Raw genomic sequence first — 57,671 nt, 5'->3', positions numbered from 1 at the left:
ATGCTGATGCAATAACGGACGGTATTGTTGTGCCAGGGGCGGGCTCCGTAGTACTGGAAGAGCCCGTAACCCGCGCCTTCGTTTTCGTAAGAAAGACAATATTGGATGACGGAATTGGTCATACCACCATCGAAATCAAAGCCACCGCCATCCTTGCCGCCTCTGGAAGTTTTGTTGCGATAAGCAATACAATGCTGGATCAGGACACTGTCGCTTTGGTAGGCCCATATACCTACCGGCCCATTGCCCACGCGAGGCATATCCCAGCCGTTGTTAGTAGCTACGCAGTAATCGATCAGGACCTGGCTCGACTCGCCCACAAGGATGCCATTGCCGCTGTGGTTGGTGAAGTTGGTGGGATCGCCGGGATTATTCTCAGCCAGACAGTCCAGAATCCGGCAATCCCGACACTCGTACAGGGAAATCCCGATAGCACCATTTTCCCACGCATGAATACTTTTCAAAGTTACGTAAGCAGAACTGGAGACCACAATGCCGCTTTTTTGGAAGCCACTGGTTTCCAGGTTCTCAACCGTAACGTGATGAGCATTTACGATGCGTACGCCGTCGGTCGTATTACCCGTTTTTCTTCCCGTACCTTTGGCTATCAGCTCATTAATCTTAAACCAACTCCCCGAAATTTCCAACGCCACACGGTTACCACCGTCAATGGTTGCCCGGCCCTGTCCGTAGCTGGTGATGATGACGGGGTGTTTTTCAGCACCACTCAGTGTGAGTTTCAGGGTACCTGTGAATAGGTCGCCACCCCGCAGAAAAAGAGTGTCACCGGGCAAGAATTCAATTTTTAATAAAGCAGCGAGGGTTCGGAAAGGCAATTCCTCATTGCCCGGACCGGCATCATTACCCAGGCGGCTAAGATAGTAATTGCGGGAAATGCGTAAGGGTACCCGGGCTTTTTGGCGAGAGCACTCCATACCAATAGACCTAAAAAAGAGCAAAAAGCCGCCCAATAGCAGGAGAGCCTTCATTTTGAATGAGTCTTATCGCCCGATCACCCCCATCTCAAATTTGCATACCTCTTTCAGCGTTTCCTCGTCGTTGATGCTGGAGGTTTGCTGTTTGATATGGCCCGTCTTCAGGTCATACACCCAGCCGTGCAGGGAGGGGCAGTTGCCTTCCTTCCAGGCGTTCTGCACGATATTGGTTTTGCCCAGATTATATACCTGCTCGATTACGTTTAGCTCAACCAGTCGATCAAAACGGGCGGCTTCGTCCAGATCGGCCAGTTGCTGCCAATAGTAGTTCTGGGTATCCTTGATCTGCCGGATCCAGTTGTCAATCAGGCCGTACTGATGAGTACCCATGGCGGCATTTACGCCCCCACAACCGTAGTGTCCGCACACGATTACGTGTTCTACCTTAAGTACCTCCACGGCGTACTGCAACACGCTAAGCATATTCATGTCCGTTTGTACGATAAGATTGGCAATGTTGCGGTGGACAAATATCTCGCCGGGCGAAGTCTTGGTGATTTCGTCGGGAGGTACCCGGCTGTCGGAACAACCGATCCAGAGGTACTTCGGGTGCTGACCCTGGGATCCTTTTATAAAAAACTTCGGGTCAAGCTTTAGTTTTTCGGCAACCCACTGCTGGTTATTTTCGAGGAGGGTACTCAAGTCGTTTTTCATATTTTATAGAAAGCGGTTACCCTTGATATTGATTGAATTTTCTTGTAAAGTCAATTTAGAGAAAGTCTGGGCTAGAAAAGCCGACAGCCGATTCCTCAGAACACCTTCTCGTACAATTCCTTTTTCTCAGGCGCTTCTTTTTCCAGCTCCACTTCCAGAATTTCAAAGACATTTTTCTTAATCGTGTGGGCGATGTCGCCCGTGGGCAGGTCGTTGCAGTCGAGGCCAAAGGGGTCTTCTATTTCGCTCGCCATCATTTCGATTCCGATAAACGTGAAAAAAATGAACGTAACCAGCGGGATGGTGAAGTACCCAAAATCGCGAATGAGACCAAAGGGAAGCATGGAAGCATAGCCCAAAATAAGGACTTTAATATACACGCTATATGAAAAAGGAATGGGGGTTTTCTTGATTCGCTCGCATCCTCCGGCGATGTCGAGCAGGGCTTGGGTATGGGGCTTTATATTACGGGTGTCGTCCCCGGTAATGGCTCCACTCCGGTACATCACCTGAACCTGCTGATGAATGAGCGTGGTAATGTAGTTCGGAATGTGCTTGCGCTCACTGTAACGGGATCTTTCGGCGGGGCTCAGGTGAATCAGTTCGTCAACTTTCGTGCCCGAGCGCAGGTGCTCTTTGAGCGCAATGCAGAAATTGGAAATCATCGTTGCCATCTGGTACCGGCTCTGCCTATCGCCCTCGGGAAAAATGACGTGGGCCGCAATCGCCAGATTGCGGCAGTTGTTGACCAGGGCTCCCCACTGCTTGCGGCCTTCCCACCAGCGGTCGTAAGCAGTGTTGGTGCGGAACACCAGCAGGACGCTCAGCACAATACCAAGCAGGGAAAAAATGGTGGAAGGCGCGTGAATAGCCAGCTCAAACTCCATAACGGCTATGCAGAATAGCGTGGTAACGACCGCCACCCCGGCCGTACTCCTGACCATGCGCTGCATGGTCCAGCTGCGACTGAGGTGGGCTATATCGCCCAGGAAATGTTTGTTGGTTTCGTAAATGATCATCCTTATTGAGTGGAGAGTTGGTAATAGAGGATATGTTTTGGATCAACGGCAGCCAGAGCCTGCCACTATTAATATTCTGCGAATTGCTCGTCGGCGTAGCACCAGAGCCAATGCTCGCCCGGCTCGGCCGAGGCAACGACTGGATGGCCCGTAGCGTGAAAATGCGCGGTAGCATGGCGGTTGGGGGAAGAGTCGCAGCAAAGCGTGACGCCGCAGGTTTGGCAGGTCCGCAGGTGTACCCATCGGCTGCCCGTTTTGACGCATTCCTCACACTCTCGTTTCGAGGCCGTTTTTAGTTCTTCTATTGAAGCAAGGTGGTTGCAAAGCATTTTTTCTGAAGGGGAGTTAAAGTGAAGAAAAGAGTGAAAAACGAACTGTACTCAAAAATGACTGCCTCGCATCAGGCAATGTTGCCGGCCAGCACCTCAGGCCGGTACCCTACATCTCGGCCAGGTACTTATGCACGAAACTGATCGCCATGGCTCCTTCGCCTACGGCGGATGCCACGCGGTTCATAGCTGAAGCCCGCACATCACCCGCCGCAAATACGCCCGGCACGCAGGTTTCGAGGGTATAGGGCTCGCGTTGCTTTTTCCAGATTTTCCGGTAGTCGGGGTAGTTGACCAGCGCCCGACCTGTTTCGATGAAGCCGCGCTTGTCTTTCAGCATATCTGTCTGAATCCATTCGGTATAGGGCTTGGCTCCGATAAAAATGAACAGCGCGTCGGCCGGCACGGTGCGGGTGAACGTGTTATTCAGATCCTGGATCACGAGCTCCTGCAAATGTCCGTCGCCCTTGGCTTCCGCAATCTCGGAACAGGGTACCAGGTGGATGTTATCGGTACCGTTGATCTGGTCGATGAGGTAGTGCGACATGGTTTCCGATAAGTCGGGCTTACGGATCAGGATATAGACGTTTTTGGCAAATTGCGACAGGTACATGGCACCCTGACCCGCCGAATTACCTCCCCCTACCACGTACACTTCGCGGTCGCGGCAGGCGTTGGCTTCGGTAGTGGCGGCTCCGTAGTAGACCCCCGCGCCCGTAAAATCACCTACCCCATTGGTTTCGAGTTTGCGATAGTTGACACCGGTCGTGATGACGATGCTTTTGGTATTGACCGTATTGCCATTGCCGAGGGTGAGTATTTTATAATTATCCTTTATTTCAATACCTACCACTTCCTCGGGCGACAGAAAATCTACCCCGAAGCGCGTGGCCTGCGTAATGGCCCGGCGCGAGAGTTCGGCTCCGCTCAGGCCCGAGGGAAAACCCAGGTAGTTTTCGATGCGGGAAGAGGTACCCGCCTGTCCGCCGGGGGCACGTTTTTCGATCAGCAAAGTCTTCAATCCCTCCGAGCCACCATACACTGCAGCTGAAAGCCCCGCGGGCCCGGCCCCGATAATGACCACATCGTAGAGTTCGTGGGTGGTTTGCAGACTTAGCCCCAGTTTTTCAGAGATACTCCGCAGTTCGGGCTGTACCAGAAAACTGCCGTCTTCAAAAAAAACAAAGGGCGCGTCTTTGGCTTCCAGATTATTGAGTGCCATGAGCTCTTTTGCTTTGTCGCTCGTCTCGATGTCATACCATTGGTAGGGATGCAGGTTTCCCGACAGAAAATCTTTGATTTCGTGTGATTTGGGAGAGAATTGGTACCCCACCACCCGAATTCCCTCGAACTCCGGAATGTTATTCATCTGCCAGTCTTCCAGCAGGTCCGTCAGCACGGGGTACATTTTTTCTTCGGGCGGGTCCCAGGGCTTCATCAGGTAATAGTCCAGCTGCACGTCATTGATGGCCTTAATGGCCGCATCCGTGTCCGAATAGGCGGTCAGCAACACCCGCTTGGCGTGGGGGAATATTTTTTTGGCTTCGCTGAGGTAGTCCACGCCCAGCATTTCGGGCATCCGCTGGTCCGACACGAACATCGCCACGGTTTCGTTTTTCTGTTTGAGATCTTTTAGCGCGTCCAGTGCCTCCTTCGCCGAATCGGTATTCATGACCTTATATTCCTTGCGGTACTGGCTGCGCAGATCGCGGGTTAGGGCGCGTAGTACCTGGGCATCGTCGTCTACGGCTATAATAATGGGTTGCTTCATTGCGGTGGACTTGTTTGAAAGCCAAGGGCTGACTGCCGTTGGCCTATGGCTTTTTGATGGTTTTGAGTAATAAATATAGATTGATGGCTCACTGAAATCAGGTGTTCACCCACTTTTTCAAGAGTAAATATAAGTCATCGGCTAACAGCAATTAGCCTTCTACTCAATCGGCAGGCAGACATTGAATTCGGTATGGCCAGGTTTTGAGGATACCTTGATCTGACCGCGGTGGCGCTTGATGATATTTTGGGCTATCTCCAGACCCAGGCCACTACCTTTTCCAATCTCCTTCGTCGTGAAAAACGGATCGAAAATCTGATCGATGACATCCTGGGGAATACCGCTGCCGTTATCGATTACCTTGGTGATGACAAATTCGCGATCCTGTTCTGATTCAATGCGAATTTCTCCGGCTTCGGGCAGGGCGTCGATGGCATTGTCGATGAGGTTGGTCCACACCTGATTCATTTCCCCCGGACTCATGCATACCTTAGGCAGACTGTCAGGAATGTCCAGTTGTACCTTGATGTGTTTGGTTTTGAGTTTGTGCTGCAAAATCCGCAACGTACTTTCCACTCCATCGCGTAGTACCACCATTTTTTTGTCCGCGCCGCCGTCCATGTGCGAGTAGTCCTTAATGGACTTCACCAAATTGCCTATACGTTCGGATGCCTCCGCTATTTCGTTCACCATCTTTTCGGTCGTGAGCACGTTGTTGAGCCAGTCGAGTACCGCGGACAAATCCTTGGCCAGTACCTGTTTGCTCACGCCTTCCAAATCGTCCGTTGTAACGCCATACTCGGCAAAACATTCCGCAATTTCGAAGCCGTTGTCCACCTCATGCTCTTCCAGCCAGTCGTACAGATCATCTTCCAGCGCCGATTTTTCTATTAAAGTCAAATCAGGGGTACCCCGTTTCAGCACATCGCCCAGGATTTCGTTCACGCGGTCTACCTGTGCCCCGGTGGCCTGGATGGAAATGACACTCTTGAATTTTTCGGGCACAAAGCCGAGGTGCTTTTTAAGAGCCGATGCACTGCGCACTACCGCCGCCGCCGGGTTGTTGAGTTCGTGGGCAAGGCCCGCCGAGAGCTTACCCAGCGAGATCATCTTTTCGTTCTGCTGGTCCAGCTTGGTGTAGTCGCGGGTTCGGTCCAGCATCAAATGCACAAAACTCTCTACGAGTTGGTATTGGGACGAAATCATTTCCCTGAACTCGGCACGGGGTAGGCGCAGGGCTGTGGTTTTTTCCACGGCTACTCCACTGGCGGCGCCCGTCTTCATGCGGGAGTAGGGCAGTAGCCCGCCGATGTACCCTACTTCATTGAAGCCTAATTCGCGATGCTGACCATTGCGGTCGATGAACATCCGAAGACGGCCAGCCAGTACGATCAGCAGATGGTCCACGGGATCACCCTTTTTATAAAGGTACTCTCCCTCTTCGAGCGTGACGATTTCTGAATGATCCACGAGCCACTGCAACTCGGACTCAGGTACCGAGGTCAGGCTTTCATTCTGGCGGAGTTCTTGTAAAATATCAATTACCATACGTTGAGTTTATGATTGTTTCGAACTGATCAGGAGAATCGGTCGACTAAGCCAAAAGACAAAAATCAGCGGGTATACTTGGCAGGTTTTCCAAAGATTCTTCGGAGATACTTCCCCATAACAGAACCGTATTTCTATTAATTCCAGCATTACCTTCAAAAAAGCAGAGGCCCGAAGTTGCCAGGTTTTTCCTTGCGTCTCCGAGCCCTTACGGTAATGACTCAAATGGACTAGCTGATCGGTTACTCGCCCCGCAGCTTCGCCTCCAGTTCCATCGCCATAGGTACCAGCACGTGGTCTTCGATGATGGCATGCTTGCGAAGTTCGAGTTCGAAGAGTTCGACCTGGTTGAGGAAGATGCGATAGGGTAGGGGCGTGGCTTCGTACTCGGAGTAGCGCCGGATGATGGCGCTGACTTCCTTCAATTCGTCCTCGATGGAGTCGTGGTGGTCGGTGAACTGGGCGATGGAGGCCGTGCTGAGTAGCTCGGTGATTTCGTCAGTGGTCAGTTCGCTCTGCGCGGCCTTTACGAGTCGCTTGATGTAGGGGAAAAACTCCCGCTCTTCCATTTTCACGTGCTCGATCAGGTCGGTTTTATAGTCGTTAAAAAACAGGCAGAGCTCGGCCAGTAGCTCGTGGGTTTTGCCGTAGCGACTGAAAATATGCAGCAGCGATTGCTCTATTTCGGGCAGTTTTTTGGTGAGGTAGTAGCGGTGCGTGGCCTGTAGGTAGGTCAGGATTTCGCCAATGGAGAATTTTCGGATTTTCTGATAGGGAAAATCGCGGTCGTCATCGTAGAGGTCGAAAATTAGCTCCAGAAGCTCGTCGTCCAGCTCAATGTGGGGTTGTTCGGTGGGAATATCGAGCCGCTCCATGACCGACTGGCGCAGCAAACTGCCCGTAATGAGCTCGTCGTGAGTATTTGGTTTCATGGGTTCTGCTCCTTTTTTCGGCTTTAAATTTAACCGAAAATAAGGGAGATGCCAAATACAAGAATCAAAGCGGAAGAGGAACAGCCAGAAAAAAAGGAAGGAGGAGGCGGTACCCCACTTTCGGGCCTTTTTACTTCTTGTAGGGGGTTAAAATATAGTTCGCTTTAACCTTGATGATCTGCGCGATTTTAACGAAGACTATCTTAGGTACCTCGATCTTATGATCCGCAAGGGCCACCTCAAAGTCTGAGTCGAGGAATAGGCTTCCGTCCTTGACCATCAGGGTACCTTTGAGGGTACGGGGCTGGCTCACACCGTGTACCGTAAAGGTACCCGTGGCTGTTAGTTCATGACTACCGTTTTTAGTCACGTCCACTGTCTGATCCAGCTTTCCCTTGAAGGTGGCTTTCGGGTACTTGGCCGATTCCATGTAGTTCTCGTTGAAATGCTCCTCCATAAGCTCATTGGGAAAATCAAAGTCCCGCATGTTCATCAGGACGGCTATCTCGCCCGAAGTGGTGTTAAGAATAGCCTGCGTTTTTTTATTGACAGCATTGATATCCTCGGCGGGCGTGCTGGAATGAAAGCTGGTTTGTCCGCCCGAGGTGGCGTACAGGGTACCCTGCGCCCAGGCTTCTACGGGCACAGAGAGAGTCAGACCGGCCAGAAGCAGGAATATTTTATTGATCTTTTCCATAAGTCAGGGGATTGTCAGGCGATCGAAAGCCGCCTGAATTGGGAGCTGCCTCAATTCGGGACGGCGTCTTTTTTCTTTTTATTGAAACTGAACGTCCGGGAAATGTTGAATCCGTAGTGAATGTCGCCTTTTCCCCAAGAACCGGTCGTTTCGCCAATAAACTGCTTCTCGATCATGCCCAGCGAATTGGTAAAATGCAGCTGAAACACATGGCCGCCGGTTTCGATATCTACCCCCACGGCCAGCGAATTGTAGTAGGGAAGCTCGTCGTTTTTTTCGCGGAACGCATAGAAATAGTCGGCATTGATCGAAACCCGTCGGCTTACTTTCAGCCGTCCACCCACGCCCAGCGCCATCAGGATGCGCCCGTCTCCGTCCAGTTCGGGTTTGTTGCGGTAGAGGCAGGTAGGCGAAAGCTGTAGAGAAAGCCGCTCGCTGAATTTCCGGGCGATGAGCAGCTGTCCGGTATAGGTGAGGCGGTCGGTGGAACTGTATGTTTCGCCGGGCACGAACGATTCCTGGGTGCGGATCACGGTACTCCCGAACAGCGTCATGGAAACCGGAATCCGCCCGGGAGTCTGTTTCAGTAGCTTATATTTGCCAAAAAAATCAAATGCCTTTTGCTCGCCGCTCCGTCCTACCCCTACCATCAGATCGTCGGTCAGGCCGTACTCGAAACCTAGCCGCATGGTGGCCTGATCGAGTCCGAAAAACTCGTAAGCTCCCGAATTGAGCCGCCCAAAGCGGTGCGAGATGCGGAAATCGAGGTGGTTGCGCTTTACGGTTTCGACGGACTGTCCGTTGATAATCCGGGTCGATTTAAAGGTAGCAGTGATTGGCAGCGGACTTTCATCAGCCTTCTTTTCCAATTCACCCAGCAAGTCTTCCTGAGCCAGCGCGGTGGCCGGGACAAGTAAGAGGCAGAGGGACAGGCGCAGGACATTCATAGGCAGGCGGGCACTAGGCTTTTACGGTCAGAGAATTACCATCCGCACTCAGGGTGGTTTTGAAAACGGTGAGTGGCGAAGCTGCCGGGCCCATCTGCACCGAGCCGTCCAGCTTAAACTCCGAGCCGTGGTTGGCGCAGCGGATGTCGTTCTCGGCTTTGCGATAGCCGACGGTGAAACCTTCGTGGGTGCATTTTTTAGACAAAGCCACGTACTTCTGATTCGATAAGGCAATCACAATCGCATCCCCGATAACCGCGAATTCGCCCTCAGTTTTTAGGTTTTTCTCCTTATACGCAGTAAGGTCTATGGTAAAATCAATATTGCTCCCTGTGGTGGTCCCGGTCACGGCGTTGGTGTTGTTGCCGCCCGTATTGCCGCCCGGGGTGGGGTCATCATCCTTGCTACTGCACGCGGTGAGGGTACCCATGCAGTAAAACGCCATCAGGGCCGAACTGCTCATTCCCAGACTGCGCAAAAACTCTCCCCGGCTCACGATCTTCTTTTCCTGCGTTTCCATAGTACGTTTAATTAGAGGTTAAATTAAAAATTGCTTGTACTCACTTATTCAGATTCCCCGGCGTGATAAGGGGAAAAAGTGGCAAAACGTAAAAATTATTTCCTGAATATGGGTGTATAGCGCGCTGATAACCAGACCCCTCCCGTGAACAGATTGACCTTGCCGAAACCGACACCCCGCAGGGGAATCCGCAAATAGGGTTCGGCTACCAACGAAAGGCGGCTACTGAGGCGGCGTTCGTAACCCATCGAGGCATTGGCGTGGCTCAGCAGGTACCAGCCCGTACCGTTCGGTCCCCATCCCTTGGCGGCGTTATGCACGTAGGTAGCGTAGTTGTAGATGTAATTCTCTTTCTGCATCTTATACGACGATACCCCCGCTCCCGCGAACCACCGCGTCTTTTGGCTTTGAAAGACATCAAACCGCACATTTAGAGGTACCTCGAACACGGTACAGGTGCCGTCCACACTCACCGGAAGGGTCGTTTGGTATAGGTGCTTGTCGGGATGGTAATCACTGAACGGCGCACTATACTTCTTCAGGCTCCGGACAATTCCCGTCTGCAACGTCCATTTATTGCTGATACTGCGCTCCACCAGCAGCGAAGCCGAAGGTCCCGGCTGCATAGGATGCATCATATCGGACATCCGCACGGCGCTCAAATCGGGCGATATACCCAGCCGTATCGACCACTTGGGAATCTGGATTGTCGGGGTTTCCGCCGCGTTCTGCCCTGACAGGCTGTCCGGGGGACTGGTAAAAGCTACCCTGGGGTAGGTGAGGCCTCTACTTTCCTGGTAGTTTTCTCGAGAATCCAGGGGAGCTACCCGAAGCCAACGCTCCCGGGAGGCACGCTCGGTCTGGCTTTCGCCTGCGGGGTTATTCTCTTCCTGGCCGGGCATCGGTTGGAGCCTTTCTTGGGAAGGTACCTGTCTTGCGGCCTCTTCCCGTCCGAAGGTGGCAGATGGCCCCACGTGGCTTCTTCGCCGGTTCGGATCGGCCGATATTTCCAATTTTGCGTTCGGAGTAGTTTTGGGTAAAAGAATTGCCCCCTCACCCCTTTCCTGTTCGGATTGGTTGGATTGTTCGCGCACTCCGCTTACGCTTGCAAGGTTCCGGGGCAATTCTTTTAGGTCTTTGGCTGCTTTAGATTCAATATCTGCTACTTCAGTGCCTGTTCGCGCCTGGTCTTTCTTACGAACTTCCGGCGAGTCGGCTGACTGGCTGTTTGTTTCCTGGTCTCGTTTTTCCAATTCCGAAACTGTACCTTCGGCAGGTACATGCGGCGCTTCCGCGCGGGGCGTGCTGGGTACCTCTGCTGGTAAGCGATCGGCGGGGCGTGTACCCGAAACCGAAGAAGCCCCATTCCCCTCATTATCTCCGATTCCGTAGTACACGCCAAGCCCTCCGATCAAGAGAAGCAACTCCAGGACCAGCCAGGGCAGTGTCTTCTTCAGCCATCCACCACCCGGCGTTATGCCATCGGCCTCGTCGAGGCGGCGGCGCAGATTCTGCCAATCGGCGGGTTCGTACGGGGGATCAAGCTCTTCGGCAGACTTCTGGAAGAGCTTGTCCAGTTCTTCATCGGACCACTCTTTCATACTCGTCCATGCTTTTTTTTACTATCATCACTTTCAATTTTTCACGCGCCCTCGAAAGGTTCGATTTGGAAGCACCCACCGATATATCCAGTTCTTTGGCTATATCCTCATGCGAGTACCCATCCAAAACCGCCAGACTAAATACCGTACGATAGGCGGGCGGCAGTTGCTGCACCATAGTAATCAGCTCTTCGTAGGCCAGGTGGCTAAGCGCATTTTCACTGACCGCCACTGTATTCTCGGCCAGATGAATGTCTTCGTGTACCTGATGCTTGGCCTCACGGCGGTACTGGTCCAGCGCCGTATTGATCATCACCCTACCCAGCCAGGTCTTGAAAGGACGCTCAGGGTCGAAAGTCTCCAGCTTCGTGAATATTTTAAAAAAACCGTCGTTCAATATCTCTGCGGCCTCGTCGCGACTTCGTGCGTAGCGGAGGCATAGTCCCATGGCATATCCATAAAACTGCTTGTATAGCAGTTCCTGACTACGGCGGTCGCCTTGCAGGCAGCCGTCGAGCAGGTCAAGGATAGCGGCGGAGTTATGCTCGGACATGCGGGGTCATTTTGTGATAATACGGTGGAATCAAAAGAGAGGTTGCTTAGGATGCAGGTGAAGTGAAAAATATTTCTCTTTTTGAACGCATGAGGGGATGATCGCTTTCAAATTTGTAATTTAGGCTTTGGAAAACAAACTCGTTGCGCATTCTCTGTTTTTATCCAACTTTTTGTTTCTGGAACTAAGCCACCTACCCCTATGTCTTTTTCAATTCGCGCCTCAGCTGGCTTTCCCAAAATGCTGCTATTCCTAATCCTGGCCTGCCTGGGCGGGGTTGGTTTTGGATATGCCCAGCCCAAGACCTATACCCTGGCCAATGCGCATTCCCACAACGATTATGAACAGAAACGGCCTTTCCGTGCCGCCTACGAACTGGGTTTCGGTTCTATTGAAGCCGATGTTTTCCTAAAAGACGGCGAACTGTATGTAGCCCATAATTTCAAGGATATCAGCCCCGATCGTACGCTCAAAGCTTTATATCTGGAACCACTGCTGCAAGAAATAAGCCAACACAATGGCTGGCCTTATGCCAACCGTCAGGAGCTGCAATGGCTCATCGACATCAAAAATACCGGCCCTGCTACCCTGGCTGCGCTCCAAAAAGAATTTGCACCCTACCGTAAGCAACTGCAGCACGTACGTATCGTGATCAGTGGTGAAATGCCCGATCCCGCGCAAATGGCAGGACAAGACGAACTCTTCACGTTCGATGGCCGTAAAAACGAGGTGTACCCTAAAGAAGCCTCGCCCCGCGTAAAACTGGTAAGCAGTAGTATCATGGATTTTGGAAGCCACTGGGACGGAAAGGAACCATTGAACGAAACTGCCCGGCAGAAAATCAAGACCTTCGTTGAATTACAACATGCCCAGAAAAAACTTGTGCGCCTGTGGGCCACGCCCAACACCGAGTTAGGGTACCGTACTTTGCAAGAACTCGGGGTAGACTACATCGGTACGGATGATCTGGCCGGACTGGCGGCTTTTCTGGGAAAATAGGGGCAGCGATTCTTCAGTACTTCACCACTCTTTTCCGGACTAGGTGTTCGCCGTGTTTTACTTCAATCAGATAGCTTCCGGCGGGTAATGCGTGAAGATCGATCTCCTGTTTGCCTGTGATACGCATAATTTCCTCTTTTACAATTCTACCCGACAGGTCGGTGATTCTAACATTGAGGTTCCGGACTTGTCCGTCGGTATTCTCTATTATAAAGTAATTGGTACTGGGGTTGGGGTATATCATTAAGCCCGCAGACGACGGCAGGATGGCGAGCGGTGGTGTTACCGACAGCTGGAAAGTGTCGGCCAGGTACCCCAGCGAATCCTGTACGGTAATGACCATATCGCGCTGCGGCATTATTGCTATGGAGGGTACCTGGGTTGCGCCCGTCGACCAGCGATAGGTACCTTTCCACGAAGCCGTCAATTCCACGCTTTCGCCGTAATCGAGTTGCTTTTCGGTACGCTTATTCACATGCTTGAACATGGTGAAACGGTCGAGGATTTGCCCGTTTGCGGCCAGCCACTCCGCATCAAGCCGGTTTTCGACCACCGTAAAAAGGCCCAAACCGCCCAGTTGGTAGTTGGAATACACCGACGACGGATGGGGTTGCAGCTGCCCGTTCCAGTCCAGTCGTCCCGCCGATCCGATAACCATGTACAGGGTACCTTCGTCTTTGTTCACGATGGGTGGGGTACCTTTGGTATAGCTGGCTTTGGTATCCTGAACGACATGCTGTTTTTTATCAAAGGTGGGCGAATACCCGGTATGGCCTTTCATCAGGTACGACCGCTCGTATACGTGACTATGGCCGTTCAATACCAGATCTACTTTATATCGATCAAAAAGAGGTATCAGGGTTTGGCGTAATTCTACCAAAGCTTCCTCCACATCGGAGTCGTGGGAGCGTTTGGTATAGGGCGGATGATGGAAAAATACGATCGTCCACAACGCCTGGTTGGCGGCCAGGTCTTTTTCGAGCCACCGGTACTGCGCACTGTTTTTGTCGTACAACGGATATTTTCCTTCGTCGAAACCATACGAATCCAGCGAAATAAAATGAACGTTGCCATAGTTGACTGCGTAGTAGGCTTCGGTTCCCGAAGGTACCCCACCTGCTTCGCCCTGGGTGGGTACCGTGACCATATCGTAGTAAGGGATGTTGCGATCCTGCTGGGCGGTAGCCGTGGGGGTAGCGTAGTACTCATGGTTGCCGGGGCTGGGCAAAATGGCCATGTTGCCCAGAATCCGGCTGTCATAAAAATCAAAGATCTGGGTTTGGTATTCATCCTGGGTACCGCAGCAGTAGGCGTTATCGCCCAGCCATAGCCACAAATCCACTGCGTCGCCGCCCTTCCGGGCCAGAAACTGATCCCGTACGGCCTGCTGATTCTGGGTGTAAGTAGCCGTATTGGCTGCCCCGAAATCGCCCATTGCCCAGAACCGGATGGGTCGTTTGGTGTCGGCGAGCGGTGCCGTTCTGAAAAAATGGTTGGGACTTTGAATGAGAGTTCGTTCTTGGGTACCTACCCGGTAAAAGAATTTCGTATCGGCCGGGAGCCGGGCCAGCGTCACAACGTGCTCAGTCGTGGATGCGTCGCCGGTTTGATCGAAAACCTTTGTCGAATCGGATGCCGCATAGTATTGCACCCGGCTGCTGGTGGATACGTCGGTTCGCCAGCGGATGGTGATGCCGTCGGTGGTGGGTTGCTGAAGGTAGGGCCCACGGATAACCTGCTGGGCTAGCAGCTCAGGCGTAATGGCGCAAAAAAACAACAGAAAGCCTTTGGATAAAGCATTCATCGGCTAGGGGTAGGTGAATAACAAAGATACCAGCAAAGGCCTTAGAATTGCACGGCTCCCAAGAGGATTCCGTACCAGCCTTTATCCTGAACCCATAGGTCCTTTGGTAAAAAAGTCGTCTACTTTGGGAGAGGATACGGTTTAACAGGTGCTTTCCGTTAAAAAATGGATGGAAAGAAAAGCAATGAGAATTTTATCCAGCGGTACTTTATAGGTTGCAGCTTAGTTTATTGAATCATTCACTTTGTTTATAAATAGTAAGATACACAATGAAAAAAAGAAATCTGTTCATAGCGTTTGTCTGCGCTCTTTTAATAACTCCTTTCTCCCATGCGCAGAGTCTGGAAAAATTCGACGTCACCGACGCCTGGAAAGAAAAAATAGAAAAACTGGCCCCGGCTAAAACGACCTTCCCGACCAAGAAAAAGCACAAAATTCTGCTTTTTTCGCTCTTCACGGGCTTCAACCACTGGGTGGTACCTCACACCGCCGCCATGGTAGAAATCTTGGGCCAGAAAAGCGGCGCTTTCGAGGTGGTACCGAGCAACGACATCGCGATCTTCGAGAAAAACAACCTTAAACAATTCGATGCTGTGGTATTGAACAACAACTGCTCCATCAACCCACGTCGGGATTTGTTTTATGACAAACTGAGCGAAAACAAGTCGCTGTCGGAAGCCGAAGCTACCGCCAAAGCGAAGGAATTGGAAGAAAACCTGCTGAATTTTGTGAAGAAAGGCGGCGGACTCATGGCGCTGCACGGCGGCATCGTGATGCAGAACAAATCGGCGGAGTTCAGCGAAATGATGGGCGGTAGTTTCGACTACCACCCCACTCAGCAACCCCTTACCGTGCGTCTGGCTGATCCTGACAGCCCCATGCTGGAAGCCTTCAATGGCGAGGGATTCACTCACGTGGATGAAGCCTACATGTTCAATGTGGCCTACGCCAAACAAAACTTTCATCCGCTACTGTACATCAACACCAGCGAAATCAAGGGTTTGAAGGGCGAAAATCCCGAACCCAAAAAATACATTTCCTGGATCAAACGCTACGGCAAGGGTCACGTTTTCTATGCTTCGCCCTCGCACAATGCCCAGAGTTATACCGAGCACCCCGCGCTGCTAAAATTCTTTCTGGATGGCATGCAGTACGTCGTGGGCGACGTGAAAGTCGATGAATCACCCCTCAGTTCCAACGGCCAATGATCCATACCATGCGCTGGTTTGGGCCGAACGACCCCGTGTCACTGATGGACCTCCGGCAGGCCGGATGCAGTGGCGTGGTGAGCGCCCTGCACCAGATTCCGGTGGGAGAAGTGTGGTCGGTACCCGCCATTGAAGAAAGAATCCGGCTCATCGAAACCGACAACCACCGTTACAATCCGCTGAAATGGCTGGTGGTGGAGAGCCTACCCGTCCATGAGCATATCAAGAAGGGCCTGCCCGACCGCGACCAGTACATCAAGAAATACAAGCAGTCGCTGATGAATCTGGCGGTGTGTGGCATCAAAACGGTATGCTACAATTTCATGCCCGTCCTCGACTGGTCGCGCACCGCCCTGGATTATACCCTGCCCGAAGGCCAGAAGACGCTGCGATTTGTCTGGGAAGATTTCGCGCTGTTCGACCTCTACATCTTGAAACGGCCCAATGCCGCTGCCGACTACGAGCCCGAAATTCAGGAATCGGCTTTCCATAAATTCCAGAGTATGACGCCGGACGAACTCGCCAAACTGACCGATACCGTCCTTTTGGGCTTACCCGGATCGGAGGAGGCCTTCGATCTGGACGTTTTTCAAGATTTGCTGGATGAGTACAGAAACATTGGCGATCAGCAGCTACGCGAAAACCTATACTATTTTATCAAAGAGGTAGCGCCTACGGCTTCGCAGTTGGGTATCAACCTGTGCATTCATCCCGACGATCCGCCGCGTCCGCTGCTGGGCCTTCCCCGCGTGGTCAGTACCGAAAACGATTTGGAACAATTGATGGCTGCCAGCCCGGTCCGCGCCAACGGCATTACTTTTTGCACGGGCTCGCTGGGTGTGCGAGCCGATAATGGTCTGGTAAAAATAATCGAACGCTTCGGCGACCGTATCCATTTCGTACACCTACGCACCACGCGCCGCGAGTCAGGTACCCGCAATTTTCACGAAGCCCCGCACCTGAACGGCGACGTGGATATGTACGAAGTGGTGAAAGCGCTGGTGCAGGAAGAGCAACGACGGAAAGACGAGGACGAGGTACCTACCCAACTACCCATGCGACCTGACCACGGCTTCCAGATGCTGGACGATTTGAACAAAAGAACCTACCCCGGCTACTCGGGCATCGGGCGGTTAAAGGCCTTGGCGGAATTACGCGGACTGGAAATGGGCATCAAGCGGTCGTTGCAAGTAATTCTGCTGGTGCTGGGTACCTGCTTCGGATTTTCGGCATCAGCCGATGACGGGTACCGTTTGTGGCTCAAATACGATTTGATCAAAAATGAAGCGCAACGCAAGCAATACGCCGGGGCCATAAAAACCATTGTATCCGGCCCCGCCTCACCCATCATGCAGTCCGCGACCGCCGAGTTGCAACTTGGTCTGCAGGGATTACTGGGAAAATCCGTAGCGATTCAACCGACGGCCTCCGGTTCGGCGGGGAACATCATTTTGAAAATCGACCCGACTGAGAAATTGGCCAACGACGAAGGGTACCATCTGTATAAGAAAGGATCTGATTTTGTCATTGCGGCCAAAACCGACAAAGGGGTACTGTACGGTAGCTTCGCCTTTTTACGGCATATTCAGACCGGACAACCCCTAGGCGAACTGGCCGAAACGACAAGCCCCAAAATCCAGCTCCGCATGCTCAACCATTGGGACAATACCAACGGCAGCATCGAGCGCGGCTACGCGGGCGCTTCGCTGTGGAAGTGGTTCGAATTGCCCGAAAACCTTGATCCCCGCTACATGGATTACGCCCGCGCCAACGCCTCCATCGGCATCAACAGCACGGTGGTCAATAATGTCAACGCCAGCGCGCGATTTCTTACGCCCGAGTACCTGCCCAAGGTACAAGCCCTGGCCAATGTCTTCCGGCCCTACGGAATCAAGGTATTCATGTCGATCAATTTCGCGGCTCCCCGCATACTGGGTGGGCTAGGTACCTCCGACCCGCTGGACCCGAAAGTACGGCAGTGGTGGGCGGATAAGACCAAAGAAATATATGCCGCCATTCCCGATTTCGGCGGGTTTTTGGTCAAGGCCAATTCCGAGGGGCAACCCGGCCCACAGGACTACGGGCGCAACCATGCCGACGGCGCCAACATGCTGGCCGAGGCGCTGGCTCCTTTCGGGGGCGTGGTGATCTGGCGGGCTTTTGTGTACAAAGCCGACCCCAATGGTGATCGTTTCAAGACGGCCTATGAAGAGTTCAAACCGCTGGATGGTACCTTCAAACCTAACGCGATGGTGCAGGTCAAGAACGGCCCCATCGATTTTCAACCTCGTGAGCCTTTCTCGCCGCTTTTTGGCGCTATGCCCAAAACGCCGCTGGCGATGGAATTCCAAATCACGCAGGAGTACCTGGGCTTTTCTACCAATTTCGTGTATCTGGCACCGCTCTTTAAGGAATGTCTGGATTCGGATACCTACATCAAAGGAAAAGGCTCGACGGTGGCGAAAGTGGTGGATGGTACCCTGCATAGGTACGACAAAACCGCGATGGCGGGCGTAGCCAATACGGGTTCTGACCGCAACTGGACAGGTCATACGATGAGCCAGGCCAATTGGTATGCCTTCGGTCGCCTGGCCTGGGATCACACCTTGTCTTCGGAAGCCATCGCGCAGGAATGGACTAAAATGACTTTGACCCAGGAACCCAAAGCGCTTGCTACCATCACCGATTTGCTGCTCAATTCCCGCGAGAATTACGTGAACTTTACCACGCCGCTGGGGCTACACCACATCATGGGCGAGAGCCTGCACTTTGGGCCCCAACCCTGGCTGGCCAAAAGCGCCCGTCCCGACTGGACCGCCGTGTACTACCACCGCGCGGCGGCCGACGGAATCGGCTTTGACCGCACCAAAACGGGCAGCAACGCGCTGGCGCAGTACGCTCCCGAAGTACAGGCGCAATGGGGCGATCCCGACACCTGCCCGCTACCCTACCTGCTGTGGTTTCATCATGTGGCCTGGGACAAAAAATTGTCTACGGGACGTACCCTGTGGGACGAACTCTGCCACCGCTACTACGAAGGTACCCAATCAGTGGCTCAGATGCAGAAAGATTGGGCTACGGTAAAACCAGAAGTCGATCCCGAACTTTTTGCCGATGTGGCCGGGCGGCTGGCGGCGCAGCGGCGCGAAGCCCTGTGGTGGCGCGATGCCTGCGTGCTGTATTTCCAGGAGTTTTCCAAAATGCCCATTCCTGCGCCCTACCAAAAACCGGAACGAACGCTGGAAGAAATCAAGAAGATAACGGCTACCTACCAATTGCGGTAAAAATCATTTTAATAAAACTATAGCTATTCAATGCCAGATTCTATTTCATCCGAAGGTACCTCACCGCTTTCCGTTTTTTCTCTCGAAAACAAATTGGCCCTCGTCACGGGGGGCGGCAGTGGCATTGGTTTTCATATTGCCGAGTGTCTCGTGCAGGCTGGTGCCAAAGTCGTATTGACCGGGCGGCGCGAGTCCGTTCTACAGGAAGCGGTCGAAAAATTGGGGTCGCAAGCCGTTTATTTCGTCCATGATATTACGGAGTTAGGTACCATTCCTAAATTAGTGGCCGATATTGAAGAGACCCACGGTCCGCTCGATGTGCTGGTCAACAATGCGGGCATCAACATGAAAAAGCACGCCGTGGAAACGACCGACGCCGACTTTGACCGGATCTTACAAACCAATCTCCACGCCGTGTTTGCCATCACCCGCGAATGTGGTAAACGCATGATTGAACGGAAATCAGGCTCCATCATCATGATTACCTCGATGGCAGCCTTGTACGGCATTGATCGCGTGGTAGCCTACTCGTCGTCCAAATCGGCGGTGGCGGGTATGGTGAAAGCCCTGGCGACCGAATTTTCTCCACATCATGTGAGGATAAACGGCATCGCGCCGGGTTTTATAGAAACCCCCATGATGCTCACCGCCATGAATGGCGACCCGGCCCGCCGCGACAAAGCCATGGATCGCACGCCGATGGGTACCTGGGGCAAGCCCGACGACATCGGCTGGGCGGCAGTTTTTCTGGCATCGAATGCCGCCAAGTTCATCACGGGCATTTCACTGCCCGTCGATGGGGGAAATTCGATAGGTTTTTAAGTGAAACCCAGGGATTTTGGCAGCTAGCAATTGGATTTTTGATTCCATTGAGTTGCCTTTATTGAATTCAAAATACGTAACTACCATTAGCTACCCACTAACCTGAGTCAGTAGCTATTTCCTAAATTTTAACCAAAAATACAATGAAAGGTACCCATCAAAATCGTCGCGCTTTCCTGAAGTCCACCGCCACCGGGACGGCCGGAATCATCGCGGCATCCATGTTTCCGACGATCGTGCCGGCGAGCGTATTTGGCAAGAATGCGCCCAGTAACAAGATCCATATCGGTCAGATCGGCTTTGGCCGCATTTCCAGTGGACACGATCTGCCCGAAACCATGAAAAACGAAGTCGCTCACGTGATGGCTGTCGCCGACCTGGACAAAAACCGGCTGGCGATGGGCAAAAAGTGGATCGAGAAAAAATACGCCGACAAAACGGGTAAGGAGAACTACGTGGACGTGCAGATGTACGACGACTACAAAGAACTTCTGGCCCGGAAAGACATCGACGCTGTCATCATCAGCACGCCCGACCACTGGCATGCCCAACCCGCCATGGAAGCGGCCGTGGCCGGTAAGCACGTCTACATGCAGAAGCCTACCTCGCTGACCATTCAGGAAGGGCGTATGCTGAGCGACATGGTGCAGAAAAAAGGCATTAAATTTCAGCTAGGGAGTCAGCAGCGGTCTATGGATCCCTGGCCGCAGTTCAAGCGTACCTGCGAGCTGGTTCGAAACGGCCGCATTGGGGAGCTGAAAAAGGTTTACATCGGACTACCCGGTGATCCTCCCGGCGGCAACCCTAATCCGATGCCCGTACCCCCCAATCTCAATTACAATATGTGGCTGGGATCCACCCCGGAGGTACCTTATACGCTGGATCGTGTGCATCCACAAGACAGTCTTTCGGGCCGTGGCGGCTGGCTCCGGCTGGAGCAGTTCGGCGCGGGCATGATCACGGGTTGGGGATCGCACCACCTCGACATCGCCCACTGGGGCATGGATACCGAGTTGACCGGGCCGGTCGAAATCGATGGTTTTGCTGCCTTCCCACTGCCCGGCTCGGGCCTGTGGGATGTGCATGGCAGCTTCCTGGTTCTTTCCAAATATGCCAATGGCGTGGTCATGGAAATCGGCGGCGATAATCCCAATGGCATAAAATTCGAAGGTACCGATGGCTGGATTTTCGTGTCGCGCGGTAATGTGGGCGTTACGGCTTCCGACCCCGGCATGGCCGAGTCTGCCAAAGAGAATGAGGCCTTCAAGGCCAGTGATAAGAAAATCCTGGGTTCGGTGATTGGACCCAACGAAATTCACCTGTACGAAAGCCCCGAGCAGCACCGCAACTGGCTGGAATGCATCCAGAACGACAAACAGACGATCAGCCACGTTGAAATCGCCCAGCGTTCCTGCTCGGCCTGTCTTTTGGCGCATACCGCTATGAAGCTGGGCCGTAAGTTAAAATGGGACCCCAAAAAGGAGCAATTTATCAATGATAAAGAGGCCAACGCCATGCTGTCGCGCCCGCAGCGGGCCCCGTATGGTACTACCTACGTGAAGGGGTAGGTTAAATCAACATCTGCGCAAAAAGCCCGGTTCACTTTGACGAACCGGGCTTTTTGCATGAGGGTAGGTACTTTACCGGATTTCAACAGTGGTTAAAAGTCTTATTTTACAGCCTGAATAAATTTGTATATTTGGAAAGACAGAGATTGCTCTTGTATCACTGTCCGCGCGACAGGTACCCTGTACCAAACTGCTGAATTTCCAAACCCTCAACTATTTACCCGATGCAACACTTCTCCCGACTTTCCCTCTGCCTGTTGCTTTCCCTCACTTCACTGCTCGTTTTGGGCCAGAAAAAGGCGGCAACACCCGAAAAAAAGCCCGATGCTTTTTCTACCGAAACCTTTTCGGGCTTAAAATTTCGGTCCATCGGTCCGGCGGTCACTTCCGGCCGTATTTCCGATTTTGCCATCAATCCACAAAACAATAGTGAGTACTACGTAGCCACCTCGGCGGGGGGAGTCTGGAAAACGTCCAACCACGGTGTTACCTTCAGGCCGCTGTTCGACAGCCAGGGCTCGTATTCCATCGGCTGCGTCACGCTGGCACCTACCAACCCAAGTATCGTGTGGGTAGGTAGCGGTGAAAATAACAACCAGCGCTCGGTATCCTACGGCGATGGGATCTACAAAAGTGAGGATGCCGGGAAAACCTGGAAAAATATGGGGTTGAAAAATTCGGAGCATATCTCTGAAGTCATTGTGCATCCCACCAATCCGGATATTGTCTATGTAGGGGCCTACGGGCCGGTATGGAGCGAGGGCGGTGACCGGGGCGTCTTCAAATCCACCGACGGCGGAGCTACCTGGACTAACGTAAAATCGGTCAGCGATTACACAGGCTGCAACGACCTGGTCATGGATCCCCGCGATCCCAATGTGCTCTACGCGGCCTTTCACCAGCGCATGCGGAAGGTGTACACCTACATCGGCGGCGGGCCGGAATCGGCCCTGTATAAATCCACCGATGGCGGCACTACCTGGAAAAAACTGGAAGGCGGCCTGCCCGGCGGCGACATCGGCCGCATCGGCCTGGCGATTAGTCCGGTTAATCCGAACGTGCTATATACTGTTGTCGAGGCTCCCGACGACAAGGGAGGTATCTACCGCTCTATGGATCAGGGCGCGAGCTGGGAGAAGCGGAACCCCTATTTTTCATCGGGCAATTACTACCAGGAAATCACCTGCGACCCCACCAACGTGGACCGTATTTTCATTACCGACACCTACTATAAAGTCAGTCAGGATGGGGGCAAGACCGTCAGTAATCTGGGTGAACTCAACAAACACGTCGATAACCACTGCATCTGGATCGACCCCAAGGATGGCGATCACCTTATGGTAGGTTGCGACGGAGGGGTATATGAAAGCTACGATTTTGCCAAAACCTGGGACTTCAAATCCAACCTACCGGTCACGCAATTCTACAAGGTAGCGACCGACAATGCCTACCCGTTCTACGGGGTGCACGGAGGTACCCAGGATAACCTAAGCCTTGGCGGCCCCAGTCGCACGACTTCGGCCAACGGCATCACCAACGCCGACTGGTACGTGACTTCCATCGGTGATGGCTTCGAAACTCAGGTGGATCAGTCCAACTCGGACCTCATCTACGCCCAGAGTCAATACGGCGGCTTGCAGCGGTTCGACCGCAAAAGCGGGGAGTACCTGTCCATCCGGCCTGTGGAACTGGAAGGGCAGGAAGCCGTGCGCTGGAACTGGGACGCGCCATTGTTGATCAGTCAACACAGCAATTCCCGCCTATACAGCGGCTCCAACCGCGTGTACCGTACTGACGACCGGGGCAATTCGTGGACCATCATCAGTCCAGATCTGAGCCGGCAGACGGACCGCAACAAGATGGAAGTGATGGGCCGCGTGTGGTCGGTGGATGCCATTGCCAAAAACGGCAGTACCGATATCTACGGGCAGCTCACCACCATTGCCGAATCCAAATTAGACCCCGATCTGTTGTGGGTGGGTACCGACGACGGCCTGATTCAGCGGACGACGGACGGAGGGAAAAACTGGCAGAAGTTCGACAACCTGCCGGGGGTACCCAAGCAAACCTACGTGCACCAGATCATCGCTTCGCTGCACGATAAAAACACGGCCTACGTATGCTTCAACAACCACCGTGACAGCGACTTCAAGCCTTATGTATTGAAAACTACGGACAGCGGCAAAAGCTGGAAGGCCATTCAGGCCGACCTACCCGCGCGCGGCAGCGTATACACGATCGCCGAAGACCATGTCGATCCTGATCTGCTATTTGTAGGTACCGAGTTTGGCGTATTTTTCAGCAACAGCGGCGGACAAAACTGGCTCCAATTGAAGGGTGGGCTACCCACGGCGGCCGTGCGGGACATTGAGATTCAGCGCCGGGAGAATGACCTCGTGCTGGCTACCTTCGGCCGGGGTTTTTATATTCTGGACGATTATTCGCTGCTACGCAAACTCAAAAAAGAAGAACTCGATCAAACGGCCCGGCTATTCCCGATCAAAAAAAGCCTGATGTACGTGGAGCGCTTCCCACTGGGTCTGCGCGACAAGGGGCACCTCGGCAGCAGCTACTTTTCCACGCCCAATCCACCCGTGGGCGCGGTGTTTACCTACTACCTCAAAGACGATATCAAAACCTTGAAAGACAAGCGCCAGGAAGCTGAAAAGACCATGCTGGATCGCAAACAGAGCGTATACTACCCCAGCCTCGACAGCCTGCGCCTGGAAGACAATCAACCCGATCCTTACCTGCTCTTTACGGTTAAAGATCAGGCGGGCAAGGTAGTGCGGCATTTAAAAGCGCCCGCCAAAAAAGGCCTGAAACGGCTGGTGTGGGATTTTCGCTACGGTACCCCCGCTCCGGTACAGAACCGCTACACGCCCCAGCCCGACCAGCTTTTCGGCAGCGCCGAAACAGGGTACCTCGCGCCGCCGGGTCAGTACACCGTCTCGCTGGCAAAGTACGAAGATGGTACCCTTACTGAACTGGCCGGTCCGGTTACTTTTGACTGTACCCTGCTGGACCAGAGCAGCCTGCCGCTCAACCCCACCGAGAACGCGGCCTTCAACAGCAAAGCCGCCGAACTGCGTAAGGCCGTCACGGCCGCCAGCGACCTGCTGCGGCAGATGGATACCCGACTCAGCGCCATCGGTACGGCCATTCTGGATATGCCCGCACCCGCCAAGCCCCTATTGGAAACTGCCTACCGACTCAACCAGGAACTCCAACGCCTGAAAACGGACCTGAATGGCGACGATACCCGGGCGCAGCGGCAGTTTGAAACCCTGCCGGGCATCGGTAGCCGCATCGCGGACTTCACCTCCAGCATGAATAGTACCCTGGCCCCGGTGACCCAAACCTATAAGGATTCCTACACCCTGGCCGCCAAACAGTTTACGGCGCTGCTGGAGGATATGAAGAAAATGGATCAGGAAATAGGTACATTGGAAAAGACGCTAGAACTGAACAATGCTCCGTACACCCCCGGCCGCTGGCCGGATTGGACGGGGAATTGAGTAGGGTACCTTTTATTTTGTATTTATCATTAGCCGATATTGTACAACTTCTTAGGCTGTACATTCAAAGCCGGGAGGTATTCTTTTTCTACATCCCGGTTCAGCATTCACCTGTTTGCATCCCAAACTCCTGGAAGTAGATCGACTTTGTGGGCCGCTTTTTAGTACGATGTCGGTTGGTACCTTGGCTGGCTGGACTACTTTATTGAGTCCCGAAAGAAGAATCCAGACCCATTTATCATAAAAAGTGTTGTATGAATTTTCGTTTTTTTACACTACTCGGGTCCGCTGGTGCGGCCCTTGTCGTTTTAGGTCTGCTAGCCTTTATGCCTGTTAAGCCCTCGGACGGGCCATTCGAAAAGCAATCATCCACTCGCCCCAATGCGGCACTCCCCCACATCATTCTGTTTATTTCCGATGATCACGGCTATGAGGATTCCGGCTTTGCCGGGGCCAAAGTCGTGCGAACGCCGAATCTGGATGCACTGGCGAAGGAAAGCCTGCGCTTCACCCACGCGTTCTGCAACACGCCCAACTGTGTACCTTCCCGGGCGGTGCTCAACACCGGACTGATGCCCGCCCGTAACGGGGCGCATCCTAACCATAGCAAAATCAACGCCGGCATAAAGACCCTGCCCGTATACATGCAGACGCTGGGGTACCAGACCATCCTGGCCGGCAAGGACCATGTCTGGCCCCGCTCGGCGTACCCCTACGTGTACCTGAAAAAGAGAGACCAGGACTATCAGGTAATCGATTCGGTACTGGCTGCCTCGGCCAAACCCAACCAGAAGCCGCTGTTTCTGGTGGTAGCCACCGACAACCCCCACGTACCCTGGCCTAATTTGGAAGGCTATGACCCCAAAACCGTGGATCTGCCGCCCTTCATGATCGATACGGACGTGACCCGTGAGGTACGGGCGAAGTATTTTACCGACGTTACTGACATGGACAAGACGCTGGGCCAGTGCCTGGCGTCCATGAAGAAGTATGGCTATGGCGATAACACACTGTTTATTTATACCACCGACAACGGTCCGCAGTGGCCCCACGGCAAGTGGAATCTTTACGATCAGGGCATTCGGGTACCTATGCTGGTGCGCTGGCCGGGCCGGGTGGCACCCAACGCGACCACTGATGCCATGGTACCTTTGCTGGATATTCTGCCCACTCTGCTGGAAGCCAGCGGCGGACAAGTACCGGACGGATTGGATGGCCGGAGTTTTCTGCCCGTGCTGCTTGGTCAAAAAAACGCCCATCGCGATACGATTTTTACCACCTACACGGCCGATACGCGCTACGGGAATTTCAACTACTACCCCATTCGCAGCATCCGGACGCGCGGCCTGAAGTACATCATGAACCTCGAACCAGACCGCACCTACACCACCCACATCACCAACGCCAAGCCGCAAGACGGCCGGGACTACTGGGAAAGCTGGCTCGAGAAGGCGAAGACCGACCCAAAGGCCGCCAAACTTGTGCACGACTACCAGCACCGACCCGCTGAGGAATTGTATGACTTGGACAAAGACCCTTACGAACTCACAAACCTGGCTACCAACCCGGCCAATAAGTCCACCATGGTGAAGTTCCGGCAGGCTATGGTGAACTGGATGGAGGATCAGAACGATCAGGATGGCCTGACGCGCTTTTTTGCCAACATTAAATACAATCCAAAAGCCAATAAATGAAGTGGGCGGGACGTACCTTTATCGGTGGGTACCTTCCAATGAGGTAGCCTATTGGTGAAATCTTCTTTTCTAGGTAAGGGTACCTTAACGCACCGGGACGATCCTTTTTCCAGTTATAGGCAGGGTTATTGTTGTGGTAAGGTATTAATACCTTAGGGAATCCCCAAGGTGGGGCCTGGGTAGGGAGGTTTTAACGGCATTGAGGTCGCTGCTGTCAGGATGTCCCCATGTTATGTTATATTTCGGTCGTTTGTCCCAGTAATTTTTCGAAATTTTACCATGAAAAGGTAGCAGCAGGCACCGACGGGTGCCGGTTTTCTGCCTTATACAACTCTACTAAAATGAAAGTACTTGTCGTTGAAGATGAACCCAAATTGGCTGGCTTTATTAAGCGTGGACTGGAAGAGCAAGCCTGGGAAGTGGATATTGCCTATGATGGACGCATGGGAAAAGCCATGGCTAACTCCAATGCCTACGATGTGCTGGTACTGGATGTAAACCTGCCCTACCTCAACGGCCTCGATCTGGCTATGCTGCTCCGGCAGGACGGCCTAACTACGCCCATCCTGATGCTGACCGCCCTAGGTACGGTAGAGGACAAATTACAGGGCTTCGACTCGGGCGCCGACGACTACCTGGTAAAACCCTTCGAGTTTCGTGAATTCATTGCCCGGCTCAAGGTACTGGCACGGCGGGGTACCCGCACCGATGGCCCCAACCATCTGCTTACGGTGGCCGACCTGGAACTGAATCTAGATGAAAAAATAGCCAGGCGTGGCGGCAAGCATATCGACCTCACCGCCAAGGAATTCGCCTTGCTGGAATACCTGATGCGCAACCGTAACCGGGTGGTATCCCGGATTGATATTGCCGAAAAAGTATGGGACATTCACTTCGATACGGGTACGAATGTCATCGATGTATATATCAATTTTTTACGAAAGAAAGTAGATAAAGAATTCTCCGTCCGGCTGATCCACACGGTAGTTGGCATGGGGTATATCCTCAAAGAAGAATGAACATCAAGGCCCGCCTTACGATGCTGTTCACGCTGCTGGTGGCTTCCATTATGCTGTTTTTCTGTGTGGCTATCTACTTTTTCTACGACCAGTACCGCGAGCAGCAATTTTTTTCGTACCTCACCGAACGGGCAACGACTATTATACGTCTGCTGGAAGATGTCAATGGCATTACCGAAGCAGAAATTAAACAGATTGAGGAGGCCAACAGCGCTATATTGCTGGGAGAAGAAATCACGATCTACGATAGCCAGGATTCGGTGATATTTGACAGTGGGAAAGACCTGTTTCCGATTTCCAAACAAATACTGGAGCAGGTGCGGCAGGGGCAGGAGCAGCAGTTCCGGCAAGGCAACAGGGAAGTCGTGATGCTACGGCACGTGCACGAGGTAGGTGAACCACGCTGGGTAGTGGTGGCCTACGCCACCGACCTGATCGGCCTCAATAAGCTCAACCGCCTACGGGATATACTGGCCCTTGGCTGGCTGCTTAGCCTTATTCTGGTAAGTGGAGCGGGATGGATTTTCTCTAAGGACGCCCTGCGGCCCGTTTCGGAAATCATCGACCAGGTCAACAATATATCGGCGGGTAATCTGCACGACCGTCTGCGGGTAGGGAATGGAAAAGACGAACTGGCCCAACTTTCGATGACTTTCAACCAGATGCTCAGCCGCCTCGAATTGGCTTTTACGGTGCAACGGAGCTTTGTCTCTCACGCCTCACACGAGCTTCGCACCCCGCTGGCGGTCATGATGGGTGAAGTAGAAGTAGCCTTAATGAAAGAGCGTACCGGCGCGGCCTACCAGGAAACCTTATCGAGGGTACTGGATGAAGTGAAAGAACTGAGCGAATTGGTAAATAATTTACTGGAGCTGGCCCGGACCGACGCCGGCCAGACCGCTCTGCGCAAAGTGCGAGCCGACGAAATCCTGTGGCAGGCCCAGGCCCACGTCACCCACAAATACCCCGGCTACGAGGTAGAAATCCGGTACGATCAGGAGCCCGAGAACGAAGAGCAACTTCTTATCAGGGGAGATGAGGGGCTACTCCGCACCGCGTTCATCAACCTCATGGAAAATGCCTGCAAATACTCGTCCAATCAGCAGGCGGTTGTCCGCATAGAAATTGAAAGCAACCGATTGTTGCTGCATTTTCAGGATCAGGGGGTAGGGATTGATGCCGAACACATTCCGTTGCTATTCGACACCTTCTACCGTATTACCACTACGCAGGATCGTAAAGGGTATGGCATTGGACTGGCGCTGGTGAAACGTATCCTGACGCTTCACAAAGGTACCATCGAGGTCACCTCACAGCCCGGCGTCGGCAGCGACTTCAAAGTGATTCTGCCGCTATTTTGATTGGTTTTCAGCCTGTCTTATCGAGTAAAGCTAAGCGTGTTGAAATACTTTCTTGTGACGCTTGCTGTGTCGGCCCCGACTGGGGTACTATGTCTGGCTGGAACAGGTTTTTATGCAATTTATCTGTTTAGCCAGCCCCATTCCCAGCCCAGTACGTATGACCTCACTGCCCGACTTAGCCGCCAAAACAATGCAGGCCCACGAACGGCTGAATGCACACTACGGAGTACAGGAAATATACGGCCGTGCCGATCCCATGCATGAGCTGATCGGTACCATCCTGTCGCACCGCACCACCCATGCCAACGAAGTGACAGCCTACCGCACCATGCGTGAACGCTTTCCGACCTGGGAGGCTGTCCGCGATGCCCCGCTGCCCGATCTTATCGACGCCATCGGCACGGCTACTTATCCTGAGATCAAAGCTCCCTACATTCAGCAGGTACTCATCCGTCTTTTTCAGGAAAAGGGTACTGCCACAATTGATTTTTTGCACGAACTTTCCACGGAGGCGGCCATGAAATGGCTGACCGACCTGCCAGGCGTCGGCCCCAAGACGGCGACGCTTTTGCTGCTCTTCAACTTCAAAAAGCCCTTACTTCCCGTCGACACGCACGTACACCGCGTCACCCAGCGCTTGGGGCTCATCGGCCCAAAGGTGAGCGCCGCCAAAGCACATGACCTGTTGCTCAGGTACTTACCCCGAGATGCCACGGTACTCTTCAATTTCCACAAGCATTTCTACTGGCACGGGCAGCGCGTTTGCACCTGGTACGATCCCAAATGCTCCGAGTGCGTGTTGCGGACGATGTGCGACTATTACCAATCGGGTAAGACGACGGTGCTGAGCAGCACGGTGGGACGGAGGAAATTCTAGTTTCTCTAAGGCTAATCCGTATTGAAAAAGGTAGAGAGTTAGTAGGAAAAGGCTTTCCCAGCTTTTTTATCAGTATCCAGGTGCGCTTCTTACACAACCGTAATGTACGAATGCCACTTGAAATTAATTTTTAGCCTGAATTCATTTCCTTTTGTAAATGGCGCAAGATCTTTGGACGCGTGAGCAGACCATATTAGCCTTTAATTTGTACTGTAAAATTCCTTATGGCACGATTCACGGCCGCAATCCAAAATTGCATGAATTAGCAAAAATCCTTGGCAGATCCCCTGGCGCGGTTGGTCGTAAGATGCAAAATCTGGCAAGTTTCGATCCCTATCACAAAGCAAGAGGTGTCAAAGGTCTTTCAAACGCCAGTAAGCTTGACGAGAAAATCTGGAACGAATTCAATGGCAATTGGAATGATCTGGTTTATGAGAGTGAATTGCTTTTGGCAAAAAAGCAGGATATTCCTATTGAACAGAAGTTTAAAATCAACGAAGATAGATTGGCGTCAAAAACTGGAGAAACCCGTTTACAACTGGTGAAGATGCGGGTTAATCAAAGCTTTTTTCGATCAGTGGTGTTAGGAATGTACAACACTCGCTGCGCTGTAAGTGGGATCAATTTGCCTGATATGCTTCGAGCCAGCCACATTGTCCCTTGGTCAAAAAATAAACAAGAGAGAATCAACCCTGAAAATGGTATTTGTTTGTCAGCACTTTATGATGCTGCTTTTGACAAAGGGTATATAGGAATCGATACGGATTATCGAATAATAATCGCTAACAAATTGAAAAAATACTCGAAGGAGGCTTATTACCAGGAGCAGTTCGGCAAATTAGAGGGTAGGTCTCTTTATCTTCCAGACAAGTTTTTACCCCGACAATCCTTTTTAGAATTCCATTTGAATGAAATTTTTAATAAATGAAGTACGGATGATTTAGATGAAGGTTGAGCATCGAATCGAATACTCAGACCTACAATTTGTGTTTGTACCGTACTACTCCTATTAAATCCATTAATTTGCCAATCCAAATTCACCATATTCCGAACCTTATGAATTCCAAAATAATGCTCCGTTTAATCCTTTTGAGCTTTACTCTCGTTCTGGGCTCACCTTCCATCCGCGCCCAGCAAGGTACCCTCAAAGACCTGGCTTTCCTGGAAGGCCATTGGCTGGGTACCTTCAGCGGCGGGCCCATCGAGGCGGGCTGGACGGCTCCGGCCGCGGACAACATCATCGGGTACATTCGGATGATGAAGGACAACAAGCCCACCATGTACGAGCTGTTTGTGTTTGAACAAACTGACAAGGGACCCGTGGCGATGGTGAAACATTTCAAGCCGGGTATGGTAGGGGTGGAAGAGAAAGACAAGCACGACCATTACATTTTCCAGTCGGCTAAAAAGAATGAAGCGCTTTTCGAAAAAGAGGATGCTTCGGTGCGTATCATTTATGAACGGCGTTCGCCTTCCCAACTCGTGATTCGTCGAGGTAGCCAGAAGGATGGGGAATGGACGTTTGTGGATCTGTTTGTGTTTGAGAAAATTCCCTGATTCTTTGAAGGCTGTATGCGTTAGCTCAACTTCGGCTCTATCCAAAGCGCCGTGCAACTGAGCACAAACAACGTAAGCCATACCCAATCGTTGACTTTTTCCTGACGTTGCGGTTTGGCATGGGGGGACCTGCCGAAAAGCCTGCCGCCCGCAATGCTTTTATATAATGGGCCATCCGCCGGGTCAGGAAGAGCGTGGAGGTCGAATCTTCCACAAATACTTCTGCGGAGTCTCCTGCCCCTATCCAACCCGATTGCCCGAATAAATAATTTGTTTCAGCTACCTGCTGGTTCAGCGGAGAAGTTTGCAAGACCACAGTATCCTGACCAACTGGAAAGCGGGTCGGAATTTCAGCATCCATATTCAGGGAAAACCGCCCTGCGAGGCCTTTGAACAACGGCGCATCGGCAAGCACACCGCTACCGGATGGCGGCTGTACCTGCGCCAGAACGGTATTCCAGATTCGCGCGTACGCTACACTATCACCGCTGAGTTTGAGGGGGAAGGTTTCGTTCAGCAGGCTAACGCCCACTTTCCCTACCTTGTTCCAGACAGCCACTGGGTAGCCGGGGACCGTCAACTGAGGAAGTGACTCGTTGAAAGCGTAGGGCAAGGCCGTCAGATTGGGAGCTACCTGCGCGGCGGTTTCGGAAGTCGTTCGCTTGATAGAAAAACCTGTTCCCAAGGCCCGGTTGATGGTGGTGAGATTGCTTTCGGCCTGGGTTAATCCTATGAAAAGAATACTTTTTCCGGCCGCGAGAGCTTTCTTGACCAATGAGTTGGAGGCGTTGCCAGGATCGGTGACGATGAGGTCAGGCAGGGTACCTTGGGCCATTCCCCCGTTGATGGTTGTGCTTTGCTGGATGCCTTTGGAAACGGCCGTCGTCACGGTTACGGCATTGCCTTGGCGGCCCAGCCATTCGGCCAGGGTACGGCTCTCAAAATCGGGGCTGTCCAGAATAAACTGGTAGGAAAGTACGGGACGTGAGCGGACAAAAAAACGTAGCGTATCTACAAATTTATCATTCACAAAGAGTTCCGTAGCCGTGCGCCCTTCGGTGAAGGCCGGGAATTGGAGTGAAAAGGAATTCGACCCTTCCGCAAGCTGCGTACTATCCAGCGTTTCACCGGCAAATTTGATTTTTGCCCATTGCTTTTTGGTTGATTGTACGCTACCTGTGATGCGCTGCATTTCGCCCAGCCGCAGGGTACCCTGCCAGGCAAGATTCTGGATTTGATTTTCGGAGAAATAGGGCTGCCATTCCACAGTACCTGACGTGAGCTGCGCCAGCAGATCGGGCGTAAAATCCTGCCCCAGCAGTGTTACCGAATCAAAATGGGCGGCCAGTTTTTTTTTCAGAAACTCCTGCGATCCGAACCGTTCATTCAACCCCAGGCTATCCTGCCAGCGGCGGGCCATGGCAGAAGGTACCTCGGCCCCTACCAACAACGCCCGGGCCGAATCGGACGTTTTGGTCCAGGTTGGTTGTAAAAGGTACCCTAGCAACACCAGCCATAAAAACAGATTCAGTCCACCCCGAAGCCATTTTCGCCGGGGCGTCAACGTTTTGTTCCTCCACAAAATCCCGAAAACCACGACTGGAAAGGCAGCCAGCAAAATCGCAGTCAGCCAATGGAAAGGATCGGAAGAGTTGAAGGAAAAATCAAAAGAAATCATAAAAGTTGTCGCCAGAAAGCGGCTTCCAGTTTTGGTTGGCTGCGATAGTCAGAACCCGTTTGCCAGGTTGGATTGGCCAGAGTTAATAAAAAAGCCTGGGTCCGCTGTCGTTCCTTGTCATTGAGTTTTTTGCCACTCGCCAATTTTTGCAAATCGCCCAGTACGGCCCAGTTTTTCAGGCCGCTATTGATGGTCGTTTCGGCCAGTTGGGTACCTACCTGCTGCACGTCGCGCTGCTGCGCGGCGGAGAGCTTGGGCAGCTCAAGATACCCCAGTACGCGACTGGCTTTGATGGCCAACTGCTCCTGTTCGTAATGGCGTTCCTGTTGGTAGCGTGGGTTGATTTTGTCGAGTTCACCCGTCAGGCGGGTTTCTTTGATTTTCAGCGGCGGTGGGTCGAAACCACTTTTCTTGACATAGGTACGGGCTTTTTGCTGGGCGGTCTTGAGGTATTCCAGGGCTTTGTTTTCAAAGGGCAGGGCTTTTTCGGGTTCATACAGCCGCAGGTGCAGTTCCGATTGCCACATCTGCTCCAGCGCCATTTTTAACAGGCTGCGTGTGGATTGTTCGTGAAATGTATTCACCTCCCCATCGTCGTGCGAATGCACATATTGCTCCATGAGCGCGGCCAGCGGGTCTTGCTGTCCGGCCGGTACAGGGGTACCATGATTGTGGTCGTGGTCGGGAACCTCGGCAACGGCGGCATGTTCTTCTTCGGTGTCGTGTTTATGCATGAAACCTTCCAGCGACGCACTGCCCGGCGCATCGCCACCGTGGTCTTCGGCCGGGTTTGCTCCGCCGATATTGGTTTCAAACTCTTCGCCCATAAACTGTCCGTAGCGCAGCCGCAGTACTTTCTGGTCGAAGCCGATTTCGTTGGAGGTACTATTGAATTCTTTGGGCGGTAGTTTTTTACGTTTGGCAATGAGTTTTTCCGTGTCGATAATAATTTGCCGCTGCGAGCGGAAGTACTCCGGCATGCGGTTGACAGCCATCGTGGCCAGTTGGGCTTCCTCCATCTGTGTCGTGTCCCGGTACACGATAAAGTAGGTATCCGATTTGGTGAAATTCGCCTCCGGCTGGCGGTTGTCCACGGCGGCCCAGTAGTAGTACAGCTCGTCGCCGGGCGTAAAGTCCAGGGCTTTCAGATCCAGTACCTTGGTCAGGTTCGCTTCTTTGAATGTAGCCGGACTCAGGGGTAGCCGCACTTCCCGGAACTTCACGTTCTCACCCGAACCCCGCGCCAGCGTGGCCACGATGAACGCATTTTGCACCCGGAAATCATCGGAGATTTTAGCCGAAACGGAAATTTTCTTGGGATCATTCAGCAGATGATAGCGATATAATTCCTTGCTGGCCGGGGTAATTTTAGGCGGTTGGTCGGGCTGTGCTTCCAGCCGGTAGAATTCCGACTGATACACCAGCGAATCGGCCCGGTAAGCCTTCAGATTATAGATTCCCGAATGGACCAACCGGTCACTGTATTCGTATGAATCGCCGTTTTTCTTAAATACCAACCCCGAGTTCTTGCCATCGGAGAGCCGCAACGTTACCCCATCGGCCTGACTGAGCTGTACCTGCCACGTTAGCCGCGAACCGTTCAGGGCGGTCACGTTCAAATCGGATGATTCGGTGGCGTGCAACCCCGAGTAAGCTGGCGGTTGAATCCGTATTCGGGCCGTTTGCAGGCTGGGTGGGGGAAGTATTTTCTTTTCATGTTTCGCAGGTAGTAAAGTTTCAGATTCTTTTGAGATACCGGAATTTTGCCCCAGAAGAGGTACAGCAAGACGAAATAGAAAAGCCAGCACTACCAGCAGACCATACGGCCAAAGTTGGGCAAAAAATACGCGCGGGGCTGCCTCATTCTCAATTCGGTCGTAGAGCCTTTCCAGCTGGAGCTGTTCTGCCCAATTCGGGTTTTCTTTCTCCAGTAAGGCCAGACTGTACTCGGTTCCCTGTACTTTCTGATGAATCAGCGAAACGGCCTCCGGCTTTTTGGGGGCATAGATTTTTGTAATAAAAACACCCGCCCCCAGGGCCACTACCAGCGCTCCTAATTGAACGGCTAACAAACTTGTCAGCGCGGAGGCCGACACAAAAGCCGCCGCGCCCAGCAGCATGCACCGGAGCAGCGCGTTGGCGTACAGCTGATTTCGTACCGAAGCGATGAGTTTTTGAAGAGGGTTCATGCGTTGCGGAGTAGCGAAAGAATGCGTTCAAAGATACAAACCACGAGCAGAGCGGCGAAAATGAGGCGTTGTGTCTGCGCCGAAGGCGCACCGGATGCTTGGACGGGTTTGAATAAGGTACCTAATTCGGCCCTGCTCATCGGCACGGTATTGCCCCCGATCCCCCAATGCGCCAGAATCCGCTGTCCCAGCCATTCGGGTAGCTGCCCACGGGCCACCAGCGGCGACGTTTGCGGGGTGAGTTTTTCTGGCAAATGGAAAACATTCGGATACGCCGAAAGACCTGCCTGATTGGTCACAAGGTATAGGGTTGCGGGCTGTAGCGCGAGCGGCAACTGATCAGTAACGACTATATCTGGTGCAGCCTGGGTACCTTTTTCTATCCAATTGATTTCCAGGCGGTACACCTCGGCGAAGGCTTGCAAAGCGGCTAGAGCAGTCTTTCGTTCCAGCGGATCTTTCAGGTCGATACTAACATTTACAGGCCCTTCGCCCACGGGCTGACTGGCAAATCGAACGGAAGCATCAGCGTCGCTGGCGCGTAGAATATTGTCGGTATCGACATACAGTTTTTGCTGGTTTGCAACGAGCCGGTAGGCACGAATCGGATTTCCAAGCGTATCGGGTGTAGTGTGAAGGTGAAAATCAGTCGGCGTTTGAATAAAAGGCAGTTGGCCGGGTTTTCGCTCATTTTTCATGTACAGATGCAGTACTTCGCCCGCCGGGGCTACCCGATTGATTGCATTTTGCAACATTACCGCGTTCCAAGGCGTGGGATCAGCCGGCGGCGCGAGCTCATTGGCGGGTTGCGGGGTAGGGGTGAGCCAATAAATGGGTTCGCCGTTTTGGCGGGCTTCTTCCAGTTCAAAACGGTAGTTATCCACTACGAAGGCGTCGGGCTGCACGAGGTGGATCGTTTGTAAATAACCTTGTTTCCCCAACATCTTCAGGACAGGCTCACTCAGCAGCAGGGCCACCAAAATCAATAGTACGCAACGCAAAATCAGCAGCAGGATCTGGTCCAGCCGGAAGCCTCGCTGCGGTTGCTGGCTTTTCTCGAAAAGAAAGCGCGTAGCGGCCCAGGCGATAACCGTACCTTTCTTCCGATGCCAGAAGTGCAGGGCGATCGGGATCGCTACGGCCAGGATACCCCATAGAAATAAAGGTTGAAGAAATTGCATTATTTAAACCAATTGATCACTTAGCATCCTAATTTAAGTACTAATATTGGATTATGGAGCACTTCCAGATTGTGAAGATAGTAAAAGTACCAAAAGGCCGGTTGAAAATTTGGAGAATGGGGGGGTAGGCAGTAGATTTAGAGTTTCTTGTATTCTAAAAAAATCTACAAATTTGTTGGATAGGAAAAATTGATTTCACAAAACGTACAGTCATTTCGCTCACAAAATTCGACTTTACTGAAATGGAGAAAAAGTTGGTTTATTATGGTGGGCAGGATTATGATTATCAGTATGGGAAATAACTAAAATACCAGAATTGTTGGTGTGCCACACCTTTGAATGAATCTTTCCCAATTCCACCGTCTATGCCTGACAAAAACCTCTACATCATCGCAGGCTGCAATGGTGCGGGTAAAACCACAGCTTCATTTACCATTCTACCCGTACCATTCTACCCGAGATTCTTGATTGCAAGGAATTCGTCAACGCCGACGAAATAGCCCGAGGGCTTTCACCTTTCCAACCCCAGAAAGTCGCTCTTGAGGCTGGACGGATTATGTTGAATAGAATTGACGATCTTGTAAATAGAAACGAAAGCTTCGCCTTTGAAACCACCCTCGCGACAAGGAGCTATCGACTAAAAATTGAGGAGGCTAAAAATAAGGGATACACGACTACTTTGCTTTTCTTATGGCTGCAAAATGTAGAATTAGCCAAACAACGGGTAAGAATCAGAGTGACCGAAGGTGGACATACTATTGAACCGGAAGTAATCGAAAGGCGTTACCGACGAGGTATCAAAAACTTGTTTGAGATATACCTACCTGATGTGGATGGAGCCCTGATATATGATAATTCGGCTGGCGAGCCTCATCTTTTAGCACAGAAGACAGTCGATGGGAAGCTCACCGTAATAAATAAAACAAAATTCAACGAGCTAAAATACTGTTATGACCACAGTTGAAGAACAGAAAGAACTGCGAGAAAAAATTTCGTTCGGTCTTAAAAAGACCTACGAAAAACTCATTGAGTTTAAGAAGCAGAAAGGTACCGAGCTTGTCGTGATGCGAGACGGTAAAATTGTTACAATCAAACCTGAATAAAGGTACCTCATACCTTTCGCTTCGCCAGGAAATCCCGCAAAACGACCGCGATCGGGTCGCTGAGCCGGGCCCGTACCAGATGCACGTGCGGCAGGCGCAGGGCTTCCTCCATACTTTCGAGGTACTGGGCGGCATTTTTTCTGAAAGTCTCCCGCACGGCCGCGGCTTCCAGTTCCACCTCACGGCCGGTTTCCAAATCCTTGAACCGATAGAATCCTTTCAGGTCGAAGTCCAGTTCCTGGTCGCCCAGGATTTGGAAAATAACGATCTCACGCCGTGGATTGGCAATGCTTCTGATCAACTTGATCCATTCTTCGTCCGCTTGCAGCAAGTCCGAAACAAACACCAGCATTTCCTTGCGCCGGGCGTAAAATTCGGGAAAGGCAACTGCGTTGTTTTGCCATTCGCCACTGGCCTGCGCCGTTTCCAGGCCAAACAATATTTTCTGAAAAGCCTGCTTGCCCGAAACCGCCACCGTCTGCAGAGTACCCCCGTGTAAGGTGTACAGGCTCATGGCGTCGCCTTGCCGATAGCCGAGATAGGCCAGCGATGCCAGCAGAATCCGGGCGTAATCCAGGCGACTCAAGGTACCCTCGGTAAAGTTCATGGAGCCCGATAGGTCCAGCAGAAACCGGATGTGCAGGCTACTTTCGGTGGCCGATTCGCGTACCTGATGCTTGTCGGTGCGGGCGTAGAGTTTCCAGTCGATACGCTTGGGATCGTCGCCAGGCTGGTAGTGCCGGTACTGCTCGAACTCCACACCTACCCCCGAACGGCGACTGCCGTGAATACCCAGCCACAGCTCCTCGCTGACCACCTTGCCGGCCAGCTGGAGATTGTTGAGTTTCAGTAAATCGGTAGCGAGGTGAGCCATTGGTATTTTGAAATCGGAGATTTTACGTTCTAAAACACTTGAAAAAATAAGATTTAAGGGATGTTTTGCACTGTACCTATACGGATCAGGAAATTTTTGATTGACAGGCCTCCTGACCCGCAATTTACCTGTAAAACCCTAATAACAGTTGTGTAAACAAGAATATATGGGGAGAAAATAGCTCCTACACGATAAGGGACGGCGTCGGGTACCTGTCTGTTGCTTGGCTTGGGGATGAAGAATTATCCTAACAATTCGGTCAATGGCGAGCGTTACCGCGGGTACCTACCCTTGGCAAAGTTATCGGACATGAAAGAGCCGAAAAAGTAGTATTCCATGAAAGGTGACTTCTCCTATTAAATTCCGGACAGATTCAAATTCGCCATTCACTTCATGAGAACACGCTACCAAGCCATCGCTTTTGCTTTCTTCTTAGGCACCCTTACCATCGGAACCACTCATGCCCAGTCCAAAGCCCCCAAATCCTCCGATTGGATTCAACTCTTCAACGGTAAAGATCTCACGGGCTGGGATGTCAAAATCGCTGGCTACGCGATGAATGATAATTACAAAAACACCTTCCGAGCCGAAGACGGGATGATCCGCGTCATGTACGACGGTTACGACCGCTTCGACGGGCGATATGGGCATTTGTATTACAAAGAGCCGTTCTCACATTATCGGCTGCGTTTTGAGTACCGTTTTCTGGGCGAACAATTGCCGGGCGGCGACAGTTGGAATGTCCGCAACAGCGGCGTGATGCTGCACTCCGAACCCGCCTGGAACCTGGGCAAGGACCAGACCTTCCCCGTCTCACTGGAAATGCAACTCCTGGGCGGACTCGGCAGTGGCGAGCGCCACACGGGCAACCTATGCTCGCCGGGTACCATCGCCGACATCAACGGCAAGCTCGACATGGCCCACTGTATCGACGCCAGCTCCAAAACCTACAACGGCGATGTATGGGTGAAGGGCGAAGCCATTGTCTATGGCGACTCGATCATCTACCACCTCATTGAGGGCGACACTGTCCTGACCTACACGCACACCCGCATCGGCGGAGGTTTTACCAGCCCGGCAAATAATAGTTTTGAAGCGGCGCACTTCACCCCGGAAAGCGCGGCTGCCTGGCGCAAACTGGCCAATAAGCCGCTCAAATCGGGCTACATCGCTCTGCAAAGCGAAAGCCATGCCATCGATTTCCGCAAAATTGAACTTCTGCCCTTGAAGGGCTGCATGGATCCGAAAGCCAGCAACTTCAAATCATACTACGAAATTTCGGATCAAGTGGCCTGTACTTACAAAAAGAAGTCAAAGCAATAGTTTGTTTGACAAAAATTTTTCGGCTTATATCGTCCTTTGGGCATTTCTCCCTATTTTCGTCTTTCCATTGCTGATTTGGTTGATCTTTGAGAAGTAAATCAGGTTTTTTTCCTAATTTTTAGGATGTAATGTTGATTTGCCTTTGCGAAGCATTTTCCGGCTTTTTTGCAGATACGTGTGTTTTTCACAGCTGCCAGTCAGCGTATTCAAGTAAAATTCAATATTCAGAATCTAATAGTAAAATAAATGCAACGTAGAAAATTCATGCAACTCTCCGGCTTGGCGATGGGCGCGGCTACGCTTCCTTTCGGCCTGGTCATGGGCCGGGACGTACCCGTAGAACATTTGCTGGAGCCTGGCGCTGATGCCGCCGCAAAGAAACGGATGGCCGATATTGCCCTCAACGCGGCCCGCAGTAAGGGCGCCAGCTACGCCGACGTGCGCATTGGCCGGTACCTGCAGCAATTCCTCTTTACCCGTGAGATGAAGGTACAGAACGTCACCAATGCTGAGTCATACGGCATCGGGGTGCGTGTAATTGCCAACGGTACCTGGGGATTCTCGGCGACCAGTGACCTGACGCCCGACGGCATTGCTAAGTGCGCCGAAACCGCTGTGGCTATTGCCAAGGCCAATTCCAAAATCCAGACCGAGCCCGTGATTCTGGCCCCGCAAAAGGGAGTAGGTGAGGTCGCCTGGAAAACGCCATTGACCAAAAATGCCTTCGGGATTCCAGTCAAGGAAAAGATCGACCTGTTGATGAAAGTAAATGGTGAAGCGCTGAAAAACGGCGCGGGCTTCGTGACTTCCAATTTGTTTTTTGTGAATGAGCAAAAGTATTTTGCCTCAACGGACGGCTCTTACATCGATCAGGACATCCACCGGATCTGGCCCACATTCACCGTGACGGCTATTGACAAAGCGGCCGGAAAGTTCAAAACCCGCGACGCCATCAGTTCGCCGATGGGCATGGGCTACGAGTACCTCGACGGCCTGGCTTCCGAAAAAATTCCTGGTCCAAACGGCCTGGTAGGCTACCGGAATTCGTACGACATGGTGGAAGACGCCACCAATGCGGCGAAGCAAGCCAAGGAAAAGATCGGGGCCAAATCGGTCACGGCGGGTAAGTACGACCTCGTGCTCGATCCCAACCACCTGGGGCTGACCATTCATGAGTCCGTCGGCCATCCACTCGAATTGGATCGCGTACTCGGCTACGAAGCCAACTATGCCGGAACCTCCTTTGCTACCCTGGACAAATGGAAAGCGGGTGATTTTAATTACGGTAGCAAACTCGTCAATATCGTGGCCGACAAAACCCAGCCGCACACGCTCGGCAAGGTAGGGTACGACGACGAAGGGGTACCCAGCAAGGAGTGGAATTTGATCAAGGACGGTGTGCTGGTCAACTACGAAGCCATCCGCGACCAGGTACATATCATCGGTGAGAAGGAGTCGCAGGGCTGCTGCTACGCCGATAGCTGGGATTCGGTACAGTTTCAACGGATGCCCAATGTGTCGCTGAAAGCAGGTACCGAGAAGCGCAGTGTGATGGATATGATCAAAGGCGTGGATAAAGGTATCTATATCATTGGCCGTGGTTCCTACTCCATCGACCAGCAGCGCTACAACTTCCAGTTTGGCGGACAACTGTTCTATGAAGTCAAGAACGGCGAAATCGTGGGTATGCTCGACGACGTGGCCTACCAGTCCAACACCCAGGAATTCTGGAATTCGTGCGCCCAGCTGTGCGACCAGGACGACTACCGTACCTTCGGCTCGTTCTTCGACGGCAAAGGCCAGCCCTCGCAGGTCAGCGCGGTATCGCACGGTAGCGCCACCACGCGCTTCAATGGGGTTAATGTGATCAATACGGGAAGGAAAATTTAGCAGAGAGTGGATACGGGGCCGCCCGCGCGGTTGACAGTGGACAATTAACAGTTTTTTGTTCGAAAAGCCACTTCATACTTTATCATTGTTCTACTAAAATTATCCAGTCTCAAACAAATCGATTTAAGCCGTCTACGGCACGCTGTCCACTTTCAACTGTCAATTGTCAACTGAATAAAAATGGCTACCTTAACTAGAGCAGAAGCAAAGAAAATTATAGATAAAGTCCTGTCGTACTCCAAGGCCGACGAAATGAGTGTGGGCCTGAGTGGCAACCGGACGGGCAACATCCGCTACGCCCGCAACTCAGTAAGTACCAGCGGCGAAACCAACAACCTGTCGCTGGCCGGTACGGCAGTGTTCGGCAAGAAATCGGGTACGGCCACGATCAACGAGTTCGATGATGCTTCGCTGGAAAAAACCGTACGCCGGGCCGAGGAAATCGCGCAATTGGCACCCGAAAATCCCGAGTATGTTCCCATGCTCGGTCCCCAAACCTACCTGGAACCGAAAAGCTTTGCGCAGTCCACAGCCAACATTACGCCCGACTACCGGGCTCAGGCGGCATTCGATAGCCTCGATCCCTGCCGCAAGAAAAATCTGGTAGCAGCGGGGTACCTTGAGGATTCCGCTGGTTTCAGTGCCATTGGCAACAGCAAAGGGTTGTTTGGCTATAATCCTTCGACTTCCGTAGATTTCTCCATCACCGTCCGTACGGCTGATGGGCTGGGCTCGGGCTACGCCATCCGCGACGTCAACGACGTATCCAAACTCAGCACTAAATCCGCCACCGAGGTAGCCATGCAGAAAGCATTGGCTTCGGTCAATGCCCGCGCGCTGGAACCCGGCAAGTATACGGTGATCCTGGAACCTGCCGCGGCTGTGGACTTACTGCAAAACATGATGGGTAGCATGGACGCCCGCAACGCCGACGAGGGCCGTTCTTTTTTGAGTAAAAAAGGCGGCGAAACCCGACTGGGCGAAAAATTATTCGATGAGCGTGTCAACATCTACTCCGACCCGATGAACCTCGAAATACCCGGATCTCCCTTCGGCGGCGGCGGTGGGGGACGCTTCGGCGGCGGCGGTAGCGACGGCCGCCCACAAGGGAAGGTGTCCTGGATAGAAAATGGCGTGGTAAAAAATATGTACTACTCGCGCTACTGGTCGCAGACCAAGGGCGTGGCAGGGGTACCCCCGCCTTCGGGCTTTATTATGGCGGGCGGCACGCAGTCGCTGGCGGATATGATCAAAAACACCGATAAAGGTATCCTGGTCACGCGGTTCTGGTACATCCGCGCCGTGGACCCGCAAACGCTACTCTACACAGGCCTCACCCGCGATGGTACCTTCTATATTGAAAACGGCGTCATCAAGTACCCCGTCAAAAACTTCCGCTTCAACGAAAGCCCGGTCATCATGCTCAATAACCTGGAAGCGATGGGGGTACCCCAGCGCATCAGCGGCAATCTGGTACCGCCGTTGAAGATTCGCGACTTTACGTTTTCGAGCTTGTCGGACGCGGTATAGAGGTCAGGGACGGGGTATATGGCAGATGATATACCCCGTCTTTTTCGTATGCTCACCATTTATCTGAAATTCCGTCCGTACATCCAGCAACGAGTGCTTGGCAGCGTAATTTTCCCTAAATTCCTGACTTGCATTCACCCCAAGTAAATTCTGTATTATTTAAAAAGACCCTCAAATTTCAGAAGCCATGAATCGAAGAGACTTTATGCAATTGACCGGCATGAGCGCGGGCGCCCTCATGCTGCCGACGATTCCGGTACTGGGCCGCGCGGTGACGCCCGAAGCTTTGCTTGACAAAGCGCTGGATGTCGCCGTAAAAAAACGCCTAGCCGACGCCGCCCTCAACGCCGCCAAGTCCAAGGGCGCAACCTACGCCGATATCCGCATCGGCAGGTACCTCAACCAGTTTGTCGTGACGCGCGAAGATAAGGTACAGAACTTGGTCAACACCGAGTCATACGGTGTGGGTGTACGGGTAATTGCCGACGGTTGCTGGGGCTTTGCTGCGGTAGTCGATGCCAAAAGCGAAGCCCAGACCGCCAAAGCTGCCGAAGAAGCCGTGGCGATTGCCAAGGCCAATGCCAAATTGATGAAGGAACCCGTACAACTGGCTCCGCAGAAAGGTTTTGGTGAGGTGAGCTGGAAGGCGCCCATTACTAAAAATGCCTTTGAGGTACCCATTAAGGAAAAGGTGGATCTGCTGCTTACGGTGAATGACGCCGCGATGAAAAACGGGGCCAATTACGTCAATTCCGTACTTTTCCAGGTCAATGAGCAGAAGTACTTCGCTTCAACCGATGGCTCCTACATCGATCAGGATATTCACCGGATGTGGCCTATTTTTAACGTCACGGCCATTGACCCCAAGAGTGGTAAGTTCGAAACCCGGCAGTCGCTCAGCGCGCCGATGGGCATGGGCTACGAGTACCTGCAGGCCAATCCGACCGACAGCATCAAGGGGATTACGACCCGCTACAATAAAGGGTACGATATGCTGGAAGACGTGACCGCCGCCTCCAAACAAGCCAAAGAAAAACTCACTGCCAAGTCGGTCGAAGCCGGAAAGTACGATCTGGTGCTTGACCCTTCGCACCTGTGGCTCACGATTCACGAGTCGGTGGGCCACCCACTCGAACTGGATCGGGTGCTAGGTTATGAGGCCAACTTTGCCGGAACTTCATTCGCTACCCTGGACAAGTGGAAAGCGGGCGATTTCAAGTACGGTAGTCCTCAGGTGACGCTCTTTGCCGATAAAGTACAACCTGGTTCGCTGGGTGCGGTCGGTTGGGACGACGAAGGCGTAAAAACCAAGCGTTGGGACTTGGTGAAAGATGGTACCTTGGTTAACTATCAGGCTATCCGCGACCAGGTGCACATCATTGGCGAAAATGAATCGCAGGGCTGCTGCTACGCCGACAGCTGGAGTTCAGTGCAGTTTCAGCGTATGGCTAACGTGTCGCTCGCACCGGGGAAAACGCCTTTGTCAGTTGATGACATGATCAAGGATGTAGAAAAAGGAGTCTATATCATCGGCGACGGTTCGTTCTCCATCGATCAGCAGCGCTACAACTTCCAGTTTGGCGGACAACTTTTCTACGAAATTAAGGATGGAAAAATCGGCGGAATGCTCAAGGACGTAGCCTACCAGTCGAACACGCAGGAATTCTGGAACTCATGCGCCAAGATCTGTGACGATCGCGACTACCGATTGGGCGGCTCGTTCTTCGACGGCAAAGGCCAGCCCAGCCAGTCGAGCGCGGTATCGCACGGCAGTTCGACGACCCGCTTCAATGGAGTGAACGTAATCAATACAGCCAGAAAAATATAAGTAGCCATGTCCATCATCCTAACCGAAGCAGAGGCCAAGGCCATTCTGCAAAAAGTCCTCGCTTTCTCCAAAGCCGACGAATGCGAAGCGAATATTTTAGGCGAACAACGCGGTAATATCCGTTACGCCCGCAACGAAGTATCAACCAGTGGTGGGTTAATCAACCAGAATCTGGCGGTACAATCGGCTTTTGGCAAGAAGGTAGGTACCGCTACAATTGACGAATTCGATGACGCATCCCTGGAAAAAGTGGTCCGTCGTTCGGAAGAACTCGCGCAACTGGCTCCCGAAAATCCTGAGTACGTAGGTGTGCTGGGACCACAGACCTACGGGAAATCCAAGGGGTTCTTTGAATCTACGGCCAATATAAACCCCGACAGACGGGCGGAGGCCGTAGCCGTAAGCCTAAAGCAAACACGTGATAAAAAACTGGTAGGGGCGGGCTTTCTGGAAGATGTGCGGGGGTACTCAGCAATGATGAATTCCAAAGGACTTTTTGCCTATCACCCCAGTACGAACGTCAACTTTTCGCTGACGGTGCGCACGGAAGATGGCAAAGGCTCAGGTTATGTCATTCGCGGATTCAGCGATTTCGACAAACTCGATACGCAGACGGCGACTCAAATCGCCGTCCAGAAATGCCTTGGTTCGGTAGAAGCACGGGCGCTGGAACCCGGCAAGTACACGGTGATTCTGGAACCGACCGCCGCATCGGTATTATTGGAAAACATATTTTTCAGCCTCGATGCGCGCTCGGCCGACGAAGGCCGTTCGTTTTTGAGCAAGCCGGGCGGTAAGACCAAGCTGGGTGAGAAAATCGTGGACGAACGTGTGACGATCTACTCCGATCCCGCCAACCCTGAACTACCCGCCTCGCCTTGGTCGGGTGATGGACGCGCGCAGGAAAAAACCAACTGGATCGAAAAAGGGGTAGTCAAGAATCTGGCCTACTCGCGGTATTGGGCGCAAAACAAAGGAGTGAAAGCCACGCCTTTTCCCAACAACCTCATCATGGCCGGGGGTACCTCGTCGCTGGAAGACATGATCAAAAGCACCAAGCGCGGAATTCTGGTTACGAAGCTATGGTACATCCGTACCGTGGACCCACAAACGCTGCTGCTCACCGGCCTAACCCGCGACGGTACCTTCTTCATCGAAGATGGTGTCATCAAGTACCCTGTCAAAAACTTCCGTTTCAATGAAAGTCCGATAATTATGCTCAACAACCTGGAAGCCCTCGGCAAGCCCGAACGCACCGTTAGCACCGAATCGGACCAGAATTACCTGATCCCGCCAATGAAAATCCGAGAATTCACGTTTACCAGCTTGTCGGATGCCGTGTAGCGGATTGGTGCTGAGAAGAAATATTTATTTTTGGGGTTAAAAGGTGAAGGGTTAATGGTAAAGATTTTTTTGCCATCCAGAAAACCGTTGACCTTTTAACCCATTGATCTTTAACCCCAAAATTCCATGCTTCAATCCCGTATTAACGATCTTCTGGAAGCGCCTGATGCCCTGCTCGTTATTGAGCGGGCACAGGCAATTTTAGCCAATGAGTCTGCGCGTCGTCAGGCATTTCGGAAGTGGTTATGCGACGATGTGAAGGCTGAGTTCATCAACGGCGAGGTCATTATGCACTCGCCTGTAAAACGGCGTCATCTGGATGCGACGCAGAATTTGCTAATGCTGTTGCGGGTCTATGTCCACAAAAATGACCTGGGTGCCGTGGATTCTGAAAAAGCCCTTATTGGCCTTACCCGCAACGACTATGAACCCGATATCTGCTACTGGAACGCCGAAACAGCGGCTTCTTTTACAGATGACCAGATGGAGCACCCGGTACCTGACTTGATCGTGGAGGTACTTTCCCGAAGCACGACGGGCCGCGACCGGGGCGTCAAGTTTGAAGATTATGCTGCCCACGGCGTGCGTGAGTACTGGATCATTGATCCGATCCGCAAGGCAGTGGAACAGTATGAATTGGATGAGGGAACTATGGCATTCGCCAAAGTAGCGGTACTATATGATGACGCAAACGATACGCTCAAAGCCTTGGCCGTGCCGGGTTTCGAGATTCCGGTGCGGGCGATTTTTGATAAAAAAATGAACATGGATGCGTTGCAAAAGATACTGGCTGGCTAGGTATGCTACAAGGTACCTACCTCACCATTTTCCAACGGTTATGAAGCCGCAAGCTAACAATCAGCCAACGGCGATCAGCCCAGCATGAAACCTTTTGTTTTTACCCGTTTACAGTATACCTCCGGCGATTGGGACACCGATCAGCGGATGCCCTCCAATATCCTGCATTCGCTGGTAGAATACACAACCCTGCCGGTGGAAGAGCAGGAAAAAACGGTAAAACTAGGTAGCCCCGAAATTTTTAAGAGTCCGTTTTGCTACCTCAGCGGGCATAAGCTCGTGGAGTTTTCGGCAGTGGAGCGGGAGTCGTTCAGGCAGTATGTTTCCAACGGCGGATTCGTGTTCGTGGACGACTGCAACCACGATATCGACGGTCTGTTTGCCAAGTCTTTTGAACAGGAAATGGACCGTACTTTCGGCCCGAAAGCCTTGCAGAAAATTCCCAATGACCATCCTATTTATTTCAACTTTTTCAAATTTAAAGACGGTCCCCCTACAACTTCTTTCGAGCTCAACGGCTGGGGCGACGATCTGGTGCATGACTACCTCAAAGCAGTCACAGTCAACGGACGCATCGGGGTACTGTACAGCAACAAAGACTACGGCTGCGAGTGGGACTACGATTTCCGGAACAAGCGTTTCCTGGCGGAAGACAATACCAAGTTTGGAGTCAATATTATCATGTACGCGCTGACCGCCTAATGAATGAACTGGTTACTTATAAAGGGTGGTATTACTGCTAAAATAGTGAGTATATAATGAGCCTCGTTGATGCATTGATTGATTCAAAGTCAGAGACTTTGAAATTTTATGACCTGAATTCCGATGATTTGCTGCAATCTTATGAGCCCGGCAAATGGAGCATCCGGGAAATACTAGTTCACCTGGCTGATGCTGAGAGCGTTTTGCACGAAAGAATCAAGAGAGTGATTGCAGAACCGCGGCAGGTAATCTGGGCCTTCGATCAGGATCTCTGGTGGCAGAATTTGGATTATGCGCACTTTCCGCTGGAAATTAGCAAATCGCTCTTTATGGCAAATAGAGATTCAGTGATCTACCTGGCTGAACGGCACTACGATGGATCGGAAAAAAGGGAGTTCATCCACAGTCAGACTGGATTACGGACCCTGAAAGATGAATTCGACAAAGTACTCTGGCATAATCAGAACCATTTGGTACAAATCCGGCGAGCCCTCTCAATCAAAACCGTATGCTAATCGATACCTTAAAAACCCTGTTTAGCCGGGATTTGGCCAAACTGAAATCCGAGATCGAACAATACCAGCAGGAGGAAAAAATCTGGTACGTCGAGAAAAATATCGCCAATTCGGCGGGAAATCTTTGTCTCCATCTGGTAGGTAATCTGAACACATTTATTGGGGCAGATTTTGGCGCGACGGGCTATATCAGAGATAGAGACCTGGAATTTTCGGCAAAAAATGTTCCCCGGCCGGAGCTTATCCAGCAAATTACGGAGACTGCCAAAATTGTCGACACCACCCTTGGGCAGCTAACTGCCGAGCAATTGCAGGCAGAATGTCCGGTGCAACGTTTCGAGCAAAAAGTTTCGACCGAGTACCTGCTGGTGCATCTAGCGATGCACCTGTCCTATCACCTCGGACAGGTCAACTACCACCGGAGGCTATTGGACGAATAATTCAACTCTTTTAATGTACATCTAATCGATCACTGGACAGCCGCACCTGTCTCTCATCGCGCCGGCGACCCGGTTACTGAATCAAAATTGAATACTACCACCACTACCCAGGAATTAGCCCATTTCAAAACACTCGTTGCCAAAATTCCGGCCCTGCGTGAGGAAATTGCCAAAGTCATCGTCGGGCAGCAGGAGGCGGTTAGCGAAATCCTGATTACGCTGCTGGCAGGCGGCCATTGTCTGCTAGAGGGGGTACCGGGGCTGGCCAAAACCCTGATGGTAAGTACCCTGGCCCGAACGTTGGAAATGAGTTTCAAGCGCGTACAGTTCACTCCCGACCTCATGCCGGGCGACATTGTAGGCACGGAGATTCTGGAAGAGGACCACGAAACGGGCCGGAAGTTTTTCAAATTCAACCAAGGACCACTCTTCGCGCACGTCGTGCTGGCCGATGAAATCAACCGTACCCCGCCCAAAACCCAGGCTGCACTGCTGGAAGCGATGCAGGAGGGCAAAGTAACCTACGCGGGTACCGACTATGCCCTACCGCGCCCCTTCCTGATCATCGCCACGCAGAACCCTATCGAACAGGCAGGTACCTACCCCTTGCCTGAGGCCCAATTGGACCGCTTTCTGTTGTACGTCAAATTGGACTACCCCTCGGAACAGGAGGAACTCCACGTATTGAAAAGCACTACGGGTACCGCGAAGCCTACTCTGGAAACCATCCTGACCGATCGCGATATTCTGGATTTGCAACTGCTGACCCGGCAGGTTCACATCAGCGACGAGCTGATAAGCTACATCAATCGTCTGGTGCGCGCAACACGTCCGGCGGAGAGTCCGTCTGACTTTGTGCGGAAATGGTGCGACTGGGGCGCGGGACCCCGCGCGGGACAAGCGCTGGTACTATGCGCCAAAGCCAACGCGGTGTTGAACGCCCGTTTCTCCGTGGTACCCGACGATATTCACGCGCTGGCCTACCCCATCCTTCGACATCGCATCGCCCTGAATTTCAAGGCCGAAGCCGAAGGGATTACGCCTGATCGGGTGCTTGGGGAGCTATTGAAGGGAATAAAGGTTTAAGGCTTTTCACCGGTACGCATATTCAGGCATTCCCAATTTCTGGATACAGGAATTACTATTTCTTGCAATAACTATTCATTTAGTTATATTTACAGAAATATTATTCACCTAAACGGGCCGAACTATGAAAACGCTTCTCTTACTGGTATCGCTCCTTACTTTCGGGCCCCTTCTTTATGCACAACCGAAAGTACTGTCACACGAAGGTCTCAAACATGAGGGAATAACCGAAGACCAACTAGCCACCGCCTATACGAGTACCAATGGTATAGCGGGGGCAATCCAAATTGGCCAAAATCTGGATACGCTGATCCGAAAAGCGCTGAGTAAAACTACCTTAACAAATTACCTGCTGACGTACGGGGTATATGTCAATGAATCAGGTTCTATTGACTATGTGCTGTATGATTTAGCCAGGGTAAAGGAAGGCCGGGATTCGCTGCAGAACCTGATCGAAAGCGCTTTGCCGCCCCTTTTGCAAGACTGGCAGTTGAAAGGATTGGGAGGTAAAAAAGTGAGATTCTACAGGATACTGGCCATGGGCCGCCCACCTCAACCCCGGACGGTACGTACCGGCGATAGCCTGATCAGTACCCTCGAAGCCGCCCGCACCACGCTGGATACCTTGAAGATTAAGTCGCTGCATCTCCATCAGCTTGATCTGACGGAGGTACCTTACGACGCCATTTATCGTTTCCCTAATCTGGAAGTGCTGGACTTGCACCAAAACAAGTTGACGGCTCTGGACCTGGATATGGCGCGGCTGCCCCGGTTGAAAAACCTAGATTTACGTGAAAATATGCTCAGTCAGGAGACACTAAAACTGACTGTAAACCGCTCGCTTAAAATCTTGAATGTCCATACCAATCGCCTGACGGATGTGCCGGATGCGGCCCGGAATTGCAAAGAACTCGAAAGCCTGTGGATGGGTGGGAATAAGGAATTGAAATTCAGCAACCGGAGTTTCCGTAAATTGCGTTCGCTTCACGACCTTAATCTGTACGGTTGCGAGCTGACTTCTCTACCTGGCGGAATCCGTAAGTTGCGCGGCCTCGAAGTGCTGGACCTGTACTATAATACTTTCGCCGAGCTGCCAAAACCCGTAACCAGGCTCCGAAAGTTAAACCAGTTGGCCGTGGCTCACAATCAGATTACTACCTTGCCGAAGCGTATTGACCGGCTGAAACATTTGCAAATGTTTTACATCCATCACAATCACCTGAGTACTCTACCCGATCGGATGCCGCGCCTGGAAAAGCTTCAGCTACTGGATTTGGGCTATAACTGGTTCAGCACGTTACCTCCCGAAATACTCGCCCTGCAAAATCTCCGGGAATTGGATTTGTCTGGTAACAATCTCAATACTTTTCCCGTACAATTGTCTGAGGCACGCTATCTGGAAAAACTGCACTTGCGCGGGAATCCTTTCTTACGGAATGAAACCGAACAGGCCTACCTTCCTTACATTCAACAATTGGAAAAGAAACCAACAGAGGTGTTCTATTGATCTATGGCTCAATTCCAGGAAAAATGAGGTGATTGTGCCCCATTTTTCTGAATTAAGCGCAGGCAAGGTTTGTTTCTGTATTTGTATTGGTTTGATAATCAGGATGTTTAAATAGTGTTATCCAGCTGGCAAAATTTTAATGAAGTAATAGGCACTGGATTAATAAAAACACTTTTAAACGAATATAGAAATCATGAAAAATTTTCTGAGAGGACTAGCAGCCGGTATAGCAATCGGCTATCTGACCGCCCCCCGCTCGGGTAAGGAAACCCGCGAGCAACTGTCCGATACGATGAATGGTATGAAGGACCAATGGGATGAAGCAAAAACCCAAATAACCGGACTCATCGAAGATGTAAAATCACAAGTGGGTATATCAACAAACGAATTGGCTGATAAGGCACAGGACAAGTTTGACCAGTATAAGCACGAGGCCAACCAAACCAAAGAATTTGTCCGCAACCGGTACAACGACAAAGTGGACGATCTGGCGGATGCTACCAAAGCAGGCGTCGATACGGCGGAAGAGAATCTGAAAATCTGAGGTACCTAAGAAGATGATTATTTGAAGAAGCCGGACTTTTCAGCCCGGCTTCTTTCGTTAGTTCGGCCATGAGGCATTCAACACTTCTCCACAGTCATCACTTTACCGCCAAAAATCCGTATTTTTGAACTTCATGAATGATCGAAAATACTATGCGCAAGGATTATATAAGCGGTGAGGGCGAAGGTATGTCTTCAACGGAAAAAGAGATTGAACGGGCGTTGCGTCCCCTCTCGTTTGAAGATTTTACGGGGCAGGAAAAGATTCTGGAAAACCTAAAGATTTTCGTGAAGGCGGCCCGGCAGCGCGGCGATGCGCTGGACCACGTACTGCTGCATGGCCCGCCCGGCCTGGGCAAAACCACGCTCTCACACATTGTGGCCAACGAGTTGGGCGCGAACATCAAGGTCACTTCGGGCCCGGTGATGGACAAACCCAGCGACCTGGCCGGGCTGTTGACGAATCTGCAACCCCACGACGTGCTGTTCATTGACGAAATCCACCGCCTGAACCCCATCGTGGAGGAGTACCTGTATTCGGCCATGGAAGATTACAAGATCGACATCATGCTCGATAGTGGCCCTAATGCCCGCTCCGTGCAGATTGGCCTCAACCCCTTCACGCTGGTAGGTGCCACCACCCGCGCCGGCTTGCTCACCTCACCCCTGCGGGCCCGGTTTGGGATCAACGCCCGCCTGGAATACTACGATGCTAAGCTGCTGACGACCATCGTCCTGCGATCAGCCGATCTGTTGGGCTCACCCATCGATGAAGAAGCTGCCTACGAAATAGCCCGCCGGAGCCGGGGTACCCCCGGATCGCCAACAATTTGCTACGGCGTACCCGCGATTTTGCCCAGGTAAAAGGCAGGGGGCATATTACCGTTCCCATTGCCGAGATGGCTTTGACGGCTCTGGATGTGGATCAGAATGGACTCGACGAAATGGACAACCGTATCTTGACAACCATCATCGAAAAATTCAAGGGCGGTCCTGTGGGCTTATCCACCATAGCCACAGCCTGCAGCGAGGAAGCCGAGACGATCGAAGAGGTATATGAGCCGTTTCTGATTCAGGAGGGGTACCTTAAGCGGACTGCACGCGGTCGGGAGGCCACTGAAAAGGCCTATCGGCACCTGGGTATCCTACCCCGTCACCGGACCGGGGAATTGTTCTAGTTGAAAATTTTGGTAAAAGCCAAAGGATCAGCAGTTTTTTGCTCGAGTATTTTATTGTTGACCGATCGCTTACTTTTAACCATTCACCGTTTTTACCGTTTCCCCAAAACTTAACGTTATCCTAACACGTACTTATCGTACTTTTGCAGCACAAAAATCAGGAAAGGATCGTGTTAGTGTCGGATTTAATAAAAAAACCACTTGTAAAGGTACCCTGCGCCATTATTGAGCGTGGAGGCAAGGTACTTGCCGCTCAGCGGAGCGCCCATGGCTCTCTACCCATGAAGTGGGAATTTCCGGGCGGAAAACTTGAAGAAGGTGAAAGCGAGGTAGAATGCCTTGTGCGGGAAATACGCGAAGAATTGAGCGTGGAAGTAGTGGTTGAGGATCGGTTGCCCGTAACAAACCGTGATGATATCGGGCGTATGATCCAGCTGGTACCCTTTATATGCCAGCTCGTTACCGACGAAATTATACTCACTGAACACGAACAGATTTTTTGGCTCACACCCGATGAGCTACCCGCCCTTGACTGGGCCGAAGCCGATCGGGACGTGCTACAGAACTACTTCGAACACCTGGCCGGCCGGCGCATCAGGCCCATACAAAGACTGAATCGCCGGAAGCCGGATATTTTCCCTACTTCTCCCGGAAAAATAGAGTGATAGGTACCCCCGTAAAATCAAAATGCTCGCGCATGCGGTTCTCGAGGTACCGCATGTAGGGTTCCTTGATGAGCTTGGGGTAGTTGCAGAAAAACACAAACGTAGGTGAGGGCGTCGGCAACTGAATCATATACTTGATATTGATGTGCCGGCCCCGCTGCGCCGGGGGAGGGTACTTCTTGATTTCCTCCTGCATGACGTCGTTGAGCTTCGAAGTCGTAATCTTACGGCTCTTGTTTTCATATACTTCCATCGCCTTCTCCATCACCTGGAAAATGCGCTGCTTTTCAAGAACTGAGGCGAAGATAATCGGCATATAGTTCATCGGAGCCAGGCGTTCCAGCATCTCCTTTTTCAGCTGATCTGCCGTCTTGGAATCCTTCTCGATCAAATCCCACTTATTGACCATGATGACAATGCCCTTTTTGGCCTTGTCGGCTTGTCCGATGAGCGTCATGTCCTGGCCTTCCAGCCCATTTTCGGCATCCAGCATCATGATGCACACATCCGATTCTTCCACCGCTTTGACAGAGCGGATCGTAGAATAAAATTCAATATCTTCCTTGACCTTGGCCTTTCGCCGCATCCCGGCCGTATCGATCAGGATATATTCGCGCCCGAAAGCCTTGTAGGGCGTATGGATAGCATCGCGGGTGGTACCCGCAATGTTGGTTACGATGCTGCGTTCAGTACCCGTCAGTACATTCAGGAAAGATGACTTGCCCACGTTTGGCCTACCTACAATCGCAATGCGCGGGATGCCCTCCTCGGGGTTTTCAACGCCGGGGGTATCAAAATACTTCACAACTTCGTCGAGCAAATCGCCCGTTCCGTAGCCCGTTTGGGAGGAGATGGGATAAATCAGCTCGCCCATACCCAGCTCATAAAACTCGCCGGACGACTGGTACCGCTCGATCGATTCGGCTTTGTTGGCAACCAGGAATACTGGTTTTTTATAGCGACGCAGCACGTTGGCAAATTCCTTGTCGAGTTCGGTCAATCCGCTCATGCAGTCCACCATGAAAAGTACCACCGTCGATTCTTCGATGGCCAGCTGCACCTGATCGCGGATAGCGCCTTCAAAAATATCATCCGAACCCACCACGTAGCCGCCCGTATCGATGACGGTGAAATGTTGGCCGTTCCATTCGGCGTAGCCATAGTGGCGGTCGCGGGTCACGCCGCTCTGATTGTCCATAATCGCCTTCCGTTCTTCGATGAGACGGTTAAAAAGTGTAGATTTACCCACATTCGGGCGCCCTACAATAGATACTATATTTGCCATGTGTCAATTTTGAATGATAGCTTGATCGAATGAGAGAATGAAAAATAACCAATTAATATTCACTCAATCCTTCAACCCCAGCGCGGACTGCCGTCTTGGCGCCGGTACGACGCGCGGCCGCGCCGTCACAATTATTTCTCGTTATACCCAAACTGCCGCAACTTGTCGTCTTTGCTTCGCCAGTTGGGCTCTACTTTTACAAATGTTTCCAGGAATACTTTCTTGCCGAAGAAAGCTTCCAGATCCTGCCGGGCCTGAATACCTACCTTTTTCATCATGGAGCCTTTATCGCCAATCAGGATGCCCCGCTGACTCTTGCGTTCCACCATGATTTCGGCCCGGATTACGATAATGTCTTCTTTTTCCTTGAATTCCGTCACCACCACTTCACTGCTATACGGGATTTCCTGGCGGTAGTTGAGAAAAATCTTTTCCCGGATGATTTCCGAAGCAAAGAAACGCTCGGGCTTGTCAGTAAGTTCGTCTTCGGCAAAATAGGGTGGGTGCTCCGGCAGACGAGTCACCACGGTATGAAACAGCGTTTCTACGTTGGCGTTGTGGAGGGCCGATATGGGGATGATGGCGGCGGGTTGCAAGGCTTGCTGCCACTCTTCCATTTTCGCATCTACAGTAGCCTGATCAGACAGGTCAATTTTATTCAGTACCACTACGATGGGGGAGTCAGTACGCTTTAGCAACGGAACCACATCGTGCTCAGCGCTTTTTTCCCCAATTTCGGTTACGAACAACACTACGTCGGCATCTTCCAGTGAGCCTTTCACGAAGGTCATCATGGAGTCGTGCAGCTTGTAAGCGGGTGTCACTACACCGGGCGTATCAGAGTAGATTAACTGGAAGGGGGTACCTTCATGGGTACCGTTGAGGATACCCATAATGCGGTGCCGGGTGGTTTGGGCCTTAGAGGTAATAATGGAGAGCTTTTCGCCTACCAATATGTTCATGAGCGTGGATTTGCCCACGTTGGGCCGACCAATAATGCTCACAAAACCCGCCCGGAATGCGGGCAGCGTGATTTCAGGAGTAGTTTCTGACATAGGTGATCAGGTATTTTGAATACCAGAAAAATGTTTTTTTTGCAAAGATAGTTTTTTTAAATGAAACAGACCGCTATATTTGCAGTCCAATTCAATGGCGCGGGATGGAGCAGTTGGTAGCTCGTTGGGCTCATAACCCAAAGGTCGCTGGTTCGAGTCCAGCTCCCGCTACAGTAAAAGCCTCAGAAAAATCTGAGGCTTTTTTTTATGGTTCGAACCGCCCAAAAGGCTAAAGGCCGCTGGTTTGTACTTTTTTTGAAGATAGCATTAATCTTTCCCCAATAGATTTCCGGAGATTTCACTTTTTAGAGAAAGACTTCGATGAAAAAAGACAACAACCCCACTTCGCGCCGCGATTTTGTAAAATCCTCCATCGGATTGGTCGCTGCCGCGCCTTTTGTGGGTTCCTTAGCACCTTTCGAAATATCAGATTATAAATCCTCAAAAACATCTGCTATGCACCTGCCTGACAACTCCCAAAGTATTATTGGTCAGTACGGTGCCTGGGCAGCCGGGCTGCGAGGTGACCCGCCCGCGTTATCGCTACGGGCCAATCGGAATAAGAAACTGGCGACCTGGCGAAAAGAAGCGACGGCCAAAGCGCTGGAACTCGTGGCGAAACCCGCCCTGGGTCCTCTACCCAAGGTAACGGTAGAAAGAAAGTATACCTACGACGGCGTCGAAATCGAGGAATTGTCGTGGCAACTACCCTACGGGCGACCTACCCAGGCAATTCTACTGAAGCCCGAAGGCTCGAACAAAAAGCTACCGGCTATTCTGGGCCTGCACGACCACGGGGGAAACAAATACTTTGGCAAAGACAAAATCACCCGCACCTCCGATGCACAGCACCCGCTCATGGAGGCACATCAGGCCCACTACTACGAGGGACGGGCGTGGGCCAACGAAGTAGCGAAGCGCGGCTACGTGGTGCTGGTGCCGGACACTTTCACATTTGGTAGCCGACGTGTGCATTATGAGGATGTATCGGGTATTCCCTGGGGTACCTTGAAAGACTCCGATAGGCAGGATGTCGATATCCGTACCCCCGAAGAGATCGCCGCTTATAACGACTGGGCTGCCGACCATGAACACGTGATGTCCAAATCACTTTTCTGCGCAGGTACCACCTGGCCGGGTGTCACACTGGCCGAGGATCAGATGGCACTGACCATTCTAAGTCAGAGGCCCGGAGTAGACAGCCAACGTCTGGGTTGCATGGGCCTATCGGGTGGGGGCTTGCGGACAGTGTACCTGGGTGGCCTCGACGCGCGCATCAAGTGCGCGGTTCCTGTGGGCTTCATGTCTACCTGGAATGATTTCCTGCTGCATAAGGCCTACACCCACACCTGGATGATCTATACGCCGCTTCTGCCCAATTTCTTTGAATTTCCCGAAATCCTGGGCCTGAGGGTACCCCTACCTACTCTGGTGTTGAACAACAATCAGGATCAACTCTACACGCTATCCGAAATGAAGAAAAGCGACGAAATTCTGCGCGAAGTATATCAGATCGCCGGGGCCGACGATGCATATCAGGCTAAGTTCTACGACGGAGAACACAAGTTCGATGCGGCCATGCAGGCCGATGCCTTCGCGTGGTTCGATCGGTGGCTGATGTGAAGATGGTGGTCAATTGATAAATGGAAGGGTTTCCAGCTATTTTGCTGGAAAAATGTA

The 57,671-nt window shown here is 52.1% G+C and carries 47 protein-coding genes, 1 tRNA gene and 2 pseudogenes (1 of these 50 only partly in view); 31 read left to right on the top strand and 19 right to left on the bottom strand.

Features of this window, described 5'->3' with window-relative positions; translation table 11 throughout:
* The 12 genes from GBK04_RS12130 to GBK04_RS12075 all read right to left on the bottom strand — a co-directional run.
* A protein-coding gene (locus tag GBK04_RS12130; protein WP_373330916.1) for a right-handed parallel beta-helix repeat-containing protein crosses the window boundary here: on the bottom strand, positions 1-935 show its 5' portion. 574 nt of this gene lie to the left of the window's left edge; 935 of the gene's 1,509 nt are visible here — the first part of the coding sequence; its start codon is at positions 933-935; its stop codon lies off the left edge, out of view.
* A gap of 66 nt (positions 936-1,001) precedes the next feature.
* Positions 1,002-1,649: a carbonate dehydratase gene (gene can / locus GBK04_RS12125; RefSeq protein ID WP_152760022.1), complete on the bottom strand. Its 648-nt coding sequence runs from the start codon at positions 1,647-1,649 to the stop codon at positions 1,002-1,004.
* A gap of 95 nt (positions 1,650-1,744) precedes the next feature.
* On the bottom strand, positions 1,745-2,668 hold the full coding sequence (locus GBK04_RS12120; protein WP_152760020.1) for a bestrophin family protein: 924 nt from the start codon (positions 2,666-2,668) through the stop codon (positions 1,745-1,747).
* Positions 2,669-2,736: 68 nt separating this feature from the next.
* The gene (locus GBK04_RS12115) at positions 2,737-2,997 is read right to left on the bottom strand and encodes a UBP-type zinc finger domain-containing protein (RefSeq protein WP_152760018.1); all 261 of its coding nucleotides are present in this window, start codon (positions 2,995-2,997) and stop codon (positions 2,737-2,739) included.
* Between the two features lie 109 nt (positions 2,998-3,106).
* Positions 3,107-4,768, bottom strand: coding sequence for an FAD-dependent oxidoreductase (locus GBK04_RS12110; protein WP_152760015.1), 1,662 nt, complete (start codon positions 4,766-4,768; stop codon positions 3,107-3,109).
* 159 nt (positions 4,769-4,927) lie between these two features.
* Positions 4,928-6,316, bottom strand: a complete 1,389-nt coding sequence (locus GBK04_RS12105; protein ID WP_152760013.1) for a sensor histidine kinase — start codon at positions 6,314-6,316, stop codon at positions 4,928-4,930.
* A 242-nt stretch (positions 6,317-6,558) separates the two neighbouring features.
* The gene (locus tag GBK04_RS12100; RefSeq protein WP_152760012.1) at positions 6,559-7,248 is read right to left on the bottom strand and encodes a hemerythrin; all 690 of its coding nucleotides are present in this window, start codon (positions 7,246-7,248) and stop codon (positions 6,559-6,561) included.
* 130 nt (positions 7,249-7,378) lie between these two features.
* Complete coding sequence (locus GBK04_RS12095; protein WP_152760010.1) at positions 7,379-7,945, bottom strand: YceI family protein; 567 nt, start codon at positions 7,943-7,945, stop codon at positions 7,379-7,381.
* 50 nt (positions 7,946-7,995) lie between these two features.
* The gene (locus GBK04_RS12090) at positions 7,996-8,892 is read right to left on the bottom strand and encodes a DUF5777 family beta-barrel protein (protein ID WP_152760007.1); all 897 of its coding nucleotides are present in this window, start codon (positions 8,890-8,892) and stop codon (positions 7,996-7,998) included.
* A gap of 13 nt (positions 8,893-8,905) precedes the next feature.
* Positions 8,906-9,412: a QcrA and Rieske domain-containing protein gene (locus GBK04_RS12085; RefSeq protein ID WP_152760005.1), complete on the bottom strand. Its 507-nt coding sequence runs from the start codon at positions 9,410-9,412 to the stop codon at positions 8,906-8,908.
* A 95-nt stretch (positions 9,413-9,507) separates the two neighbouring features.
* Positions 9,508-11,013 carry a porin family protein gene (locus tag GBK04_RS12080; protein WP_152760003.1) on the bottom strand — a complete coding sequence of 502 codons (1,506 nt, stop codon included), beginning with the start codon at positions 11,011-11,013 and terminating at the stop codon, positions 9,508-9,510.
* Positions 10,994-11,566 (bottom strand): RNA polymerase sigma factor, encoded by a 573-nt coding sequence (locus GBK04_RS12075; protein ID WP_152760001.1) that lies wholly within the window; start codon positions 11,564-11,566, stop codon positions 10,994-10,996. The genes GBK04_RS12080 and GBK04_RS12075 overlap by 20 nt, the downstream gene beginning before the upstream one ends.
* A 201-nt stretch (positions 11,567-11,767) precedes the next feature.
* Here GBK04_RS12075 and GBK04_RS12070 point away from each other — a divergent pair, with 201 nt between their 5' ends.
* On the top strand, positions 11,768-12,565 hold the full coding sequence (locus GBK04_RS12070) for a phosphatidylinositol-specific phospholipase C/glycerophosphodiester phosphodiesterase family protein (protein WP_152759999.1): 798 nt from the start codon (positions 11,768-11,770) through the stop codon (positions 12,563-12,565).
* 13 nt (positions 12,566-12,578) lie between these two features.
* Here the strand turns inward: GBK04_RS12070 and GBK04_RS12065 are convergent, their stop codons facing one another.
* A complete protein-coding gene (locus GBK04_RS12065) occupies positions 12,579-14,369 on the bottom strand; it encodes a T9SS type A sorting domain-containing protein (protein WP_152759997.1) in 1,791 nt (596 codons plus the stop codon).
* Between the two features lie 269 nt (positions 14,370-14,638).
* On the opposite strand from GBK04_RS12065, the gene GBK04_RS12060 reads away from it, so the two are divergent.
* The 12 genes and pseudogenes from GBK04_RS12060 to GBK04_RS12010 all read left to right on the top strand — a co-directional run bounded on the left by GBK04_RS12060 (position 14,639) and on the right by GBK04_RS12010 (position 31,277).
* Positions 14,639-15,577 (top strand): ThuA domain-containing protein, encoded by a 939-nt coding sequence (locus GBK04_RS12060; protein ID WP_152759994.1) that lies wholly within the window; start codon positions 14,639-14,641, stop codon positions 15,575-15,577.
* Positions 15,574-16,767, top strand: a pseudogene (uxuA, locus tag GBK04_RS30580) (mannonate dehydratase); the annotation flags it as partial. The gene GBK04_RS12060 and the pseudogene uxuA, both read left to right, overlap by 4 nt.
* Complete coding sequence (locus GBK04_RS30575) at positions 16,750-18,861, top strand: alpha-glucuronidase family glycosyl hydrolase (RefSeq protein WP_373331450.1); 2,112 nt, start codon at positions 16,750-16,752, stop codon at positions 18,859-18,861. The pseudogene uxuA and the gene GBK04_RS30575, both read left to right, overlap by 18 nt.
* A 30-nt stretch (positions 18,862-18,891) precedes the next feature.
* On the top strand, positions 18,892-19,683 hold the full coding sequence (locus GBK04_RS12050; RefSeq protein WP_152759992.1) for an SDR family NAD(P)-dependent oxidoreductase: 792 nt from the start codon (positions 18,892-18,894) through the stop codon (positions 19,681-19,683).
* 143 nt (positions 19,684-19,826) lie between these two features.
* Positions 19,827-21,251: a Gfo/Idh/MocA family protein gene (locus GBK04_RS12045; RefSeq protein ID WP_152759990.1), complete on the top strand. Its 1,425-nt coding sequence runs from the start codon at positions 19,827-19,829 to the stop codon at positions 21,249-21,251.
* A gap of 224 nt (positions 21,252-21,475) precedes the next feature.
* Positions 21,476-24,769 carry a VPS10 domain-containing protein gene (locus GBK04_RS12040; RefSeq protein ID WP_152759988.1) on the top strand — a complete coding sequence of 1,098 codons (3,294 nt, stop codon included), beginning with the start codon at positions 21,476-21,478 and terminating at the stop codon, positions 24,767-24,769.
* Positions 24,770-25,095: 326 nt separating this feature from the next.
* Positions 25,096-26,463: a sulfatase family protein gene (locus GBK04_RS12035; protein ID WP_373330915.1), complete on the top strand. Its 1,368-nt coding sequence runs from the start codon at positions 25,096-25,098 to the stop codon at positions 26,461-26,463.
* Positions 26,464-26,804: 341 nt separating this feature from the next.
* On the top strand, positions 26,805-27,482 hold the full coding sequence (locus GBK04_RS12030) for a response regulator (RefSeq protein WP_152759984.1): 678 nt from the start codon (positions 26,805-26,807) through the stop codon (positions 27,480-27,482).
* On the top strand, positions 27,479-28,843 hold the full coding sequence (locus tag GBK04_RS12025) for a sensor histidine kinase (RefSeq protein WP_152759982.1): 1,365 nt from the start codon (positions 27,479-27,481) through the stop codon (positions 28,841-28,843). The genes GBK04_RS12030 and GBK04_RS12025 overlap by 4 nt, the downstream gene beginning before the upstream one ends.
* Before the next feature lie 157 nt (positions 28,844-29,000).
* The gene (locus GBK04_RS12020) at positions 29,001-29,720 is read left to right on the top strand and encodes an endonuclease III domain-containing protein (RefSeq protein ID WP_152759980.1); all 720 of its coding nucleotides are present in this window, start codon (positions 29,001-29,003) and stop codon (positions 29,718-29,720) included.
* A gap of 157 nt (positions 29,721-29,877) precedes the next feature.
* Complete coding sequence (locus GBK04_RS12015) at positions 29,878-30,648, top strand: HNH endonuclease (protein WP_152759978.1); 771 nt, start codon at positions 29,878-29,880, stop codon at positions 30,646-30,648.
* 128 nt (positions 30,649-30,776) lie between these two features.
* Entirely contained in the window at positions 30,777-31,277 is a 501-nt protein-coding gene (locus tag GBK04_RS12010) for a DUF6265 family protein (protein WP_152759976.1), read from the top strand.
* 37 nt (positions 31,278-31,314) lie between these two features.
* Here GBK04_RS12010 and GBK04_RS12005 read toward each other — a convergent pair whose 3' ends face one another.
* Genes GBK04_RS12005 through GBK04_RS11995 form a run of 3 tightly spaced genes read right to left on the bottom strand, consistent with a single transcriptional unit; the run spans position 31,315 to position 36,325 of the window.
* Complete coding sequence (locus GBK04_RS12005; protein ID WP_152759975.1) at positions 31,315-32,955, bottom strand: hypothetical protein; 1,641 nt, start codon at positions 32,953-32,955, stop codon at positions 31,315-31,317.
* Positions 32,952-35,144 (bottom strand): hypothetical protein, encoded by a 2,193-nt coding sequence (locus GBK04_RS12000; RefSeq protein WP_152759972.1) that lies wholly within the window; start codon positions 35,142-35,144, stop codon positions 32,952-32,954. Before GBK04_RS12000 ends, GBK04_RS12005 begins: the two co-directional genes overlap by 4 nt.
* Positions 35,141-36,325, bottom strand: a complete 1,185-nt coding sequence (locus GBK04_RS11995) for a BatA domain-containing protein (protein WP_152759970.1) — start codon at positions 36,323-36,325, stop codon at positions 35,141-35,143. Before GBK04_RS11995 ends, GBK04_RS12000 begins: the two co-directional genes overlap by 4 nt.
* A gap of 556 nt (positions 36,326-36,881) precedes the next feature.
* On the opposite strand from GBK04_RS11995, the gene GBK04_RS11990 reads away from it, so the two are divergent.
* Together GBK04_RS11990 and GBK04_RS30570 are read left to right on the top strand one after the other, a co-directional pair.
* A complete protein-coding gene (locus GBK04_RS11990; protein ID WP_373330914.1) occupies positions 36,882-37,289 on the top strand; it encodes an ATPase in 408 nt (135 codons plus the stop codon).
* Positions 37,276-37,428, top strand: a complete 153-nt coding sequence (locus GBK04_RS30570; RefSeq protein ID WP_373330913.1) for a DUF8506 family protein — start codon at positions 37,276-37,278, stop codon at positions 37,426-37,428. The genes GBK04_RS11990 and GBK04_RS30570 overlap by 14 nt, the downstream gene beginning before the upstream one ends.
* Positions 37,429-37,435: 7 nt before the next feature.
* On the opposite strand, the gene GBK04_RS11985 is transcribed toward GBK04_RS30570, so the two are convergent.
* Positions 37,436-38,302 carry a DUF58 domain-containing protein gene (locus GBK04_RS11985; RefSeq protein WP_152759968.1) on the bottom strand — a complete coding sequence of 289 codons (867 nt, stop codon included), beginning with the start codon at positions 38,300-38,302 and terminating at the stop codon, positions 37,436-37,438.
* A gap of 393 nt (positions 38,303-38,695) precedes the next feature.
* Between GBK04_RS11985 and GBK04_RS11980 the strand changes: the two genes are divergently transcribed.
* From GBK04_RS11980 to GBK04_RS11915, 14 genes and pseudogenes are all read left to right on the top strand, one after another.
* Positions 38,696-39,625 (top strand): 3-keto-disaccharide hydrolase, encoded by a 930-nt coding sequence (locus GBK04_RS11980; RefSeq protein WP_152759966.1) that lies wholly within the window; start codon positions 38,696-38,698, stop codon positions 39,623-39,625.
* A gap of 246 nt (positions 39,626-39,871) precedes the next feature.
* On the top strand, positions 39,872-41,515 hold the full coding sequence (locus GBK04_RS11975) for a TldD/PmbA family protein (RefSeq protein ID WP_152759964.1): 1,644 nt from the start codon (positions 39,872-39,874) through the stop codon (positions 41,513-41,515).
* Between the two features lie 180 nt (positions 41,516-41,695).
* Positions 41,696-43,045 (top strand): TldD/PmbA family protein, encoded by a 1,350-nt coding sequence (locus tag GBK04_RS11970; protein ID WP_152759962.1) that lies wholly within the window; start codon positions 41,696-41,698, stop codon positions 43,043-43,045.
* Between the two features lie 187 nt (positions 43,046-43,232).
* On the top strand, positions 43,233-44,873 hold the full coding sequence (locus GBK04_RS11965) for a TldD/PmbA family protein (protein WP_152759960.1): 1,641 nt from the start codon (positions 43,233-43,235) through the stop codon (positions 44,871-44,873).
* Positions 44,874-44,879: 6 nt separating this feature from the next.
* Positions 44,880-46,217, top strand: a complete 1,338-nt coding sequence (locus GBK04_RS11960; RefSeq protein ID WP_152759958.1) for a TldD/PmbA family protein — start codon at positions 44,880-44,882, stop codon at positions 46,215-46,217.
* A gap of 126 nt (positions 46,218-46,343) precedes the next feature.
* On the top strand, positions 46,344-47,015 hold the full coding sequence (locus GBK04_RS11955) for a Uma2 family endonuclease (protein WP_152759956.1): 672 nt from the start codon (positions 46,344-46,346) through the stop codon (positions 47,013-47,015).
* A gap of 84 nt (positions 47,016-47,099) precedes the next feature.
* Entirely contained in the window at positions 47,100-47,717 is a 618-nt protein-coding gene (locus GBK04_RS11950; RefSeq protein WP_152759954.1) for a DUF4159 domain-containing protein, read from the top strand.
* Between the two features lie 56 nt (positions 47,718-47,773).
* Positions 47,774-48,232, top strand: a complete 459-nt coding sequence (locus GBK04_RS11945) for a DinB family protein (protein ID WP_152759952.1) — start codon at positions 47,774-47,776, stop codon at positions 48,230-48,232.
* Positions 48,226-48,672, top strand: coding sequence for a DUF1572 family protein (locus GBK04_RS11940; protein WP_152759950.1), 447 nt, complete (start codon positions 48,226-48,228; stop codon positions 48,670-48,672). Before GBK04_RS11945 ends, GBK04_RS11940 begins: the two co-directional genes overlap by 7 nt.
* An 87-nt stretch (positions 48,673-48,759) precedes the next feature.
* A complete protein-coding gene (locus GBK04_RS11935) occupies positions 48,760-49,758 on the top strand; it encodes an AAA family ATPase (protein ID WP_152759948.1) in 999 nt (332 codons plus the stop codon).
* Positions 49,759-49,882: 124 nt separating this feature from the next.
* The gene (locus GBK04_RS11930; protein ID WP_152759946.1) at positions 49,883-51,265 is read left to right on the top strand and encodes a leucine-rich repeat domain-containing protein; all 1,383 of its coding nucleotides are present in this window, start codon (positions 49,883-49,885) and stop codon (positions 51,263-51,265) included.
* A 193-nt stretch (positions 51,266-51,458) separates the two neighbouring features.
* Positions 51,459-51,809, top strand: coding sequence for a YtxH domain-containing protein (locus GBK04_RS11925; RefSeq protein ID WP_152759944.1), 351 nt, complete (start codon positions 51,459-51,461; stop codon positions 51,807-51,809).
* A gap of 152 nt (positions 51,810-51,961) precedes the next feature.
* Positions 51,962-52,986: pseudogene (gene ruvB / locus GBK04_RS11920) on the top strand (Holliday junction branch migration DNA helicase RuvB).
* Positions 52,987-53,129: 143 nt separating this feature from the next.
* A complete protein-coding gene (locus tag GBK04_RS11915) occupies positions 53,130-53,651 on the top strand; it encodes a (deoxy)nucleoside triphosphate pyrophosphohydrolase (RefSeq protein ID WP_152759942.1) in 522 nt (173 codons plus the stop codon).
* On the opposite strand, the gene der is transcribed toward GBK04_RS11915, so the two are convergent.
* Positions 53,626-54,936 carry a ribosome biogenesis GTPase Der gene (gene der / locus GBK04_RS11910; protein WP_152759940.1) on the bottom strand — a complete coding sequence of 437 codons (1,311 nt, stop codon included), beginning with the start codon at positions 54,934-54,936 and terminating at the stop codon, positions 53,626-53,628. The genes GBK04_RS11915 and der overlap by 26 nt on opposite strands.
* A 131-nt stretch (positions 54,937-55,067) precedes the next feature.
* Positions 55,068-55,991 (bottom strand): GTPase Era, encoded by a 924-nt coding sequence (gene era / locus GBK04_RS11905; protein ID WP_152759938.1) that lies wholly within the window; start codon positions 55,989-55,991, stop codon positions 55,068-55,070.
* A 98-nt stretch (positions 55,992-56,089) separates the two neighbouring features.
* On the opposite strand from era, the gene GBK04_RS11900 reads away from it, so the two are divergent.
* Together GBK04_RS11900 and GBK04_RS11895 are read left to right on the top strand one after the other, a co-directional pair.
* Positions 56,090-56,162, top strand: a tRNA-Met gene (locus GBK04_RS11900).
* A gap of 150 nt (positions 56,163-56,312) precedes the next feature.
* Positions 56,313-57,614, top strand: coding sequence for a dienelactone hydrolase family protein (locus GBK04_RS11895; RefSeq protein ID WP_373330912.1), 1,302 nt, complete (start codon positions 56,313-56,315; stop codon positions 57,612-57,614).
* The last annotated feature ends 57 nt before the right edge of the window (positions 57,615-57,671 follow it).

Origin of the sequence: Salmonirosea aquatica, assembly GCF_009296315.1 — a bacterium.
Lineage (GTDB): Bacteria > Bacteroidota > Bacteroidia > Cytophagales > Spirosomataceae > Salmonirosea > Salmonirosea aquatica.
The sequence above is the reverse complement of the archived record's forward strand: the minus strand, read 5'-3'. Positions and strand labels throughout refer to the sequence as shown.

Excerpts from the sequence above, each read along its gene's own strand:
- can (WP_152760022.1), bottom strand. The coding sequence starts at position 1,649 with ATGAAAAACGACTTGAGTACCCTCCTCGAAAATAACCAGCAGTGGGTT.
- GBK04_RS12120 (WP_152760020.1), bottom strand. The coding sequence starts at position 2,668 with ATGATCATTTACGAAACCAACAAACATTTCCTGGGCGATATAGCCCAC.
- GBK04_RS12115 (WP_152760018.1), bottom strand. The coding sequence starts at position 2,997 with ATGCTTTGCAACCACCTTGCTTCAATAGAAGAACTAAAAACGGCCTCG.
- GBK04_RS12110 (WP_152760015.1), bottom strand. The coding sequence starts at position 4,768 with ATGAAGCAACCCATTATTATAGCCGTAGACGACGATGCCCAGGTACTA.
- GBK04_RS12105 (WP_152760013.1), bottom strand. The coding sequence starts at position 6,316 with ATGGTAATTGATATTTTACAAGAACTCCGCCAGAATGAAAGCCTGACC.
- GBK04_RS12100 (WP_152760012.1), bottom strand. The coding sequence starts at position 7,248 with ATGAAACCAAATACTCACGACGAGCTCATTACGGGCAGTTTGCTGCGC.
- GBK04_RS12095 (WP_152760010.1), bottom strand. The coding sequence starts at position 7,945 with ATGGAAAAGATCAATAAAATATTCCTGCTTCTGGCCGGTCTGACTCTC.
- GBK04_RS12090 (WP_152760007.1), bottom strand. The coding sequence starts at position 8,892 with ATGAATGTCCTGCGCCTGTCCCTCTGCCTCTTACTTGTCCCGGCCACC.
- GBK04_RS12085 (WP_152760005.1), bottom strand. The coding sequence starts at position 9,412 with ATGGAAACGCAGGAAAAGAAGATCGTGAGCCGGGGAGAGTTTTTGCGC.
- GBK04_RS12080 (WP_152760003.1), bottom strand. The coding sequence starts at position 11,013 with ATGAAAGAGTGGTCCGATGAAGAACTGGACAAGCTCTTCCAGAAGTCT.
- GBK04_RS12075 (WP_152760001.1), bottom strand. The coding sequence starts at position 11,566 with ATGTCCGAGCATAACTCCGCCGCTATCCTTGACCTGCTCGACGGCTGC.
- GBK04_RS12070 (WP_152759999.1), top strand. The coding sequence starts at position 11,768 with ATGTCTTTTTCAATTCGCGCCTCAGCTGGCTTTCCCAAAATGCTGCTA.
- GBK04_RS12065 (WP_152759997.1), bottom strand. The coding sequence starts at position 14,369 with ATGAATGCTTTATCCAAAGGCTTTCTGTTGTTTTTTTGCGCCATTACG.
- GBK04_RS12060 (WP_152759994.1), top strand. The coding sequence starts at position 14,639 with ATGAAAAAAAGAAATCTGTTCATAGCGTTTGTCTGCGCTCTTTTAATA.
- GBK04_RS12050 (WP_152759992.1), top strand. The coding sequence starts at position 18,892 with ATGCCAGATTCTATTTCATCCGAAGGTACCTCACCGCTTTCCGTTTTT.
- GBK04_RS12045 (WP_152759990.1), top strand. The coding sequence starts at position 19,827 with ATGAAAGGTACCCATCAAAATCGTCGCGCTTTCCTGAAGTCCACCGCC.
- GBK04_RS12040 (WP_152759988.1), top strand. The coding sequence starts at position 21,476 with ATGCAACACTTCTCCCGACTTTCCCTCTGCCTGTTGCTTTCCCTCACT.
- GBK04_RS12035 (WP_373330915.1), top strand. The coding sequence starts at position 25,096 with ATGCCTGTTAAGCCCTCGGACGGGCCATTCGAAAAGCAATCATCCACT.
- GBK04_RS12030 (WP_152759984.1), top strand. The coding sequence starts at position 26,805 with ATGAAAGTACTTGTCGTTGAAGATGAACCCAAATTGGCTGGCTTTATT.
- GBK04_RS12025 (WP_152759982.1), top strand. The coding sequence starts at position 27,479 with ATGAACATCAAGGCCCGCCTTACGATGCTGTTCACGCTGCTGGTGGCT.
- GBK04_RS12020 (WP_152759980.1), top strand. The coding sequence starts at position 29,001 with ATGACCTCACTGCCCGACTTAGCCGCCAAAACAATGCAGGCCCACGAA.
- GBK04_RS12015 (WP_152759978.1), top strand. The coding sequence starts at position 29,878 with ATGGCGCAAGATCTTTGGACGCGTGAGCAGACCATATTAGCCTTTAAT.
- GBK04_RS12010 (WP_152759976.1), top strand. The coding sequence starts at position 30,777 with ATGAATTCCAAAATAATGCTCCGTTTAATCCTTTTGAGCTTTACTCTC.
- GBK04_RS12005 (WP_152759975.1), bottom strand. The coding sequence starts at position 32,955 with ATGATTTCTTTTGATTTTTCCTTCAACTCTTCCGATCCTTTCCATTGG.
- GBK04_RS12000 (WP_152759972.1), bottom strand. The coding sequence starts at position 35,144 with ATGAACCCTCTTCAAAAACTCATCGCTTCGGTACGAAATCAGCTGTAC.
- GBK04_RS11995 (WP_152759970.1), bottom strand. The coding sequence starts at position 36,325 with ATGCAATTTCTTCAACCTTTATTTCTATGGGGTATCCTGGCCGTAGCG.
- GBK04_RS11990 (WP_373330914.1), top strand. The coding sequence starts at position 36,882 with ATGTTGAATAGAATTGACGATCTTGTAAATAGAAACGAAAGCTTCGCC.
- GBK04_RS30570 (WP_373330913.1), top strand. The coding sequence starts at position 37,276 with ATGACCACAGTTGAAGAACAGAAAGAACTGCGAGAAAAAATTTCGTTC.
- GBK04_RS11985 (WP_152759968.1), bottom strand. The coding sequence starts at position 38,302 with ATGGCTCACCTCGCTACCGATTTACTGAAACTCAACAATCTCCAGCTG.
- GBK04_RS11980 (WP_152759966.1), top strand. The coding sequence starts at position 38,696 with ATGAGAACACGCTACCAAGCCATCGCTTTTGCTTTCTTCTTAGGCACC.
- GBK04_RS11975 (WP_152759964.1), top strand. The coding sequence starts at position 39,872 with ATGCAACGTAGAAAATTCATGCAACTCTCCGGCTTGGCGATGGGCGCG.
- GBK04_RS11970 (WP_152759962.1), top strand. The coding sequence starts at position 41,696 with ATGGCTACCTTAACTAGAGCAGAAGCAAAGAAAATTATAGATAAAGTC.
- GBK04_RS11965 (WP_152759960.1), top strand. The coding sequence starts at position 43,233 with ATGAATCGAAGAGACTTTATGCAATTGACCGGCATGAGCGCGGGCGCC.
- GBK04_RS11960 (WP_152759958.1), top strand. The coding sequence starts at position 44,880 with ATGTCCATCATCCTAACCGAAGCAGAGGCCAAGGCCATTCTGCAAAAA.
- GBK04_RS11955 (WP_152759956.1), top strand. The coding sequence starts at position 46,344 with ATGCTTCAATCCCGTATTAACGATCTTCTGGAAGCGCCTGATGCCCTG.
- GBK04_RS11950 (WP_152759954.1), top strand. The coding sequence starts at position 47,100 with ATGAAACCTTTTGTTTTTACCCGTTTACAGTATACCTCCGGCGATTGG.
- GBK04_RS11945 (WP_152759952.1), top strand. The coding sequence starts at position 47,774 with ATGAGCCTCGTTGATGCATTGATTGATTCAAAGTCAGAGACTTTGAAA.
- GBK04_RS11940 (WP_152759950.1), top strand. The coding sequence starts at position 48,226 with ATGCTAATCGATACCTTAAAAACCCTGTTTAGCCGGGATTTGGCCAAA.
- GBK04_RS11930 (WP_152759946.1), top strand. The coding sequence starts at position 49,883 with ATGAAAACGCTTCTCTTACTGGTATCGCTCCTTACTTTCGGGCCCCTT.
- GBK04_RS11925 (WP_152759944.1), top strand. The coding sequence starts at position 51,459 with ATGAAAAATTTTCTGAGAGGACTAGCAGCCGGTATAGCAATCGGCTAT.
- der (WP_152759940.1), bottom strand. The coding sequence starts at position 54,936 with ATGGCAAATATAGTATCTATTGTAGGGCGCCCGAATGTGGGTAAATCT.
- era (WP_152759938.1), bottom strand. The coding sequence starts at position 55,991 with ATGTCAGAAACTACTCCTGAAATCACGCTGCCCGCATTCCGGGCGGGT.
- GBK04_RS11895 (WP_373330912.1), top strand. The coding sequence starts at position 56,313 with ATGAAAAAAGACAACAACCCCACTTCGCGCCGCGATTTTGTAAAATCC.